Annotated in this window: 56 protein-coding genes and 2 pseudogenes (1 of these 58 running past the window's edge); 22 read left to right on the top strand and 36 right to left on the bottom strand. The window is 48.1% G+C overall.

Translation table 11 applies throughout. The annotated features are described in order from the left end of the window. The 6 genes from L4D19_RS16125 to L4D19_RS16100 form a co-directional block, all read left to right on the top strand. Positions 1 to 173, top strand: the 3' portion of a protein-coding gene (locus L4D19_RS16125) for a hypothetical protein (RefSeq protein ID WP_428453289.1). 31 nt of this gene lie to the left of the window's left edge; only the last 173 of its 204 coding nucleotides appear in the window; the start codon falls outside the window, past its left edge; its stop codon occupies positions 171 to 173. Between the two features lie 291 nt (positions 174 to 464). Beyond that, the gene (locus L4D19_RS16120) at positions 465 to 827 is read left to right on the top strand and encodes a hypothetical protein (RefSeq protein ID WP_428453288.1); all 363 of its coding nucleotides are present in this window, start codon (positions 465 to 467) and stop codon (positions 825 to 827) included. Positions 828 to 928: 101 nt separating this feature from the next. Continuing rightward, positions 929 to 1282, top strand: coding sequence for a DUF6404 family protein (locus L4D19_RS16115; RefSeq protein WP_428453287.1), 354 nt, complete (start codon positions 929 to 931; stop codon positions 1280 to 1282). A 484-nt stretch (positions 1283 to 1766) separates the two neighbouring features. Beyond that, on the top strand, positions 1767 to 2258 hold the full coding sequence (locus L4D19_RS16110; RefSeq protein ID WP_428453286.1) for a hypothetical protein: 492 nt from the start codon (positions 1767 to 1769) through the stop codon (positions 2256 to 2258). A gap of 1354 nt (positions 2259 to 3612) precedes the next feature. Then, the gene (locus L4D19_RS16105; RefSeq protein WP_428453285.1) at positions 3613 to 4098 is read left to right on the top strand and encodes a type II secretion system protein; all 486 of its coding nucleotides are present in this window, start codon (positions 3613 to 3615) and stop codon (positions 4096 to 4098) included. 241 nt (positions 4099 to 4339) lie between these two features. Further along, positions 4340 to 4696 (top strand): DUF6404 family protein, encoded by a 357-nt coding sequence (locus L4D19_RS16100; protein ID WP_428453284.1) that lies wholly within the window; start codon positions 4340 to 4342, stop codon positions 4694 to 4696. A 5-nt stretch (positions 4697 to 4701) separates the two neighbouring features. On the opposite strand, the gene L4D19_RS16095 is transcribed toward L4D19_RS16100, so the two are convergent. The 5 genes and pseudogenes from L4D19_RS16095 to L4D19_RS16075 form a co-directional block, all read right to left on the bottom strand. Then, complete coding sequence (locus tag L4D19_RS16095) at positions 4702 to 5583, bottom strand: patatin-like phospholipase family protein (protein ID WP_428453283.1); 882 nt, start codon at positions 5581 to 5583, stop codon at positions 4702 to 4704. 105 nt (positions 5584 to 5688) lie between these two features. Continuing rightward, positions 5689 to 6567, bottom strand: a complete 879-nt coding sequence (locus L4D19_RS16090) for a DMT family transporter (RefSeq protein ID WP_428453282.1) — start codon at positions 6565 to 6567, stop codon at positions 5689 to 5691. Positions 6568 to 6802: 235 nt separating this feature from the next. After that, positions 6803 to 6922, bottom strand: a pseudogene (locus tag L4D19_RS16085) (MurR/RpiR family transcriptional regulator); the annotation flags it as partial. A 5-nt stretch (positions 6923 to 6927) separates the two neighbouring features. Continuing rightward, positions 6928 to 7194 (bottom strand): annotated as a pseudogene (locus L4D19_RS16080) (hypothetical protein); the annotation flags it as partial. A 5-nt stretch (positions 7195 to 7199) separates the two neighbouring features. Then, a complete protein-coding gene (locus L4D19_RS16075) occupies positions 7200 to 8117 on the bottom strand; it encodes a TIM barrel protein (protein ID WP_428453281.1) in 918 nt (305 codons plus the stop codon). 200 nt (positions 8118 to 8317) lie between these two features. On the opposite strand from L4D19_RS16075, the gene L4D19_RS16070 reads away from it, so the two are divergent. Further along, on the top strand, positions 8318 to 8800 hold the full coding sequence (locus L4D19_RS16070; protein ID WP_428453280.1) for a thiolase family protein: 483 nt from the start codon (positions 8318 to 8320) through the stop codon (positions 8798 to 8800). Positions 8801 to 8856: 56 nt separating this feature from the next. Here L4D19_RS16070 and phaC read toward each other — a convergent pair whose 3' ends face one another. The 17 genes from phaC to urtA form a co-directional block, all read right to left on the bottom strand. After that, positions 8857 to 10656: a class I poly(R)-hydroxyalkanoic acid synthase gene (phaC, locus tag L4D19_RS16065; RefSeq protein ID WP_428453279.1), complete on the bottom strand. Its 1800-nt coding sequence runs from the start codon at positions 10654 to 10656 to the stop codon at positions 8857 to 8859. Between the two features lie 66 nt (positions 10657 to 10722). Further along, the gene (locus tag L4D19_RS16060) at positions 10723 to 11070 is read right to left on the bottom strand and encodes a phasin family protein (protein WP_075767107.1); all 348 of its coding nucleotides are present in this window, start codon (positions 11068 to 11070) and stop codon (positions 10723 to 10725) included. Positions 11071 to 11152: 82 nt separating this feature from the next. Further along, positions 11153 to 12361: an acetyl-CoA C-acetyltransferase gene (locus tag L4D19_RS16055; protein WP_160653958.1), complete on the bottom strand. Its 1209-nt coding sequence runs from the start codon at positions 12359 to 12361 to the stop codon at positions 11153 to 11155. Between the two features lie 39 nt (positions 12362 to 12400). Next, positions 12401 to 13141, bottom strand: a complete 741-nt coding sequence (locus L4D19_RS16050; RefSeq protein ID WP_428453278.1) for an SDR family oxidoreductase — start codon at positions 13139 to 13141, stop codon at positions 12401 to 12403. A 603-nt stretch (positions 13142 to 13744) separates the two neighbouring features. After that, on the bottom strand, positions 13745 to 14368 hold the full coding sequence (ureG, locus tag L4D19_RS16045; RefSeq protein WP_428453277.1) for an urease accessory protein UreG: 624 nt from the start codon (positions 14366 to 14368) through the stop codon (positions 13745 to 13747). A 10-nt stretch (positions 14369 to 14378) separates the two neighbouring features. Next, positions 14379 to 15062 (bottom strand): urease accessory protein UreF, encoded by a 684-nt coding sequence (locus tag L4D19_RS16040; RefSeq protein ID WP_428453276.1) that lies wholly within the window; start codon positions 15060 to 15062, stop codon positions 14379 to 14381. Positions 15063 to 15080: 18 nt separating this feature from the next. Continuing rightward, entirely contained in the window at positions 15081 to 15686 is a 606-nt protein-coding gene (locus L4D19_RS16035) for a HupE/UreJ family protein (protein ID WP_428453275.1), read from the bottom strand. 75 nt (positions 15687 to 15761) lie between these two features. Further along, on the bottom strand, positions 15762 to 16271 hold the full coding sequence (gene ureE, locus L4D19_RS16030; RefSeq protein WP_428453274.1) for an urease accessory protein UreE: 510 nt from the start codon (positions 16269 to 16271) through the stop codon (positions 15762 to 15764). Between the two features lie 9 nt (positions 16272 to 16280). Continuing rightward, positions 16281 to 17984: an urease subunit alpha gene (gene ureC, locus L4D19_RS16025; RefSeq protein ID WP_428453273.1), complete on the bottom strand. Its 1704-nt coding sequence runs from the start codon at positions 17982 to 17984 to the stop codon at positions 16281 to 16283. Continuing rightward, a complete protein-coding gene (locus L4D19_RS16020) occupies positions 17985 to 18371 on the bottom strand; it encodes an urease subunit beta (protein ID WP_428453272.1) in 387 nt (128 codons plus the stop codon). Positions 18372 to 18379: 8 nt separating this feature from the next. Next, the gene (ureA, locus tag L4D19_RS16015) at positions 18380 to 18682 is read right to left on the bottom strand and encodes an urease subunit gamma (protein WP_428453271.1); all 303 of its coding nucleotides are present in this window, start codon (positions 18680 to 18682) and stop codon (positions 18380 to 18382) included. 84 nt (positions 18683 to 18766) lie between these two features. Beyond that, entirely contained in the window at positions 18767 to 19708 is a 942-nt protein-coding gene (locus L4D19_RS16010; protein ID WP_428453270.1) for an urease accessory protein UreD, read from the bottom strand. Beyond that, on the bottom strand, positions 19705 to 20400 hold the full coding sequence (urtE, locus tag L4D19_RS16005) for an urea ABC transporter ATP-binding subunit UrtE (protein WP_428453269.1): 696 nt from the start codon (positions 20398 to 20400) through the stop codon (positions 19705 to 19707). The genes L4D19_RS16010 and urtE overlap by 4 nt, the downstream gene beginning before the upstream one ends. Continuing rightward, positions 20400 to 21293: an urea ABC transporter ATP-binding protein UrtD gene (gene urtD, locus L4D19_RS16000; protein WP_428453268.1), complete on the bottom strand. Its 894-nt coding sequence runs from the start codon at positions 21291 to 21293 to the stop codon at positions 20400 to 20402. Before urtD ends, urtE begins: the two co-directional genes overlap by 1 nt. Then, positions 21290 to 22411 carry an urea ABC transporter permease subunit UrtC gene (gene urtC, locus L4D19_RS15995; RefSeq protein WP_428453267.1) on the bottom strand — a complete coding sequence of 374 codons (1122 nt, stop codon included), beginning with the start codon at positions 22409 to 22411 and terminating at the stop codon, positions 21290 to 21292. Before urtC ends, urtD begins: the two co-directional genes overlap by 4 nt. 3 nt (positions 22412 to 22414) lie before the next feature. After that, positions 22415 to 24106 (bottom strand): urea ABC transporter permease subunit UrtB, encoded by a 1692-nt coding sequence (gene urtB / locus L4D19_RS15990; protein ID WP_428453437.1) that lies wholly within the window; start codon positions 24104 to 24106, stop codon positions 22415 to 22417. Between the two features lie 91 nt (positions 24107 to 24197). Continuing rightward, positions 24198 to 25475, bottom strand: coding sequence for an urea ABC transporter substrate-binding protein (gene urtA, locus L4D19_RS15985; RefSeq protein ID WP_428453436.1), 1278 nt, complete (start codon positions 25473 to 25475; stop codon positions 24198 to 24200). A gap of 446 nt (positions 25476 to 25921) precedes the next feature. Here urtA and L4D19_RS15980 point away from each other — a divergent pair, with 446 nt between their 5' ends. The 7 genes from L4D19_RS15980 to sstT all read left to right on the top strand — a co-directional run bounded on the left by L4D19_RS15980 (position 25922) and on the right by sstT (position 34398). Then, complete coding sequence (locus L4D19_RS15980) at positions 25922 to 26878, top strand: AAA family ATPase (RefSeq protein ID WP_428453266.1); 957 nt, start codon at positions 25922 to 25924, stop codon at positions 26876 to 26878. After that, positions 26875 to 27816: a DUF58 domain-containing protein gene (locus L4D19_RS15975; protein ID WP_428453265.1), complete on the top strand. Its 942-nt coding sequence runs from the start codon at positions 26875 to 26877 to the stop codon at positions 27814 to 27816. The genes L4D19_RS15980 and L4D19_RS15975 overlap by 4 nt, the downstream gene beginning before the upstream one ends. After that, positions 27809 to 28336 (top strand): DUF4381 domain-containing protein, encoded by a 528-nt coding sequence (locus tag L4D19_RS15970; protein ID WP_428453264.1) that lies wholly within the window; start codon positions 27809 to 27811, stop codon positions 28334 to 28336. Before L4D19_RS15975 ends, L4D19_RS15970 begins: the two co-directional genes overlap by 8 nt. Beyond that, positions 28329 to 29294, top strand: coding sequence for a vWA domain-containing protein (locus L4D19_RS15965; RefSeq protein WP_428453263.1), 966 nt, complete (start codon positions 28329 to 28331; stop codon positions 29292 to 29294). Before L4D19_RS15970 ends, L4D19_RS15965 begins: the two co-directional genes overlap by 8 nt. Further along, positions 29287 to 31155, top strand: a complete 1869-nt coding sequence (locus tag L4D19_RS15960) for a vWA domain-containing protein (protein WP_428453262.1) — start codon at positions 29287 to 29289, stop codon at positions 31153 to 31155. The genes L4D19_RS15965 and L4D19_RS15960 overlap by 8 nt, the downstream gene beginning before the upstream one ends. Before the next feature lie 13 nt (positions 31156 to 31168). Beyond that, the gene (locus L4D19_RS15955) at positions 31169 to 32869 is read left to right on the top strand and encodes a BatD family protein (protein ID WP_428453261.1); all 1701 of its coding nucleotides are present in this window, start codon (positions 31169 to 31171) and stop codon (positions 32867 to 32869) included. Between the two features lie 287 nt (positions 32870 to 33156). Next, positions 33157 to 34398 carry a serine/threonine transporter SstT gene (sstT, locus tag L4D19_RS15950; RefSeq protein ID WP_428453260.1) on the top strand — a complete coding sequence of 414 codons (1242 nt, stop codon included), beginning with the start codon at positions 33157 to 33159 and terminating at the stop codon, positions 34396 to 34398. A 92-nt stretch (positions 34399 to 34490) separates the two neighbouring features. Here sstT and L4D19_RS15945 read toward each other — a convergent pair whose 3' ends face one another. Together L4D19_RS15945 and L4D19_RS15940 are read right to left on the bottom strand one after the other, a co-directional pair. Beyond that, a complete protein-coding gene (locus tag L4D19_RS15945) occupies positions 34491 to 34682 on the bottom strand; it encodes a hypothetical protein (protein ID WP_075767088.1) in 192 nt (63 codons plus the stop codon). Positions 34683 to 34717: 35 nt separating this feature from the next. Beyond that, positions 34718 to 35179, bottom strand: a complete 462-nt coding sequence (locus L4D19_RS15940; protein WP_428453259.1) for a TetR/AcrR family transcriptional regulator — start codon at positions 35177 to 35179, stop codon at positions 34718 to 34720. A 602-nt stretch (positions 35180 to 35781) separates the two neighbouring features. On the opposite strand from L4D19_RS15940, the gene L4D19_RS15935 reads away from it, so the two are divergent. Continuing rightward, complete coding sequence (locus tag L4D19_RS15935; RefSeq protein WP_428453435.1) at positions 35782 to 37410, top strand: AMP-binding protein; 1629 nt, start codon at positions 35782 to 35784, stop codon at positions 37408 to 37410. 77 nt (positions 37411 to 37487) lie between these two features. Here the strand turns inward: L4D19_RS15935 and L4D19_RS15930 are convergent, their stop codons facing one another. Further along, complete coding sequence (locus L4D19_RS15930) at positions 37488 to 37883, bottom strand: VOC family protein (RefSeq protein WP_428453258.1); 396 nt, start codon at positions 37881 to 37883, stop codon at positions 37488 to 37490. A gap of 204 nt (positions 37884 to 38087) precedes the next feature. Between L4D19_RS15930 and L4D19_RS15925 the strand changes: the two genes are divergently transcribed. From L4D19_RS15925 to L4D19_RS15910, 4 genes are all read left to right on the top strand, one after another. Continuing rightward, entirely contained in the window at positions 38088 to 39083 is a 996-nt protein-coding gene (locus tag L4D19_RS15925; protein ID WP_428453257.1) for a YdcF family protein, read from the top strand. A gap of 137 nt (positions 39084 to 39220) precedes the next feature. Then, a complete protein-coding gene (locus tag L4D19_RS15920) occupies positions 39221 to 41476 on the top strand; it encodes a ribonucleoside-diphosphate reductase subunit alpha (protein ID WP_428453256.1) in 2256 nt (751 codons plus the stop codon). A gap of 97 nt (positions 41477 to 41573) precedes the next feature. Beyond that, positions 41574 to 42506, top strand: a complete 933-nt coding sequence (locus L4D19_RS15915) for a ribonucleotide-diphosphate reductase subunit beta (RefSeq protein WP_428453255.1) — start codon at positions 41574 to 41576, stop codon at positions 42504 to 42506. Positions 42507 to 42508: 2 nt separating this feature from the next. Further along, on the top strand, positions 42509 to 42760 hold the full coding sequence (locus tag L4D19_RS15910; RefSeq protein WP_428453254.1) for a glutaredoxin domain-containing protein: 252 nt from the start codon (positions 42509 to 42511) through the stop codon (positions 42758 to 42760). A 96-nt stretch (positions 42761 to 42856) separates the two neighbouring features. Here the strand turns inward: L4D19_RS15910 and sufE are convergent, their stop codons facing one another. From sufE to L4D19_RS15875, 7 genes are all read right to left on the bottom strand, one after another. Beyond that, a complete protein-coding gene (gene sufE / locus L4D19_RS15905; protein WP_428453253.1) occupies positions 42857 to 43315 on the bottom strand; it encodes a cysteine desulfuration protein SufE in 459 nt (152 codons plus the stop codon). Between the two features lie 10 nt (positions 43316 to 43325). After that, a complete protein-coding gene (locus L4D19_RS15900; RefSeq protein ID WP_428453252.1) occupies positions 43326 to 44570 on the bottom strand; it encodes a SufS family cysteine desulfurase in 1245 nt (414 codons plus the stop codon). After that, entirely contained in the window at positions 44567 to 45955 is a 1389-nt protein-coding gene (gene sufD, locus L4D19_RS15895; protein ID WP_428453251.1) for a Fe-S cluster assembly protein SufD, read from the bottom strand. Before sufD ends, L4D19_RS15900 begins: the two co-directional genes overlap by 4 nt. Beyond that, positions 45930 to 46676 (bottom strand): Fe-S cluster assembly ATPase SufC, encoded by a 747-nt coding sequence (gene sufC, locus L4D19_RS15890; RefSeq protein ID WP_428453250.1) that lies wholly within the window; start codon positions 46674 to 46676, stop codon positions 45930 to 45932. Before sufC ends, sufD begins: the two co-directional genes overlap by 26 nt. A 12-nt stretch (positions 46677 to 46688) precedes the next feature. Beyond that, complete coding sequence (gene sufB, locus L4D19_RS15885; protein ID WP_428453249.1) at positions 46689 to 48173, bottom strand: Fe-S cluster assembly protein SufB; 1485 nt, start codon at positions 48171 to 48173, stop codon at positions 46689 to 46691. A gap of 11 nt (positions 48174 to 48184) precedes the next feature. Further along, the gene (locus L4D19_RS15880; protein ID WP_428453248.1) at positions 48185 to 48559 is read right to left on the bottom strand and encodes an iron-sulfur cluster assembly accessory protein; all 375 of its coding nucleotides are present in this window, start codon (positions 48557 to 48559) and stop codon (positions 48185 to 48187) included. Between the two features lie 265 nt (positions 48560 to 48824). After that, a complete protein-coding gene (locus L4D19_RS15875) occupies positions 48825 to 49253 on the bottom strand; it encodes a universal stress protein (RefSeq protein WP_428453247.1) in 429 nt (142 codons plus the stop codon). 333 nt (positions 49254 to 49586) lie between these two features. On the opposite strand from L4D19_RS15875, the gene L4D19_RS15870 reads away from it, so the two are divergent. The 3 genes from L4D19_RS15870 to L4D19_RS15860 all read left to right on the top strand — a co-directional run bounded on the left by L4D19_RS15870 (position 49587) and on the right by L4D19_RS15860 (position 52116). Then, positions 49587 to 50822 carry a maltoporin gene (locus L4D19_RS15870; protein WP_428453246.1) on the top strand — a complete coding sequence of 412 codons (1236 nt, stop codon included), beginning with the start codon at positions 49587 to 49589 and terminating at the stop codon, positions 50820 to 50822. Positions 50823 to 50841: 19 nt separating this feature from the next. Then, entirely contained in the window at positions 50842 to 51675 is an 834-nt protein-coding gene (locus L4D19_RS15865) for a MalM family protein (protein ID WP_428453245.1), read from the top strand. 78 nt (positions 51676 to 51753) lie between these two features. Then, a complete protein-coding gene (locus tag L4D19_RS15860) occupies positions 51754 to 52116 on the top strand; it encodes a hypothetical protein (protein WP_428453244.1) in 363 nt (120 codons plus the stop codon). A 78-nt stretch (positions 52117 to 52194) separates the two neighbouring features. On the opposite strand, the gene malG is transcribed toward L4D19_RS15860, so the two are convergent. The 4 genes from malG to malQ form a co-directional block, all read right to left on the bottom strand. Continuing rightward, complete coding sequence (gene malG / locus L4D19_RS15855; protein WP_428453243.1) at positions 52195 to 53085, bottom strand: maltose ABC transporter permease MalG; 891 nt, start codon at positions 53083 to 53085, stop codon at positions 52195 to 52197. Positions 53086 to 53096: 11 nt separating this feature from the next. Next, entirely contained in the window at positions 53097 to 54650 is a 1554-nt protein-coding gene (gene malF, locus L4D19_RS15850) for a maltose ABC transporter permease MalF (protein WP_428453242.1), read from the bottom strand. An 89-nt stretch (positions 54651 to 54739) separates the two neighbouring features. Then, entirely contained in the window at positions 54740 to 55921 is a 1182-nt protein-coding gene (malE, locus tag L4D19_RS15845) for a maltose/maltodextrin ABC transporter substrate-binding protein MalE (protein WP_428453241.1), read from the bottom strand. Positions 55922 to 56264: 343 nt separating this feature from the next. After that, on the bottom strand, positions 56265 to 57671 hold a 1407-nt coding region (gene malQ, locus L4D19_RS15840; RefSeq protein WP_428453240.1), incomplete at its 5' end, for a 4-alpha-glucanotransferase.

The following is a 57671-nucleotide window of genomic DNA, read 5'->3' as shown; positions in this document are numbered from 1 at the left end:
TGCTATTAGTCTTTACCATCAAAAGCGGGTTAGGCCTAGACCACGGCATCTTATCGTCAGGTTTTAATTTCATCAGCGCAGTCTCTAATCTCGCTATCTTCGTTATCACCTACTCATTGGTAAGCTGGGTGGTCGAAAAAGTGATCCCGTTAGGCAAGCTAAACAACGACTAGTCCCCCTCTTTCTTCAAGTGGTGAGGTTTCATACCAAAACCATGCCAAGTCAAGTCAACCATTAGCCAATAATACCAATAGTGATTTGTGTGGAATGTCTGATGACTACTGCGAAAATCTGCTGCATGTAGCCTGTTGTTGTTCACAAACTCATTAGCATTCATAAACCGTTACACATATTCATCTTGATGCAATTCATTTGCCATGTGAATATGTATAACGAAGTGTTTGATATTGATAGGTTTGTTCACACGGTATGTAACAACTTCATATTTCCAGTAAGGACGAACGATGTACAAAGAACAAGACATTTATTTAAAAGACAACACACTGACAATCAAAAAAGACGTGTACCCTCTTTCAAAAATACTGACCATAGAAGCCAAAGAACTGCGCCTTAAAGATCAGATCATCCGGATATTGTGTATCTCCCTTGCCGTGTCTGTGGCTGGCTGGGCATTCCTTCCTATTATTGGCCCAGTACTCATGCTTATCGGTGCCTTGTTTGCCATTTTAACAAGCAAGAAATACGAACTTCGGGCCGAATTCAGCGGCACCGATGAAAGCGGTGATCATTGGGCTCCATTGGCCCGAGGCAGAAGACCCGAGGAGTTTGCCCTGTTCAAAAACATCGCAGAAAGTATTGATCGGTAGTATCACGATTATTGAAAACTAAACTCAACAATATGCAACTTGATGAAACCAAGATCGGGAGTAGAATATCTCTCTTTAAAAGCTAATGTTAAAGGGATTTTATGTGCTTTGAAAATAAACTGAGACTCGCTCACAGAGAGCTCGGACTAACAGGCATGCGAGAATCCTGCTACAACCCGCCTTACCTGAGAGGTATTCGCCGTCTGGGCTTCAGTATCCGGCCTTTCCCCTACAATTCCTTCTTCATGAATATCGCCGTCGCCTGGCTCGGCTTCGTCATCCCTTGGTGTATTGTCATCACGCTCATCAACTGGATCCAGATTGATACATCTATCGATCGCATACTGTTGTCCTGCCTGATGATGACCGTCACCTACTGCCTGTATATCGCCTTTCATGCCGAATGGTGCAAGAAGCGGTACACACTTTCGAGGTGGGAGGAGCTTGAAGGTTAACCAAACTACATTCACCTTCCTTTTCCTATGTGATCTAAAGCATACGTTTTAACTATAAATGCCCAAGTAAATGCATCAAAATGTGTATAATTCTGGGCATTGTATGATGAATGTTGGTTTGGTGGATTTTTATAGCTAAATCAGTCGTTTAACGTGATTGGTATAATATTCTTCTTTTTTAAAGGAGAGAATGGCAGTTGAACAGAACTTAAATTTTATAGATTGCTAATGTTATAAAACAACTATTTCCAAGTTACTTTACAAGGCTTTTATTTTTAATATAAAAAACAAGTTTGTAGGAACAACTAAGTAAAAAAACAAAGTTCAGTCTTAATAATTTTCTTGAATCTCATTATTAAGAAGCCACATCTAAACACAATCCCCTACACTTTCTATGGTTTTATATGCAGGCATGAATGTAAGCTTTATCACATTATGTCTATGTTTTAATCACTTAACATTCAGTCGTACCTGGAGGCATCAAATGAAGATAGTAGGATCGATTCTTTCTTTGTTCATTATGTCCTCATTACCAATAGGTTCAGTCCTAGCAAAGACAGACTTCAATGAACGATTTCTTGTCGAAGAAACAATTTATAACCCTTGCACTATGGAGGATATCGAGGCCATATTTATTATCCACTTCCGAGGTGGTGTCCATGAAGATGGTTCTGGTGGTGAGCATGTTTCTTATCAAGAACATAGTACAACATTTCACGGTATAGGCAGTGATAGTGGAGACAGGTACCAGCTTCACTTTTTTGAAATTGGGTCATATACCGATCCTTTACACCGTAATGGGAATAACTTTGGAGGGGTTGCCCGAATAAATGAAAAAGTACTTGTTATTCATACTGGTCCAAGTAGTGTAGAAAATGACGACTGGGTTGCACGATATACAGAACATCAGACGCGCAACGCCGATGGGGTGCCTACCTCATTTCGGGTCAGCTTTGATCATGAATTTTGCCATTAAATGAGACCTTTAGGCATAACACTAATATCTTCTGGTATCAAGTATGTTTGAATGCGCTGGTATTCCAGCGCACTTATAATTATTAGCTTTTGGAACAAGGTAGATTGTTCAATAGCCGTGCAATTTTAAAGATGATTGCTTTGATCTGTCGGTCATTATCTGTATTTATTTGGAGAAATGAATTATCTGAATTGATATAGAAACTTTTATACATCTCCCTTACACCACCAACAACCCCATCTTGCTTCCCCTTCTATTGGCCTCATCAACCAAGCAACTCCATCACTCAAGGAGAAGAACCTTCTTTGGTGTTGATGATTTTTCGAATACAACTAAGGCTCATATTACTTTCAGGCACCAAGTGTCTAACACTGTCAATAATGGTCAAAGCTATCGTGAACAGCCCTCCCCCTTCATCGACAAAGCCAATTGGCAGCAACTGTTCATATAAGGGGGAGCTGGAGGGGGTTGGTAACGTGAAATTCACACCGCTAGCAACCCCATCTAACTTCCCCTTCTATTGGCTTTATCAACCAAGTTACTCCATCACTCAAGGGGAAGAACCTTCTTTGGTGTTGGTGGTTCATCGAATACCGCCACGGCTCATATTACCTTCAAGCACAAAGAATTTACTACTGACGATAATACTCAAAACACCAGCGAACAACCCTCCCCCTTTATCGGCAAACCCAATTGGCAGCAACTGTTCAAAAAAGGGGGAGCTGGAGGGAGTTGGTAACGTGAAATTCACACCACTACCAACCCCATCTAACTTCCCCTTCTATTGGCTTCATCAACCAAGCAACTGCATCACTCAAGGGGAAGAACCTTCTTTGGTGTTGATGATTTTCTGAATACAGCTAGGGTTCTTATTACTTTCAAGTACCAAGATTTTACTACCGACGATAATATTCAAAGCTTCAGCGAACAACCCTCCCCCTTAATCGACAAAACCAATTGGCAGTAATTATCCATAAAAGGGGGAGCTGGAGGGGGTTGGTTACGCGATGTTCACACCACCAACCCCATCTAACTTCCCCTTCTATTATTCTCATCAACCAAAAAACTCCATCACTCAATGGGAAGAATCTTCTTTGGTGTTGATGAATTTTCGAATACAACTACGGTTCATATTACTTTCATACTCCAAGAATTTACTGCCATTTCTAAGAAAGAAATTTTCTAAACTTACCCTCTCGATTAATGATATTTATAAAATTAGAGCTAGAGCTCTACCTAGCTGTGTTTTTTGCCAAAATATTCCAGTAAATACTGCAACTTAGCTGTCATAAACTAGACACTATAACTAAGCGTATTGCATAATTCTTGCCCAGAAAGATAAGAGGGCAAATTGGTGCAGTTGCAAAAAGGTTTTACGTTAATTGAGTTAGTTGTCGTTATTGTTCTTCTGGCAATAATTTCGGTGACAGCTGCGCCAAGGTTTTTAAATGTACAAGATGATGCCAGAGAATCAACGTACCTAAGCCTAAAAGGATCATTCCATTCTGCTGTTGATCTTTTTCATAGTAAATGGCTAGTAGATGGCGAGCCCGATCCTAATGTGACTGAAGGTCGAGAAGGTGATTGGGGCTACACGATATATAACCTGCATTTTAATGAAACAGGCTACCCTCGCGTAATTGATACAGTGCAAAGCTGTGATGATATTCTTGAGAATCTATTACCAGCTTCCAGCCTGACTGAAGATGACTACGAGAAACCAACGGCTTCAGGTGATGGTTTAGGCGGCAACAAGTGTACGTATAAGTTTATTGATGCGCCTTACACCTTAACCTATTCAGAAACCAACGGAGAAGTGACTTTAGCTAAGCGCAGTTAGTATCTACTGTTAAGTATTTTATCCCCCCAACCACGTTCAATCCTATACATTGTGATGTATCTGGCAGAATGCACTTATTCCGAATAAGAATTGTGAGCGCATGATCAATAACTGCAGAGATAATGATCATATATCGTCTTGCCATTGTATTCACAAATAAACTCAGTAAGTACACTTATATTATTAACAATAATAGTATTAGCGCCGCCTTACTGTGCTCTCTGTTTTAAGGCACACGACAATGGAAAAGGATGAATTTGTCCAAGTATATCTAATCTCACTTGGAGCAACAAAAGATGAAGTTAAACCCTTCCCCGCCCTATTTTATAAGTTAACAGGAAAGAAAGCTAAGCCACGTTTATTTGAAAGCCCCATGAAGTTATTTTGGCTTGAAACAGTCCTGGGGACGTTATCTTGGGGCTTTTTCATGTGGCTGTTTGTCTGGCAATTTATCGGATTAGATATCACCCAGTTATATGCCGCTTTGTTTTTTGGTGTTACTACCGGTGCCATTCTAGCCATCAAAGTTAAAGTCAAAGCAAAGCATTTGAAACTGTATCAATGGGAACAATGGTTAAAAGATAAAGGCTTCACCTAGGACAGCTAAACACAAAAATGGCAGTTCTCATCGGTCAGGCCATGTAAGCCTTGGCGGTTCATCATGTGTTCCTTTCCGGCCTGCAAACCCAGTTCGTAGCCTTGGCTCAATATGGCTTTGTTCATTGTCAAGCGTTTAACCGAGAACTCATCGGGCGGCGCTATCACTCTGATCACCGCATCCTTGGGGGGGTTACGGATAAACGCCAGTGACTGGTTATAAGTTTCTGTTCGAGCCACCATGGCATTCGCCAATGCCGGATTGCTGGCAAACAGCTTTTTCAGCAGCCACGGATACTTTGCCGGGTTTTTCTGATAGCTCAGCGGGTGTGAAAGGATCACAGTGATATCCCGTGCGCCCCGGCGATAGACTTCTTTCACTGGAATTGAGTCTGCCACTCCGCCATCAGTAAAACAGCCACCCGAAAAGCAAGGTGTGGACTTGAAGGCAATAGGAAGAGCTGCGGTTGCAACCATAGCGCTGTCGGCATTGCTTTCATCAATACGATAGTAGTCCGCTTTGCCGGTTTCAATATTAGTGACTGCCGCCCAAAACGGGATTGACGAAAAAAGCTTACTCTTATCGACCGGATAACCTGCGTTAGACTGCTGCCATAACCATTCAACGTCAACCAGATCGCCGCCCTTCAAAAAACGAGAAGGATTATAGAAATCCCGGCTGGTCGCAAGCTCGGTGATCACCTGATAACTACGGCCAGGTGCTTCTGCAAGGTACCCCAACAAGTTAGATGCACCGGCAGAAACACCGATGGCGAAATCATAGGGACGGTAGCCTTCTTCCATGAAAGCATCCAAAACACCACTGGAAAAGATCCCACGCATAGCGCCGCCTTCAACAATTAGTGCCCGGCTATTTTCAAAAGACATACTCACCTCTTAATTTTCTTTACGAGGAAAAGATACGCCTTCAAGCTCTTGGAGGATAATCGTTATTAATTATTGTATCAGTAGGTACTGGCTATCTAAAAAGTTCTAAGCCGCCTTCAGCTTTGCCATGATTTTTGCGCCACCGCGGTAAATCAGCAATGACATCAAAATCAAGGTACAACCAAGTACCTTGTTTATCGGCATCTGCTCACCATACCAAAGAATACTCAGAAACACAGTCCATACCGGCTCCAAGACCATGATAATCGCGGCGTTGGCCGCAGTACTGTGCTTCTGCCCGGTCGTTTGCATGACGTAGCGCAAGCTGGTTGCAATCACCACGCTCATGGCGAACCAGCCCCAGATATCCAGGCCAACATGCTGTGGCCAGGTTTCAAAGCTCAGCGAGGCCACCAGCCCCATGCTCCCGGTAACAAACAGCTGGATGCATGTCAGCAGCAAGGCGGGTATCCGCTGGGCGCAGCGACTGTTGAAATTGAAATGCAGGGCCAGCATCAATGCAGCCAGTCCAAACCATATCTGGCTAGCCGACTGTTGCCAGCCTCCGCCCAGCGATAGCAGCATCAGGCCACCGAAAGCCAGCGGCAGAGAGAACCAGAACATCCGCGGTGGACGTTGCCTGAACAATGGCCAGGCAACCAAGGGCACAAAGAGCATAGAGAGGCTCATAATAAACGCGCCTTCGCCCAGGGTGTCACTAACAGAAACAGCATAGATCCATAGCAACAGCGCACTGCCTAGCAAACAGCCAACGCCCATTGCCCTGAATAAATCACCGCGGCTGACTTTCTTTAACGCCGAAAAACAAAATGGCAGCAGAAACATCGACGCCAATACAAAGCGTGTACCGACAAAACCAAACGGCGGCAGACCCTGAATGGCCTCTTTCGAAAAAATCCATCCGGCAGCCGCCAGCATAGTTGTAGCGATCAGTATAAGATCAGCGCGACGATCCAAAGTCATAATGTACCTGACATGTGTGAAATAGAGGCGATATTGCAAAGACTGGCTATTCTATCGTCAAAGCAATTAATACCAAACCGAATAATCACTCTTGGCATAATAAAGGGCTAATTTGGTATTTTCTTATGTAAGCAGTAAGAAAAAAGCTGACTTTCGCCAGCTTCTTTCTGTGTTCTTGGTTAGATACCGATTATTTGATTTCCCGGCACATCAGGCTCACTGCCAGTGTCTGTGCCAGATACATTGAACTACTCAGGGAACGGAAGCCCATTGCATTTGAAAATCGGCTCAGTGTCGACAGCGGTACATCCGCCTGTTCGGCAATGGTTGCCATTGTCTCGACCGCAACGAGCATCGCATAGGGATAAACTTGAACAGGTTGATGATGGCAAAGAGTACTGCCATCGTGGCAATGAGGGTGCTCTTGTCGAGCCGCAACGGCAGCAGATAAATACTGGCAGGGCCGCCTCCGGCATGAATAGCAGCGGCCTGAGTTGGAGAAGCGACCAGCGCCATCAGGGGAACAGCAATAATCCCCAAAGCGCCGCCCAAGCCACCCTTTCCGATCCCGTATATCAATACAGCAGGTACGGCAGTAAGATAAAACCAAGGATCGGTCACTATCATTGTTATCAGTTCTCGTACTTACCTGAATAGCTAGCAACAAAACCTTTGTCTACCAGGAATTTTCGGCTCTTCTTGAGATCAGGCAGGGTTGTTGCGGCTTGGCGAGGATCCTTTTCCTGCTCTACGGCAATCCAGCCCTTATAACCAATTTCCTGCAAGGCATGGCTAACTTCATCGAAGTTAACCGCCCCTTCTCCAAGTGGGCACATCACCCCGTCTGCACAGGCCTGCCAGAACCCAACTCTTTTCTCGACGGCCTGATAATACTTCGCTGCATCGACATCTTTCAAATGCACATAATCTAGACGATCGGCATATCTCACCAGGCTGGTTGCGGGGTCCATACCGGCATAATAGAGATGTCCGGTATCAAGGCACAATCCGACTTCGTCATGAGAAAGGTCTACCAGCATACGCTCGATCTCATCCTGATATTCGATATAACCACCGGCGTGAGGATGCACGACTGCCCGGATCTGATGCTGACTCGCGATGTTGCTGATCTTACGGATCGTCTCCATCATCTGCGTCCAGCGGGCATCGTCCAAACGCGGAGCTTCGTCGCTAACTCCAGCATAGTGGCTGCGAATATCATTCACGCAGTCGATGACCACCAGCCTTTCAGTACCGATTTGTTGCAGCAGCGTACATAGCTGCTCAGTTTTTTCTAAAATGTCGGCCTGCTTTTTTGCATCTGACAGCGGCTCAAAAATAGTACCGGCACACACTTCCAGCCCTTTTAGATGCAGAGCGGTATTGAGCGTGTCGGCCTCCAACGGCAAGTAGCCATATGGCCCGAGCTCGGTACCAACAAACCGTGCCTGCTTGGCTTCAGACAACACATCCATCCAGGAGGGGTTATAGGAGTTGTCAGCAGACTCTACCCCCCAGCAGCATGGCGCACATGCAATCAAGTTACTCATAGGTATACCCTTCTTATCATTCATAAAATTGAGAAATTATTCATAGCCTAGAATGAAGTGCCCAGAAAATACGTGATGCATAGCCCACCTTGGTATTGCATATATGCAAAACGGTTTTGAATCTTTGGCTATAACGCTCGCACTTCACTCACTCGTAGACTGAATCCATACTGAAAAGCACTTTGACAGGATATAAGTCTATGGAACCTCTCTATATCGTTGCTGCCAAGCGTACCCCCATCGGCAGCTTTAATGGTTTGCTATCACCGCAATCAGCACCAGAGCTCGGTGCAACCGCCATGCGCGTGGCTATAAACCAGTGTCAGCTTGATCCTAGCCTTATCGGAATCGGCGAGATGCCAGACGAACATAATATTGACCCGAATCTGGTCAATGCAGGCGGTCAGCCAATTACGGCAACCACAGGAGCCTGCTACTTCAACAGCGCCGATTCCTTTACCATTATTCGTGACGGCCACATCGGTGTCACCGTGCTGGGTGTCCTTCAGGTCGATTTGATTATCACCGAGCTTGGGGTCATTAAGCTCACAGACAGAGGCATGGAGCTTGTCGATATAGCACCGGAGACCACCATCGATGAGATTCAGGCGGCCACTGAGGCCCCGCTATTTATCTCGCCATCCCACATTTTTCCGGTAAAAACGAATAAAGCCAGCAGATAATCTGCTGGCTTTTCAATTGTGACAAAGTAAAAGGATTAAGCTTCCTGGCTTGCCTTCTACTGATGCTGTTCGACAGCATTCGATACCTCAATCGGTAGCGTCTGCAACACATAATTACCCGGTGCAGTAGCAAGTGCCGGATAGTTTGCATTGCCAGCCTGGCGGGCATCAATTGGCTCTGCCGACTCGAAATCAGCTAACCATGTATTCCAGTGCCCCCACCAGGAGCCATCCTGGCGTTTGGCTGACTCAAGCCATGCCTCTGCATCCGCAACCTTCTTGCTGTTGGTCCAGAAACCATACTTATTCTTGGCCGGATGGTTAACGATTCCGGCAATGTGCCCGGATTCACCAAGAACGAACGTCGACTTGCCGTTAAGCATCTGCGACCCACGGAAAGTTCCCTGCCACAGGGCGATATGATCTTCCTGTGTAGAGATAAAGTAGGTCGGCACCTTGATCTTTGCCAGATCAATGTACACGCCGCCGACTTTATAGCCTTTCGGATCGGTCAGCTTGTTCTCAAGGTAGAACTGACGCAGCAAGGTACTGTGACAAGCTACCGCAACATTGGTACTGTCACCGTTCCAGTAAAGCAAATCGAAGTCGATCGGACTATTACCCTTGAGGTAATTATTGATGTAGTAGTTCCAGTACAGACTGTTTTCACGCAGCAGACTGAAAGTAACACTCAACGAGCGCCCATCCATGTACCCTTTCGCTTCATTCTGAGCTTCTATCGCAGAGATGATCGGATCATTAATGTACGCCCCGATTTCACCCGGCTGAGAGAAGTCCAGCAATGTCGTGAAGAAGGAAGCAGACTTGATACGGTTACGCATCCGCTTGGCCGAATAATACGCCAAGGCAACGGCCAGCAAAGTACCGCCGATACAATAGCCGGCAACGTTAATCTGCTTCTCACCGCTGATGTCTTCTACCACATCCACGGCTTTCACTACGCCATCGAGCACGTAGTTTTCGAAATCGACATCGACCATGCTGGCATCAGGATTACGCCAGGACATCATGAATACAGTATGCCCCTGCTCAACCAGCCAACGTACCATGGAGTTCTTCTCGCGAAGATCCAGAATATAGTACTTGTTGATAAACGGCGGAACGATCAGAAGCGGCGTCGCATTCACTTTTTCCGTCAACGGCTTGTATTGAATCAGTTCAAACAAATCATTCTTGAACACAACATCACCAGCTGTATTGGCAACATTCTCGCCCAGCTGGAAAGCATTATCGTTCGTCATGCGGATTTTCAACACGTCGGCACTAGCCTGCATGTCTTCCTGAAGCAACTCCATACCCTTAACGAGGTTTTCCCCGTTCGTTTCAACCGTTAGCTTGGCAAGCTCTGGGTTGGTGGTAATAAAGTTGGTTGGCGACAAGGCATTGATGGCCTGACGCGAGAAAAAGCCAAGGCGTTCTTTGGCTTTTTCATCCAGTCCTTCTATCGAGTCGATGGTGTCTTTCATCGTATTGCTAAAGAGCAAATAGGACTGCTTAATATAATTATAAAACGCTTCATTTTCCCAGGCAGGATCACTGAAACGCTTGTCATCTTTTTCGGGCTTAACAAGATCGGACTCATCACCGGTTTTCATGGTGACGTTCTGCCAAATCTTCATTTGATTTTCCCACCAGTCTAGCTGCACTTTGGCAAGCACGGCTGGTTGCGCTGCGGCTTTTTCGATTAACTCGGCGGTATCGTCCAAGTTTAATTCATTGAGCGCTTTATTAAGGGGGGTATTTATGGCTGCTTTGCCGGAATCCAGCTCTTTCCACCACATCTGGTTCATATCCTGGAGCTTGGCAAAGTAGTCCGTAAAGAAGTTATAGTTCATTACAATGACCTCTGTATTTGGACTAAAAAGCCGCCCACGAGAGGGGCGGCTGAGTGGTCATTTCACTTATACTGGCGTAGCCTGCTTAACATTTTCAGCCACTAGCTCTTCAACTTCAGTCTTGAACGTTTGAGCAACAGCATTGAACTTGTTGCTATCGTCGATTAGCTGCTGAGAAAGCTTAGTCAGCGTTTCAAGCTGCTGGCTGTTGAATGCAGCAAAAGACTGTACGTCTTTAACTTCGCTAACAGCTTTCAGCTGAGAAAGACCCAGTTCGCTATAGGCACGAACAGCTGCTAGCTGAAGCTCAGTTAGCTCTTCAACATTCTTGGTGAACAGCTTGTTGAACTTTACATATGGTGCAAAAGATTTTTCAGTCTGCTCGGAGAAAGATTTAAACATTTCCGTATACATAGCTATTTCCTTCAATTAAACAAAGTAATGAGTGACGTACCCGGGCCATGCTGTATCCGGGTACAATCCGAAACACTTTCAGTTAAACGCTCTTCAGTACGATTGCCGTCCCCATACCACCACCGACACACAACGTGGCAAGGCCATGCTCTGTACCACGACGGCGCATTTCATGCAGAAGGCTTACAATGATACGGTTACCTGACGCACCCAGCGGGTGACCCAGTGCAATCGCACCACCATTTACGTTTGAACGCTCAGCTAAATCTTCAACCTGAGTATCCAACTCGTCCGCCAGCTCGTGCAGCACACCCAGAGCCTGACCGGCGAACGCTTCATTGAATTCAAATAAACCGACATCACCGATTTTCAGCTCTGCCTTGTCCAGAGCTTTCACAACTGCCGGTACCGGACCGAGGCCCATAATTTCCGGAGCAACACCAGCCTGAGCATAGCTTTCGATTTCAGCCAGTGGAGTCAGGCCATATTTCTCAACAGCCGCTTCAGAGGCAACAATAATAGCGCTGGCACCATCATTAATCCCCGAGGCGTTACCGGCAGTCACCGAGCCACCTTCTTTCTTGAATGCGGCGCGCAGTTTAGCCAGCCCTTCGATAGTGGCATCAGCTTTCGGGTATTCGTCGGTATCGACAACGTTTGTCTTACGACGGACAGTGACTTCTACAGGTATAATCTCTTCGGCAAACTTGCCTTGCTCAATGGCTGCTACCGCCTTCTGCTGGCTGGCAAGTGCAAAGTTGTCTTGTTGCTCACGGTTCAGGCCAACTTTTGCAACAACGTTCTCGGCCGTTACACCCATGTGATAGTTATTGAAGACATCTGTCAGGCCATCAGAAATCAGCAGGTCAGACATTTCAAGGCCACCCATTTTCTGACCATCACGAATTTTCGCTGGTAGACAGAATGGAATTTGTGACATGTTTTCCGCACCTGCCGCGACAACAAGGTCGGCATCGCCGGCTTTGATGTGAGAAGCTGCATCCATTACCGCTTTCATACCACTACCACAAACCATATTCAGGCTGTAAGCCGGAACTTCCTGTGGAATATCGGCGTATATCGCAGCCTGACGGCCGGGGCCCATGCCCTGGCCCGCACCTACCACATTGCCAAGAATCACTTCATCCAGATGGGCAGGATCAATCTTGGCATCCTTGATAGCCGCTTTGATTGCGACAGCGGCTAGCTGAGCAGCCGGCACTGATTTTAGTGCGCCGTTAAAGCTACCAAGAGGAGTACGTTTTGCAGCTACAATAAAAACTTTAGTCATTTTTTAAGCGTCCTTAATTAAAAAAATCTAAACCAACCGTTAATGCATGTACAAACCGCCGTTCACAGACAATGTCTCGCCTGTAATATATGCTGCAGCATCACTTGCGAGGAAGGTTACCGCTGCAGCCACTTCGCCAGGTGCAGCAAGACGCTTCATTGGAATTTCAGCTTTAATAGCATCGAGTACTTCCGGCTTAATTGCTTCCACCATTGGTGTGCCGGTATAACCCGGGGCAATGGCATTTACAGTTACACCAGAACGTGCACCTTCAGCAGCCAGCGCTTTAGTAAAACCAATCATTCCCGCTTTCGCTGCTGAATAATTTGTCTGACCAAACTGACCTTTCAACCCATTAACTGAAGAGATATTAATAATACGGGCATTGCCGTGCTCACACATTGAAGCAAATAATGGGTGAGTTACATTAAACAAGCTATTTAAGTTTGTTGAAATAACTTCATTCCATTGTTCTGCTGTCATTCGCTTAAATGTCGTATCACGCGTTATACCAGCATTATTAACCAACACATCAATGTTACCCTCTTCTTTCAGCAATGTTGCCAAAGCCTCTTCGCAGTATGCCGTATCCGTAACATCTAGAGGGTATAGCCTAACCTGATCTTCTGAATAATTATTCTCTTTAAACCATTCTTTCGCCTTGGTTCCTCCGTTCGGGAAGTATGTTGCAATTACTCGATACCCCGCTTCAACCAAAGCAGTTGTAATTGAAGAACCAATACCACCTTTCGCACCAGTTACTAATGCTTTTTTACTCATTACAGAAGACTCCATTCCATCATTGATGCTGCTATATCACCTTGAATTAAATGATATTATTATCAAAATTTAAACAAGGGCACTAACCAACCAAACTGATTCTCAGTTTTTCTTTCCAAATCTGTTGTTGCATCGTAGCGGTCGAAAACGACAGTTCCGTGACCTTTATGTTGCATGAATATTATAAGAACACACGCACATAGCAATATCAACACACTGCATCAATGGTCGTACCAATATTCCTGCATAGAATCACACTTGACCGATGTAACCATTTCAGCGATAAATATTGTTGATATGTTACATATATGATGCATTAACAATGCCAAGTAGATAGAAAGGTTCTAATTAGCCTTAAATAATAGAATTGAGTAACAAATGAAATGAAATAATTGAAAAGTTGCACTGCTTATATGCATAACTGCACAATAACGGACAGCATAAAATAGCGATTATTGATGGGTATTTAAATAATATCGATTACCAATTAAGTTGTTAATTACATTTCTGGTAACTATCATTTCAAAAAAATTTTAGATCTCTATAAAAAAATAAAAAGCCGGGCGAAATTACCCCAGCTTTTTATTCTGTCATTACTCTGTTTTACAAACAATTATCAAGCATGCCTTGTGTCACTATAAAGTCGATTATTTCCGGCAATCCTTTCCCTTCTTTTAAATTAGTGAATACATAGGGCTTATTTGGCCGCATTCGCTTCGTATCTTGATCCATAATTTCCAGCGACGCACCAACATACGGGGCCAAATCGATCTTGTTTATTACGAGCAAGTCCGACCGGGTAATACCCGGGCCTCCTTTTCTCGGAATCTTCTCCCCTTCGGCGACATCAATGACATAAATCGTCAAATCGGCCAGCTCGGGGCTGAAAGTCGCACTCAGGTTATCGCCGCCGCTCTCGATAAAGACCACATCAAGGCTCTTGTGCCTTGCTGCCAGCTCTTCGACCGCCGCCAGGTTCATCGAGGCGTCTTCCCGAATCGCCGTATGAGGACAGCCGCCAGTCTCGACACCTATGATTCGGTCAGCATCCAGGACCTCTGCTCGGGTCAGGATCTTGGCATCTTCCTGGGTGTAAATATCATTGGTCACCACGGCGATGTTGTACTTATCCCTAATGGTTTTACACAGTATCTCCAACAATGCTGTCTTTCCCGACCCTACCGGGCCGCCGACGCCAATCCGTAATGGTGATTTGTATTCTGTCATAGTTACTTCCCTAAGATCGGTAAAGTCTGGTGTATTGAGTCTCGTGCTGGCTGCTGGCTATCGCCTGCGCCGCTGTAAAGCTGCCGATTTCATGGTCCTGAACCCGTTGCGAGGCTGTCAGGGCATCAGGTAACAGCTGTGACATCAACAGCAATATCTGCTGTCCGGCACTCTGGCCCAAGGGGATAAGCTTCACCCCCGCCATCGTTGCATTTTCGAGCCAGCTCCAGAGATAACCGGCATTTAACGCTGCCGAATTAATTCCCCAGTGATTCGCCGCCAACGCAAACCCGGCCAGTTGATTAGCTTCCGCATAGCTCAAGTCTTGTGGCGAAAACGACTCATTCAGTTGCGCGAGTAATCTTGCTGTCGCCTTCCCTCTCTGCTGCTCTTCCAGACGTAACTCCTTGGTTTCACGATTAACATATAACCAATGGTTCCAGTGAGTTACTGTAGGTAAATCGTTCTGTTCATAGGCCGTGTATAAACGAGATAATATTGGTAGCTCCAGTGTTACCAGGCTATGGTGAAGCACATCTGTCAGCCAGTGCTGCAGGCTTGCCTGATCGGTTACCCAGCCTTTTTCTATTGCCCATTCAAGCCCCTGCGAATAGGTAAATGCACCAATCGGTAATGAGGGGCTCATTAGCTGATAAAGGCGAAAGTCCGGTAATAGATGTCTGGTATTGGGCATAATCACCTGCCATGCAAATTAGCTAGCAAGTGCCAGTAAAGTACCGCTCATCGCCAGCAGGGCACTCTGCCACTTAGGGTTAAGGTACTGGCCTAGCTTGTAACCACTCATGGCTAACAGGCCGGCGCCTACTAGCATGCCGGGAGCAAAAGCAGCCAAGCCGGAAGCTGAGGCCTCTAGTCCATGTGCCCAGCCATGGAACATAACAGCAACAACTGCCAGTACAGACAGTACGACTGACCAGCCATTACTCCCTGCTCGCTGACGGCTATACACGGCAACAGATGCAACAAACACGGAAGCCAGAATCATCGCTTCAATACCTGTTGCAAAGCCCGACAGTGCACCAAACCCGAGACCAAGCAGCATACTGAACAAAGCAGCCAGCATAATGCGCGCTTGTTGATTTCTTTGCTTATACTGGGCGGCAATCAACCCCACACCCACTAACATAACCAGATGATCTAATCCGGTGATCGGATGGGTAACACCAGAGAAAAAAGAAGAGAACAACCCGCTTTCTAGTGGGCCATGACCGCTGTGAGCCATCGCCGAACCAGAGGCCAGCAATAATGCTGCAGATCCAGATGATACTAGTGAGCGGGTATGAATTAATTTAACCATATCTTTTCCTTTCGCTATTGTTATCAAGCTTCATGCTTTATCTGTTATTGATATCTTGCCTTAGCCACTGCCGGTTTAATGGCTATGGTGGCTGTGTTCATCGGAGTGTTGGTGTCCATGGCTATGTCCAATATGTGAGTGCCCACTACTTGCACCACCGTAGGCACCGGCCTCGGGCTCGAACGGAGCCGTTTCCGCCGTCACTTCGGCCCCCAATCCTACGACCATCTCGTCCAGCACATGGTCATGCTGATATCGCACCCAGTCAGGCTCTATCTGCAACGGGACGTGACGGTTACCCAAGTGGTAGCAAACCCGTGCCATAAGATGCGGGTCGGAACAGTAGACAGTAGACACTGCCTCTTCGGCTGCCAGCACCCTGACCAACACCCCCTGCTCGCTTCGCAACAAATCGCCGTTTCGCAGGATCTTGCCGCGTGGTAAAAACAGCCCGGCTTCTCTGCCATCGTCCAGCTTGAGCTTCAGACGGCTTTTAATCCTTGAGTCAATTGGCAGGCTAAGCGTTGCGCTACCGGTTAATGATGCTGACTCCTGTGCTGTCAAAATCTGAGTTAGAACAATCATCAGTGATCCTCAAAATAAGAAATAACGCTGTGCCATCGGCAATACCTCTGCCGGCTCGCACACCAGCAGCTCTCCGTTGGCACGTACCTGGTATGTCTGTGAATCAACCTCAATATTGGGTTGCCAGTCATTCAGCACCATGTCGCTCTTGGTTATGGTGCGGCACCCTTTGGCGATGCCAATCAAACTTTGCAAACCAAGCTGTTCGTCAATGCCAGCTGACTTCGCCGATGCCGAAACAAACAGCATCGATGTGTTCTGGCTGGCTTTGCCGTAGCTGCCAAACATCGATCGATAATGTACAGGCTGTGGTGTTGGGATCGACGCATTCGGATCGCCCATCGGAGCGGCGGCAATCATGCCTCCCTTGATGATGGTGCTGGGCTTGATCCCGAAAAAGGCCGGCTTCCAAAGCACTAAATCGGCAAGTTTTCCTATCTCGATAGACCCGACTTCATGACTGATCCCGTGAGTAATTGCCGGATTAATGGTGTACTTAGCGATATAGCGTTTGAGGCGATAATTGTCGCTATAGCTTGTATCCTGCGGCAGGCTGCCACGCTGCACTTTCATCTTATGGGCAGTCTGCCAGGTACGCGTGATCACCTCACCGACTCGCCCCATCGCCTGAGAGTCGGACGCAATCATTGAGAACGCCCCCAGATCATGAAGAATATCTTCGGCAGCAATGGTCTCCCGCCGGATCCGGGATTCGGCAAAGGCAACATCTTCTGCAATCGAAGGCGAAAGATGATGGCAGACCATCAGCATATCCAGGTGCTCATCAACAGTATTGACCGTATAGGGTCGGGTCGGATTGGTCGATGAAGGCAGTACGTTGGATTCACCGCAGGCGCGGATAATATCCGGCGCATGGCCACCTCCTGCACCTTCGGTGTGGTAGGTATGGATCACCCGCTCGCCGATCGCAGCCAAGGTTGACTCAACGAAGCCGGATTCATTCAGCGTATCGGTATGAATAGCGACCTGAACATCGGTGTCTTCGGCGACTGTCATACAGTTATCAATCGAGGCCGGTGTGGTTCCCCAGTCTTCATGAAGCTTCAGGCCGATAGCTCCGGCCTCAACCTGTTCATGCAACGCTTCAGGCAAGCTGGCATTCCCTTTGCCGAGAAGGCCAAAGTTCATCGGAAAAGAATCCAGCGCTTCGAGCATTCGGTGAATATTCCACGGACCCGGTGTACAGGTCGTCGCATTAGTGCCTGTCGCAGGTCCTGTACCTCCGCCAAGCATGGTAGTGATCCCCGAGCACAGAGCCTCTTCAATCTGCTGTGGACAAATAAAATGAATATGGGAGTCGATTCCTCCGGCAGTCAGAATAGCGCCCTCACCCGCCAGGATTTCTGTGCCCGGGCCAATCACGATATCGACACCAGACTGCACATCAGGGTTCCCCGCCTTACCAATGGCACTGATCCGGCCGTCTTTGACTGCCACATCGGCTTTGACAATCCCCCAGTAATCGAGAATTACGGCATTGGTGATCACTAAATCGGGTGTGAACGACGACGGCAACTGACTCTGCCCCATTCCGTCACGGATGACTTTACCACCACCAAATTTCACTTCGTCACCGTAGCGGGTATAGTCTTTCTCAACCTCCAGCCACAGCTCGGTATCAGCCAGACGCAACCGGTCACCAACAGTCGGGCCAAACATTTCACCATAGGCTTGCCTTGAAATTGTCGCCATTTATTCCTCCGCCTCCCTGCTGTCAAGTTCTATCGCCAATGCGGACTGCCCGACAGAGCCCATGACCTTGCCCTGAAATCCATAAATAGTCTGCGTACCGCCGAAACTTACCAGCTCTACCGTTCGTGACTGCCCGGGTTCGAAACGAGTAGCCGTACCCGCAGCAATATTGAGCCGGTAGCCCAGCGTAGCCTCGCGTTCGAATTCCAACGCTTCGTTGGCTTCAAAGAAATGGTAATGGGAGCCAATCTGTATCGGTCGATCCCCCAAGTTGGCCACCGACACCGTCAGCACAGGTTTGCCCACATTCAGTTCAACCTCACCCTCGGCACATTGAAGCTCGCCGGGGATCATCGCGCGGGACACGTCTTGTTGATCGTCTGACATCACTCACCTCATACAATCGGATCATGGACGGTGACCAGCTTGGTACCGTCAGGAAACGTCGCTTCTACCTGAACGTCGCTAATCATTGCAGCAACGCCTTCCATCACCTCGTCTGCAGACAAGATTGTCCGGCCAAAATCCATCAACTCCGCGACGGTTCGTCCTTCTCTGGCCCCTTCCATGATCGCCGCACTAATCAAAGCCACCGACTCCGGATAGTTGAGTTTCAGGCCTTTGTCACGGCGTCGCTCAGCCAGAAGAGCTGCAGTAAAAATAAGCAACTTATCCTTTTCTCTGGGTGTTAATTCCATCTATTCCTCCAGCAAACCCTATCGCCACCAGGACTATGTTCCCGGCACTCATCAGGGTGTCATCAAGGCAAAGCTTATAAGCGATCAGGTCGCCCAAATTCTGGGAGTGTTTGGTTTATGGCCAAACCAGGTACGCCTAACTGACAACCAAACCTGAGTAAACAGCGCCATCATTGGCTCGGTACCGTCTCCCATCGCCCTGACGATCATCACCCTGTGCTCACCGCTGCTGTCCGTTACTTCAGTCACACCAGCTACTACCTTGTTTTCCAATAAGTAATCCTGATAGTCACAAAGCAAGGTCTGTACCATATTGAGCAAGGGCTCGTCAGATTCAGTCACTATCATGGTGCCCAACATCGGATTGCCCCGCAGGCCTGCACTTTGCTGGTGCTGATCACCGCCCTGTACATTCAGTTGCTCTGCAATAATCAGCTCATTTCCAATCCTGAGCTGGGTGCAACCGACGACACTCCCACTGGTAAAGCCCTCTTTTAGTGCAGGTCGCCCAAAACAGTGCATTTCCCAACCCATAAATCGGCCTCCGGGCTCGATATCGATCTCGGTATCCAGCCTGACCCGCGCTTCCGGAAAATAGATATTCTCCTGCGGCAGCCACTCAAGCATGGCGCCTTTTTCTACCGAGAGATGCTGACGCTGATAGGCGTATTTTCCCGAAGAGCGATAAAACTTTGTCGCACCGGGTGTGGTAATTAATGCCTTGGCATCAGTCTCCGAACGGGCAGAAATTGACAGCTTGTCTCCGCCGACAACACCGCCGGGGGGATGAAGCAAATACGTGTGACAAACATCGCCTTCAGGATAGAGCGGGCGCTGAACCGCAAGCGGGCCAAGTTGCTTGCGGTGCTTCAATACCGTTTTGGTGGCATTGGCCGAAAATCCCAGTTCCAACCGCGCCCGCCACCCCTGCTGCGATTCAAGATCGTCAGGCAAAGGTTTGGGTGTGATAGAAGCAATATTAGTTAGCGGAGACTTTATCTCGATGCTGTTATGGATTGCCGTCATACAGTCAGATACTCCTTGATCAGTTTGTCGTTAAGGCTGGCCATTTCTCCCTTGGCAACAGCCCGCCCACGATCAAGCAAACAAAAGTTGTCACCGACTTTTCGTGCAAAAGGGAGCTTTTGTTCAACCAGCAAAACTGTGAGTCCCAACTCGTGGTTCAACCGGCGAATGATGTCGCCAATTTCCTGGACGATATTGGGCTGGATTCCCTCAGTCGGTTCGTCCAGTATCAGCAAGCTCGGGTTGACGACCAGTGCCCGGGCGATAGCCAGTTGTTGCTGCTGGCCCCCGCTCAAGTCTCCGCCACGACGATGGAGCATCTCTTTCAGCACCGGGAAAAGCTCGTAGATAAACTCGGGAATTTTGCGATCGCCCTTAGCTCGGATAGGCAGGCCGATCTGCAGGTTCTCTTCAACACTCAGCAACGGAAAAATCTGTCGCCCCTGAGGTACATACCCAACACCATGGCGGGGACGACTCTCTGCCGACAATTTGCTGATATCTTTCCCCTGCAGCACGATTTCACCACTTTTGACCGGCAATAACCCCATCACACATTGCAGCAAGGTTGTTTTCCCGACCCCGTTGCGTCCCATCAGTACCGTGCACTTCCCTTCGGGAATGCTGATATCCAAATCCCACAGGGTGTGGCTCTCGCCATAAAATTGATTCAGTCCTTTGATTTCCAGCATCACGACTCTCCCAAATAGACTTCTTTGACACGTGGATCAGACTGCACCTCGCTCATCGAGCCTTCGGCCAGCATATGGCCCTGATGCAGAACAGACACCTTGCTGGCAATCGAGCGCACAAAATCCATATCATGCTCAACCACCACCACCGAATGAGCCCCGGCCAGTGATGTCAGCAACTCTGCCGTTCGATCCATTTCCTGATGGGTCATCCCCGCGACAGGTTCATCCACCAGCAACAGCTTAGGTTTCTGCATCAGCAGCATGCCGATCTCCAGCCATTGCTTCTGACCGTGGGACAAGTTACCTGCCAACAGGTCAGCATGATTTTCAAGGCCAATGAGAGTCAGTACCCGGTTTAGCTCGTCGCGCTGCTCCCCGTTAAGACTGGCTCTGAATACACGCCAGACACTGCGCTCCCCGGCCATTGCCAGTTCCAGGTTGTGCCACACCGACAGGCACTCAAACACTGTCGGTTTTTGGAACTTCCGGCCGACACCGGCATTGGCTATCTCGGCTTCGTCCATTTGCAGAAGATTGATATTGGAGCCCAGCCAGACCTGCCCTTCATCAGGCTGGGTCTTACCGGTAATGATGTCCATCATGGTGGTCTTCCCGGCACCATTCGGGCCGATAATGCAGCGCAGCTCTCCTTCCTTGATATACAGGTTCAAATCGTTGATCGCCTTGAATCCGTCAAATGACTTGGTTACCCCTTCGAGATACAACAAAATGTTGTGGCGGGTATCGAGCAAGGGGTGCTGTTGCGGTTTGAGAAAATCAAAAACCTGATCCCGGCGAACAAAGTTCTTTACCGAGTTACGAAACTGCACCGGCAACCAATGAGACTGATCCAGCTTCTCGGGCGAGAGCTGCTGAGGAATCGTGGTCATAATGCGGCCTCCTTACGAGACGAAGAGCGAGAAGACTTGCGAGCGAAGAAGTCAGAGAGAAATCCGGTGACGCCCTTAGGCAGGAACAATGTCGCCAATACAAACAAGCTACCTAACGCAAATAGCCAGACTTCGGGGAATTCGATGGTGAACCAGCTCTTGGCATAGTTGATAAGCAAGGCACCGACGATAGCACCGAACAAGGTCGCCCGACCGCCCAGCGCAACCCACACCACGATCTCGATTGAATTAAGTGGCGCAAATTCCCCTGGATTGATAATGCCAACCTGCGGCACATACAAGGCACCGGCGATACCGGCCAGTACTGCTGACAGCACAAAAATCCATAACTTGAATTGATCGACGTTGTACCCAATAAAGCGTACCCGAGATTCAGCATCCCGGGTTGCAACGGCAACTTTGCCCAATCGGCTGGATATCACCGCACGACAGGTTATATAGCCAGCAATTAGCGCGACTACCGAGGCGATAAACAAAGCAATCCGAGTGCTGTCCGCCTGAAGGCTAAAGCCAAGAAGATCCTTGAAATCTGTCAGGCCGTTGTTACCACCGAATCCCATTTCATTGCGGAAGAAAGCCAGCATCAAAGCGAACGTCAGTGCCTGAGTCATGATCGACAGGTACACGCCCGAGACCCGGGAACGAAAAGCCAGATAACCAAACACCCACGCCAGCACACCCGGAACCAGAACCACCATCAGGCAGGCAAACCAGAACATATCAAAGCCATACCAGAACCAGGGCAGCTCTTTCCAGTTCAGGAAAACCATGAAATCGGGCAACACAGGATCGCCATAGACACCGCGGTCGCCAATCTGGCGCATCAAGTACATGCCCATGGCATAACCGCCAAGTGCAAAGAAGGCCCCATGACCAAGGCTCAAAATACCGAGGTAGCCCCAAACCAAATCCACAGCCAGTGCCAGCAAGGCGTAAGTCAGGTATTTGCCAAGCAGCGTGATGGTGTATGTCTCGACATGAAGAAAATGCCCCTGCGGCACCAGCAGATTTAGTGCCGGAATAACGAATCCAGCCACCAGCAGTAAGCTCAGCAGCAACTGACCACCGCGATCGTCCTTTAAGATTGTTTTAAGCATGCCTTATCCCTCCACCGCACGGCCACGCGGAGGGAACAAGCCCCGCGGTCGTTTCTGGATAAACAGAATGATAAAGACCAGTACGAGTATTTTTGCCAGCACCGCCCCGGCCCATGGCTCCAGAACCTTGTTGAAAATGCCAAGGCTTACTCCTGCAACCAGGGTTCCCCATAAATTGCCGACACCACCGAATACCACTACCATGAAGGAATCGATAATGTAGCTCTGCCCCATGTTGGGTCCAACATTGGTCAGCTGGGACAGCGCAACACCAGCCACACCGGCAACACCCGAGCCCAGGCCGAACGTCATGGCATCGACCCATTCGGAACGCACTCCCATCGCCCGTGCCATTGCCCGGTTCTGGGAGACAGCACGCACCTGAAGCCCGAGCGGCGTCTTCTTGAGAACAAACACCAGGGCTGTGAACACCAATAGACAAAAAATGATGATGTACAAGCGGTTATAGGTAAGAGAGAGCATCGGATTGATTTCAAGCATCCCGCTCATCCAATCCGGGGTAGCAACTGATCGGTTTAAGGGGGAGAAGATACTGCGAACGGCCTGCTGCAGAATAAGGCTGATACCGAATGTAGCCAGCAAGGTTTCCAGCGGCCTGCCGTACAAAAAGCGGATAACGCCACGCTCAATAGCAATACCCACCAAGCCGGAAACGACAAATGCCGCGGGGATCGATAAAATCAGCGACAAACCAATATTGTTTGGCATCAGTTGCTGCATCACGTAGGTGGTATAAGCCCCCAGCATGATCAGCTCACCGTGGGCCATATTGATCACCCCCATCACACCAAAGGTGATTGCCAACCCAATCCCTGCCAGCACCAATACAGATCCCAAGCTCAAGCCAAAGTAGAGTGTCTCTGCCGTGTTATAAATCCGCTGGCTCTGCTGATAGTCATCTAATGCACGCTCAATTCCGGCGATAAATTCAGCATTACTCTCGTCCTTGGCCAACTCAACATCAAGCGCATGACTCAAAGCCTGAAAAGCCACCGGCTCCAAAGAATTGCTCAGAAGAGCCAGCGCAACCTCGCGAACTACGGGATCTGACGCGGTGATATCGGCAACAGCCAGCACCAAAGCAAGCTCTTCTTTCACCCTTGGTGATAATTCACTCTGGTAGGCGCTTTTAACAAGGAGTTGAACACTCTCAACTGTATTACCCTGCAAGCTTTTTGCAGCCTGTAGTCTTAATTCCTCACTGTCAGCACTTAAGTCCAACTGGGCTATACCCAAACGGATCGCCTTACGCAGCCGGTTATTCAGCGCAACTTTCTTGTAGTCACGCTTATTGCTGATCACCTGAGCGTCAGCCCCTACGCCTTCTAGCCCATCAGCAATAGATACTGCTTGCTTACCTACGGCCAGCTCGGGGATCAAAAACAACTGCCTGCTCTTTTTCTGATAGAAAACCTGGCCGTCGAGCAAGCCGGTTAACATCATCTTGGCCGCAGGATGACGAGTTTCAGCCAGCCATTCGATGGCTTGTTGTTTCTTGGCAAAGTTACGTTGTGACAACTGAGCCTCGACATCAGAAAATGACGCTACATGGCTACTGCCTGCAGCAATTGAAATAGCGGAGAAAATCATTAATACGAAGCCCAGCAACGTCGCGGGCACAAATCGGTATAAAGGCGTTGCCTGTATCGGCAGCCGCCATCTATTTATTGTCATCATGGTACTCATCCAGAAACCCGTTAAACACGCCTCTGCACTCGCCTAGCCACAAGTGCAGAGCCCGGATTGAACTAATATGTCAATCCGGTTATTGCTTAGCGCCGGCACACTTGCCGGTAACGACGTTGAAGCTGCCGCACTCAAGGGGTTTGAGCCAGCTGGCATAGAGGTCTTTGGAGCCAGGGAGGAAGTTTGACCAGGCATCACCAGCCACCAAGCCCGTGGTTTCCCATACCACTTCGAACTGGCCGTCGTCCTGGATCTCGCCCAGCAGCACGGGTTTCGTAATATGGTGGTTTGGCATCATTGTCGCGTAGCCGCCGGACAAGTTCGGCACAGTAACGCCGATAATGGCATCCTGGATAGCTTCTGAGTCCGTCGTCCCTGCTTTTTCAGCCGCCTCAACCCACATATTGAAACCGATATAACTGGCTTCCATCGGATCGTTCGATACACGCTTATCATCCTTAATAAATTTCTGCCACTGTTCCACAAACTCGGCATTTTCATCGGTATCAACGCTCATGAAATAGTTCCATGCCGCCAGGTGCCCCACCAAAGGTGAGGTATCCATTCCCGACAACTCTTCCTCACCGACAGAAAAGGCAACCACAGGAATATCTTCGGCTGACACACCTTGTGAGCCTAGCTCTTTGTAAAACGGCACATTGGCATCACCGTTAATTGTTGACACCACTGCTGTTTTCTTGCCTTGCGAGCCGAATTTCTTGATATCAGAGACAATGGACTGCCAATCAGAGTGGCCAAAAGGGGTGTAGTTGATCATGATGTCGCTTTTGGCAACACCTTTCGATTCAAGATAGGCTTCAAGGATTTTATTGGTGGTTCGCGGGTAGACATAATCGGTCCCGGCCAGTACCCAGCGCTCAACCTCCAACTCATTCATTAGATAATCAACAGCCGGTATGGCCTGCTGGTTAGGCGCTGCACCGGTATAGAAAACATTTTTCGAGGACTCTTCACCTTCATACTGCACAGGGTAAAACAGCAGGCTGTTGAGCTCTTCGAATACTGGCAGCATTGATTTGCGCGATACTGATGTCCAGCCACCGAAAACCACATCTACTTTTTCTTTTTCAATTAACTCACGGGCTTTTTCTGCAAACAAAGGCCAGTTAGATGCCGGATCGACGACCACCGCCTCCAGCTTTTTACCCAGCACGCCCCCTTTCTTGTTCTGCTCTTCAACCAGCATCAAAATCGTATCTTTCAGCGTGGTTTCACTGATTGCCATCGTGCCCGACAGGGAGTGCAGTACTCCAACCTTAATCGTTTCTTGTGCCGCAATGGCATTGAATGACAGGGCCAGTGAAACTGCAACACCTGCGAATGTACTCTTAAACATCTTGGTTGACATAGTAAATAGCTCCTTGTGAATAACCATTCAACAAAGAGCAAGCATCAGGCCAACACACCCGGCATTTTCAAATAGGTAAAATAATTTTTATAAATCAATAATTTAATTTTTCAGATTTATTGCTGGTACAATTTGGTGCACTAAACAAATGTTAATATGGTGCAGTGACTCACTTCTCATGCACCATGTTGGTACTTTCATACACAGGCCGTTTTGCCGTTCCGATAGCGTCTTTGACGCGATTAATTGGGGCGCATTGGTAACTTTCTGAATACGCTATAATTCACATCAGTGCGCTAGAAAGGCTCCCGGCAGGACTGGCTGTACAATGAATAAGCGGTCAAAACCGCGATATGAACTAAAACAATTTTTATAAGTCAGACAATTCATTACTTATTGTTTGACTGTTTGTTTCACAAGGACATTGCCAATCTATGCTAACGTCGACTTTCCAACGCCTTAATACTTACCTGGACAGCCAGGTTATTGGTCAGCCTGATCTCGTTAAACAGCTATTAATTGCCCTGCTTGCAGATGGGCATATTTTGGTAGAAGGACCACCGGGGCTTGCCAAGACTCGTGCAGTTAAAGTGTTGTCCGACTGTATCGAAGGCAGTTTTCACCGTATACAGTTTACGCCCGATCTGCTCCCGGCTGATCTGACCGGCACCGATATCTTCCGTCCGGAAACCGGCGAGTTTACCTTCCAGCCCGGGCCTATTTTCAACGCCTTGGTACTGGCTGATGAAATCAACCGAGCACCAGCAAAAGTACAGGCCGCCATGCTTGAAGCAATGGCAGAAAAGCAAATTACCGCAGGCCGGGAAACCTATTCCCTGCCAGAGCTTTTCCTGGTGATGGCAACCCAGAACCCTATCGAGCAGGAAGGAACCTATCCGCTTCCCGAGGCACAGCTTGACCGCTTCCTGCTGCAGTTGAACGTAGACTACCCGGATGAAGCCAGTGAACTGGAGATTCTGCGCCTTAACCGCGGCGAAGCCATGGGCATCGACAAGCCGGAAGCTGTACAAATCAGCCAGCGCGAGATTTTCTCGGCCCGGCAGGAAGTGCTGAAGATCCATATGGCAGAAGAAGTGGAGCACTATATTATTCGCCTGACAATGGCCACCCGCCAGCCGGAGCGCTACAGCGATCAGCTTGCGGGCTGGCTGCAGCTAGGCGTATCTCCTCGTGCAACCCTGGCTCTGGATCGCTGTGCCCGTGCCCATGCCTGGCTTTGTGGCCGTGACTTCGTTACCCCGGAAGATGTCCAGCAAATGGCCTACCCTGTTCTGCGCCACCGCCTGCTACTAAGTTACGAGGCACAGGCCGAGGGCATTGCCGCTGATACCATTGTCAGCCAGTTGATTGCCCAGGTAGCCTGCGCATGACAGATACACCCGTAACAGCATCCCTGCCGCCGCACAGTGACGGGGTTAACCTGTGCCTGGCAGAACTGCTGCAATACAAAAATCAATCCGTGCGCTGGCTACCACCGGCGCAAAGTGTGTGGTCGCAACTAAACGGCCAGCATATGAGCCGGAAAAAAGGCCGGGGGATGAACTTTTCGGAGGTTCGCCCCTATCAGGCCGGGGATGATATTCGTGCCATTGACTGGCGAGTGACGGCCAGAACGGGAAAAACCCATACCAAGCTGTTTACCGAAGAGCGTGAACAACCTGTGATGTTACTGGTTGATCTTGGTGCCAGTATGAAGTTCGGCTCCCAGCTAATGCTGAAATCCGTTCAGGCTGCGCATTTTGCCAGCCTGCTAAGCTGGCTGGCCATCAGCGAGCAAGACAGGATCGGTGCCATTATCTATACCGGCACTCAGTTAATAGAGTGTAAGCCGACAGCCCGACAGCAAGGGCCGCTTCGGCTCATCAATGCCCTGATTGATGCCCACCAGAGCCACAGTGACGAAAGCGATAATCTACCTTTCTCTGCAGCGTTGAAGCACCTTCACCACTTGTGTCCCAAAGGGAGCGAAATTGTTGTGCTGAGTGATTTCTACCAGCTCGCCGAAACAAACAAACGGCGCTTGAGCCAGCTACGCCAGCATAACCGCATCCAGTTTGTTCAAGTTCATGACCCGCTTGAGCAAGGACAAACCAGCTTTAAAGGGACGGAACATGTCGCAGACAGCAGGCAATCTGTCTGGCTCGACTTCTCTGCCAAGAAAACCCGTGAAAAGCTGAACGAGCAGTACCTCGGCCACCAGCATTTCATTCACGACATGGCTTTGAGTCTGGCAATTCCACTTCATCAGATTTCGGCTGCCGAACCGCTGATGCAGCAACTCGGAGGTATAAAGAAACACCATGGCTGATCCAATGACGCCTAACGATATCGCAGCATCACTGCCACTGGCCGATGTCCACCTGTCACCTGCGCCCGGTATTTGGCCTCTCGCATGGGGATGGTGGTTATGCATTGCTGCGGCCGTTGTTGTTCTGATACTGCTTGCCCTGAAACTCAGGCAACACCTAAAACAGCAAAAAGCACGTAAAGAGGCCTTGAGACTGTTAAAAAGCCTCAATAGCCCCGAACAGTTCAGCGACATCAACCTGCTACTGCGCCAAACGGCAATGACCTACTTCTCTCGCCGTTATGTAGCCAGCCTGACCGGCGAGCAATGGCTGTTATTCCTCGATCAGCAGCTGGCTGAGAAACACCGTGGCTTTGTCGACCTGTCAGCCGAATGGCAACATGGCTTGTTCTCAGGAAAAGGCATCGAACAATTTGCCTTCAACCAGTGCTACCAGCAAGCAAAGCTCTGGCTAAGCAAGGCCCGCCTACCCGCGGATAGTCAGCACCTTCCAGCCAAGGCGGAGGTCGCAGATGTTTGAGTTCTCTTGGCTATGGGCATGGCTGCTGCTACCGCTGCCTTTTCTGGTCTATCGCTTTTCTAAGCCTGCTGTACAGCCTGTCGCGATCCGCCTGCCCAAGCTACCCGATGGTATCGGACAGCAACAACCCGATACTCGCTGGCGTAAAACAATCATGGCTATTGCATGGTGCTGCCTGCTAGGAGCCCTGGCACGACCAGTTTGGTATGGCGATCCTATCGAAATCAACCCGGACCACCGTGATATGTTGCTGGCTGTCGATCTGTCCGGATCCATGTCGATCGAGGACATGGTGACATCCGGCGGCGACAATATCGACCGACTGACTGCCGTCAAACAGGTATTGAATGACTTTATCGGTAAGCGTAAAGGCGATCGCCTCGGTTTGGTGCTGTTTGCCAATCATGCCTATCTGCAAACACCGCTAACCTTCGATCGCAATACCGTTCAGGAGCAGCTCGGCCGCACAGTACTTGGCCTAATCGGTCAAAGTACTGCAATCGGTGAAGGCCTGGGTATCGCTACCAAAACCTTCATAGACAGCGAAGCACCGCAGCGAGTGATCATTTTGCTCAGCGACGGGGCCAATACTGCCGGAGTGATCGATCCGGTAGAGGCTGCCGAACTGGCTGCTCGCAGCAATGTCACTATCTATACCGTTGGTATCGGTGCCGAAGAGATGCAGCAGCGCTCTTTTTTCTCAACCCGTACCATTAATCCCTCTCAGGATCTGGATGAAGGCATGTTGGCTAATATCGCCAATATGACTGGCGGCCAGTACTTTCGAGCCAGAAATCCTCAGGAACTTGAGAATATCTACCAGTTAATTGATCAAATGGAACCTATCAACACTGCGCAGCAGACCTGGCGCCCACGACAGGAACTGTTCCGATACCCATTGGCTATTGCCCTGCTCTTCTCGCTGATCATTGCAATAATGAGGAGGCGTCATGGCTGATTTTACTTTTCTTCATCCGGTCTGGTTAATCGCCCTGCTGCCCCTGGGCCTGTTACTCCCCTGGCTAAAGGGCAAGCAGCACAGCAACGGGCTGATAGCGGCGCACCTTACCGAAAAACTCGGTCTCGACCAGAAGCAAACCGCAACGGCTTTTGTTCCACTGCTGGGTTTATGCTGGTTACTCAGCGTTCTGGCACTGGCAGGCCCTAGCTGGGAAAAAGCTACCCTGCCCGCCTACAGTATTTCGGGAGCCCGTGTGCTGGTGATGGATATGTCCCGCTCTATGTACGCAACCGACATAACACCAAACCGCCTAACTCAGGCCCGGTACAAGGCGCTGGATATGTTACCTGGCTGGAAAGAAGGCAGTACCGGACTGGTAACCTATGCGGCTGACGGTTATGTTGTCAGTCCCCTGACTCAAGACAGCAGCACGCTATCGAGCCTGATCCCCCACCTGTCGCCGGAAATCATGCCGCTTCAGGGCAGTAATGCAGCGGCAGGCGTCGAGGAAGCAATTACCCTACTCAAACAGGCCGGTCACCAGCAGGGAGACATTATCCTGATCACTGACGGTTTGTCTGAACAAGAGTCTTCAGCTACCCAAGACTTATTGGCGAATACTCGCTTTCGACTTTCTATACTGGCAGTCGGCAGCCGTCAGGGCGCACCGGTACGCATGCCTGATGGCAGATTGCTGACCAATAGCCAGGGCGACACTGTGGTCGCCAAAGTCGAACTCGATACGCTGCTTCCCCTGGTTAAACAAACTGGAGGGCAGTTGCAGCTCTCTCAGCCAACCAACCGGGACGTTGACAGTCTAGTCGCGGCAACGGCCAAGCCAATGGATAACGCAGACAAGGAAAAAGAGAAAGAGCTGGTGGAACGGGTGAACAACGGTTTCTGGTTGCTCATTCCACTGGTGATTTTATCCTTGTTCGGGTTTCGTCGCGGTATTGTTCTTGCCGCTGTACTTGTCTTTATGCCCGTCGACCAGGCTATGGCCTCGCCTTGGAAAAACCGAGATCAGCTTGGTTACGATGCTTACCAGCAGGAAAGCTATGCGTCAGCTGCCGAGCAGTTTTCATCCCCCCAATGGAAAGGGGTCGCGCAGTATAAGGCCGGTAACTACGAGCAGGCTATCGATACGCTAAAGCCTCTGGGCGATATCACATCCCGCTATAACCTCGGCAATGCCTACGCCAGAACCGGTGAGTTTGAGAAAGCGCTCGAGAGCTATCAATCCGTTCTCGATCAAGACAGCCAGCATGCCGATGCCCGGAAAAACCTCGAGATAGTCAAGCAGGCGCTAGAGCAACAGCAACAGCAACAGCAACAGCAGCCTGATGAGAACAAGGACTCGGATCAGGAACCATCAAACGAGCAACAAAAAGATCAGCAGAATCAGCAGAATCAGCAGAATCAGCAGAATCAGCAGAATCAGCAGAATCAGCAGAATCAGCAGAACGATGATGACAGCGAGAACAGCGACTCTCAACAATCTGATGACAGCCAACAAGCAAGCGAGCAGCAATCGGAAACGGAAATGAGCGCCCAAAATCAGCCCGATCAGCAACCTGACTCCCAACCACAAGGAGAGAATCAGGAGAGTGATGAACTGAATGATGTCCAGCAGGCATCTTCAGGTCAGCCACAAGATGAAACAGAAGAACAACCTGAGGATCCTCAGCAGGCAGAACAATCACTCGACAAGCAGACACAAGATGCGTTATCGGCCAGCGATCCGGTACTAAAGAAACTAGAGCAAGTACCTGATGATACCAGTGCCTTGATCCGTGCCCAGCTGTTGCTTCAGGCTCGTCAGAAGCAGGCGCCTCAGGCGACTGAGAATTCATGGTAAGACTAAGATGAATATGATGAAGAACAAATACACTCCCCGTTCTGGCTATTACAAACGTATCCTACAGTTTATCTGGAGGCTGCTGGCCATAGCCGTACTCATGCAGGCATCATTTGTCAGTGCCGCCCAAGCCGTTGCTACCGTTTCCAAGAACATCGTTGCTGTCAATGAAGTCTTCCAGCTAACCATTTCGATTGATGACAACGTCAATACCAGCGCACTGGACTTATCGCCACTTGAAGAGCACTTCAGCTACGGACGCCCCAACGTCAGCAGTGGTACGACGATGATAAACGGTTCGGTCACACGCAGTACCGAATGGCGGGTTGCACTGGCAGCGAAAGAAATCGGGGATTTTACTATTCCTAGCTTTCGCATTGGAGCCACGACGACAGAACCGATCACCATTACCTCGCTAAAAAGCAGTAATACCAACAACCAAAGTACCGCTCAGCCGGATATTACGGTCGAACAGGATATCGATAAAAACCAGCTCTATGTCGGTGAAAGTATTCGTTACACCGTACGGATCCGTATCGGTGAGCAGATGAGCAAGGCAACGTTAATCGCGCCATCCGGCGACGGGCTGGACGTGAAACAGATCGGCGATGACCGTCAGGCCGAGCCGGTACTGAATGGTCGCCGCTATCTGGTGATCACCCGAGACTATCAAATTACCGCCACCAAGCCTGGCACTATTCTGCTTCGTGGCGCCGAATTCAGGGGCAATGTGGTCAAAAGTGGCCGGGGTTTTGGCTCAACCCTTAGGATCCCGGTAGAAAAGCAAACCGACAACCTTGAGCTTACCATCAAGGACAAGCCTGCTAGTTATCAGGGGCTATGGCTGCCGACTCAAGACCTGCAACTGGAACAACAGTGGCAACCCGATAACCAGGAAGTTCGAGTCGGCGATCCCCTCACCCGAACCATTACCTTGCGGATCAAAAACGCAGAGCAGAGCAGCATGCCTAACCTTGCCCTTCAATATCCCGACAAGGTTAAGGTCTATAACGAGAAGCCGGTGTACAGTACGGTCAACGGTTATACCGTCATGACCCTCAAGCAAGTGATACTCCCTCGGGAGCGAGGTGAGCTTGAGCTGCCGCCGCTATCAATCAACTGGTGGAACACAGAAACCAGCCAACAGGAGACAAGCCAGGTTGACGGGCTAGCAATTACGGTACTGCCGGGCGACAACATCAATAACAGCCTCAACCTACCCTTGCGCTCCGAGCCCTCTTCTGCTGCGCCAATTGCCAAGGAAACCGGGGCTGGCAACATACAAGTTGTCAATGACTCGGGTTACTGGCCGTTGTTAACAGCCTTGTTTGCCGGGTTATGGCTAATCACGACGATCTTATGGCTGAAAGCCCGAGCAGCTTCGCGGCAGACTGTAGCGGCTGTCGCGATGAAGCAGCCAGTCATGAACGTTGCACCGCTTGCGGGGATGAAACAGGCCGTCAAAGATAACAGCCCCATCAAGGTTCAGGCCTACTACCAGCAGTGGTCGCAGAGTAACCCGGATAACCCGCAACAGGAACAGCTGCGTCAGGCCGTTCACGCAATGATGACAGCGCATTTCAGCAAACAGCCCGAGAAATGGGACAGTACCAAACTGCTACAACTTATCCAGTCAATCGGCCACTCTAACGCAACAGCAGCAAAGAACAATACCTGCACTTCGGTTCTGGCCCCTCTGGTACCGGAAAAATAGACATCAGCACTTTACATAATCGATACATGAATGAGAGTAGCTCGCACTAGTGCGAGCTATTTTTTTAACATTTTCGACTGCCTGATTGGGTATTTGTTAATGAGACTGCTCGCATCAGCCCTGTTGCAAACCTGACATACCGCATTAGGCCAAAAGAATGTTAATAGTGAGTTAACCGAAAGTTTATCAAAAGAAAGGTGGAAAATTATCGTATTTCCTGTTAAAAAATGTTTCGGAAGCAATATATAATCCTTCCGGACATATAAAAAAATTATGCAGGACGTAATATGAATCAGACACAACCCTTTTTAGCCCGAGTCGCAAGTGGGAGCCTGGTGATCCAGATCCTCATCGGTATCGTTGCCGGTATCCTTCTTGCCTCCGTATCTCCTGAAGCTGCTGTCAAAGTTGGCTTTCTTGGAGGACTGTTCGTCAGTGCCCTGAAAGCAGTCGCCCCTATCCTTGTCTTTATTCTGGTCGCCTCTTCAATCGCCAACCAGAAAAAAGGCGCTCACACCAACATGAGACCAATCATTATGCTGTACCTGTTTGGTACGCTAATGGCTGCGCTTACTGCGGTTACTATGAGTTTTCTTTTCCCGACCACTTTAACTCTGGTAGCAAGTGCAACAGGTGCAACACCACCTGAAGGTATTACTGAAGTATTGAATACTCTGCTATTCAAGATTGTTGATAACCCGGTAAATGCACTGATGTCAGGTAACTTCATCGGTATTCTTGCCTGGGCTATCGCTCTTGGCTTCGCACTGCACCAGGCAAGTGATGCAACCAAACAGGTTTTCCATGACGTTTCCAACGGCATCACCCTGATTGTTCGCTTCGTGATCCGCCTGGCACCAATCGGTATCTTCGGCCTGGTTGCTAATACTTTTGCCGAGACAGGTTTCGCGGCCATTGCTGGTTACGGTCACCTTCTTGCCGTGCTACTAGGCTCAATGCTAATCATTGCGCTGGTAGTTAACCCGCTGATTGTTTTCTACAAGACCAAAGAGAACCCATACCCTCTTGTTCTGCGCTGTATCCGCGAGAGTGGTATTACTGCCTTCTTCACACGTAGTTCTGCGGCTAACATCCCTGTTAACATGCAGCTGTGTAAGAACCTGGATCTTCACGAAGATACGTATTCTGTATCGATCCCTCTGGGTGCAACTATCAACATGGCAGGTGCTGCGATCACAATTACAGTTCTGACGCTTGCAGCAGTACATACTATGGGAATTGAAGTTGATATCGCAACAGCAGTACTGCTAAGTGTGGTTGCAGCCGTTTCAGCTTGTGGTGCTTCGGGTGTGGCCGGTGGTTCTCTACTACTGATTCCGCTTGCATGTAGCCTGTTTGGTATCCCTAACGATATCGCGATGCAAGTTGTTGCTGTTGGCTTCATTATCGGTGTTATTCAGGATTCAGCAGAAACAGCCCTGAACAGTTCAACTGACGTAATCTTTACTGCTGCAGCTTGCAAGGCAGAAGAAGCAAAGGTTGCAAATGCTGAAGCAGTGAAATCATAAGCGATTCTTACTGCAACCGTAATGAAAAGAGGCAGCCTTGGGGCTGCCTCTTTTGTATTCGATGTTCTTCTTTGACCAAGCATTAGTTGCTTCTAGTTACTTAGCTCTTCCAGCTGCTCTGAGAGCTCACTCGCCTTATCTGAAACCTGATCCGACGCTGACTCAAGCATATCCTGTACTTCTTCCATCGGACGTGAGTTCACAGCATCTTCAATCTGGTCTTTATAGGTCACACCGATATAGATACCGATGCCGACCAAAGCTAACATGATATATTTCAACATATATTTATCTCACTCGTTCGATATAAACTCGGTAATTACTTAACCAGGCTAATCAGCGATTTTCCTAGCAGCCACTCAAGCTCTTTCGCGCTTTCATCGCCAAAGCGCTCTTTGCACAGCGCATACAGACGCTCGATCCCATGCTTGGCAAACTCATTGGTTAACTCGGAAGAGGCAATATGGTGGAAAAGCAGGCGCAAGGTTGCCTGAAATTTTTCATCATCAAGCGCAGCTAGCCAGCTCTTTACGAACCCATCCAGGCCGTTATCTAAATCAAGCTTTTCGACAAACAGGCGGAATATTCTGCCATCTAACGCGTTGGCAAAATCTTGCTTTTTCGGAAAATGGTGGCTAATCCCGGTACGGGAGATGCCCGTTTGCTTGCTCAGGGTAGTGTACGACATCTTGTCATAGCCCAGGGTCAAAATTTGATCAACCACGGCATCCATGATCGTCTGGATTGTAATCTCTGTATCTTCTTTACTACGCTTTGGCATAATGAGTTGACTCTATATTTTTCACATCAACAAAAATCCCACCGGACACCTTCCGATGGCATGTTGCAACGGCTTTGGTTGTTAATATGTTAGCAGTATTACAAAATGCTATCCCGTTAACTAGTATTCTTCCTAATTTTATATATTTTTCAAGCTCTAATAAAAAACTCAGAACTAAATACCAAACCAGGTCACATATCACGTCTAGTTGCACATGTCATAACGGTCTAATTCACTTAAATGCATAAGTAATAACATTTTGTAATCTGTGCCAAAAACAACACGATAACGGTCAATAATATTAAAAAACAACGAGTTACGCCACCACTCATTCTATTGCAGGCTTTCGACCGCAAAAAAATCATACACATGTTTAAATTTTGTGCTTAAATTTTTTCTGAACTATCGCTTTTATTTGACAAGTTAGTGTCTTTTTTCATACTTAATTACAGGAGTTTAATGAGAAATAGACACTTGACGGACCAGTAGGAAACCATTTATTTTAACATTACGATAACATCTACAAGGACGAGACTATGACTTTACCTCTGCCCACGGATCGCTTAAGGGATACACTCATGACGCAGCCTCTACCTAATGAAATGATTTTGAAGTGGGCAGAAGAGCGCCCGGACGAAGTTTTCCTGCGCCAAATTATTGATCGCAAGTTTGTCGACTACACCTTTGCTGAGGTTGCTGACAAGGCATTATCCCTAGTCAGTGCACTAAGAAGTATGGGGATTCAGCCGGGCGATCGTGTTGCGCTAATGTCCAAGAACTGCGCCGAGTGGTTCATCACCGACCTTGCCCTAATGCTGGGTAGCTACATCAGTGTCCCTATTTTCCCGACAGCAGGGGCAGAAACGGTTGATCACTGTATTACTCACAGTGAATCCAAAGCGCTACTTATCGGTAAGCTGGATGACGATAAGGCAATCAGCTCTGTATTGGCCGACCATCCGGATTTACCAACTATTTCCTTCTCTTACCCGAGTGCGCCGAAGTGTAAGTTTGAGTTTGACACCCTGGTCGCTGACAGCAAGCCTTCTGAAGAGCGTCCTGAGCACAAGCCAGAAGACCTAATGTCGATTGTGTATACCTCGGGTACGTCAGGGCTACCAAAAGGTGCCATGTTGACCTATGGTGCATTTGCCTGGTCATCACAGCGAATCCTCGACCATATCGGTATGAAAGACGGCGAAAGACTATTTTCTTACCTGCCGCTGGCGCACATAACAGAACGCGTATATATCTTTGGCTCTTCAGTAATGGCCGGTATTCAGGTTGCCTTCCCAGAGTCGCTGGATACCTTTATCGAAGACGTGAAGATGCACCGCCCGACGCTGTTTATTTCCGTCCCGCGCTTGTGGACCCTGTTCCAGCAACGAATTCTTGAGAAGCTGCCGCAAGCCAAACTCAACATCTTACTCAAGATCCCGTTCATATCCGGGGTCATTAAACGCAAACTTGCCGATGGCCTGGGTCTGGACAAAGCCCGTGTACTAGGCTGTGGCTCTGCACCGGTTTCGCCTGCCCTGCTTCGCTGGTACGAAAACATCGGCCTGAACATCACTGAAGCCTGGGGGATGACAGAATCCTTCGCCTATAGCACCATCAACCATCCATTCCGCAGCGATAAGATAGGCACTGTCGGTAATGCCGGTCCCGGTATTGAGATTAAGATCGCCGCTGATGAAGAGATTCTGGTTCGTGGACAGGGCATGTTCTCCGGCTACTATAAAAACGAAGAAGCCAGTAAAGCCTCCTTCGACAAAGACGGCTGGCTACATACTGGCGATATCGGCTTTATTGATGACGAAGGCTACCTGTCTATTCAGGGCCGTAAGAACGATACCTTTAAAACCGCCAAAGGGAAGTTCGTTGCACCGGTGCCAATTGAAAAGCGCCTGTTTGAGCTGAGCAACATCGAGATGATGTGTGTCGTCGGCTCGGGAATGCCCGGTCCGATCTTGCTGGCAGTTCCACATGAATTCCCTGATTTCGACCATGCGCGTTACGAACGTAAAGCCCACCAGGTTATCGAGACTATCAACAAAGAACTGGAGTCTCATGCCAAAATTAAAGGTGTGCTGATGATTAAAGACCCGTGGAGCATCGAGAACGGCATTCTGACACCTACGCTTAAAATCAAGCGTCACCTGCTTGAGAAAAAATACCACGATGTAGGTGCAAACTGGCCGAAAGACAAGCTGGTTCAGTGGGAAGAATAGTCACGCAAGAAATATGCTAATTGGCTAGACACTACCGCAAGTAATACAGAAACCGCCTGATTGCTCAGGCGGTTTTTCTATTCACATTCGCTGTCTTCATAAGTAATAATCGAGACAACGGCGCCGCCTACATCGGCAATTGCGCACATTCGGCCGACGCCGGGTACATCCATTGGCGGATAAACAGCCTTACCCCCTGCAGATACCGCTTTTGCCAATGTGGCATCGACATCATCAACGGTAATATAGGTTCCCCAGCAATTTGGCATTTCGCTGTATTCTGCCGGTTTGGCCATAATGCCAGCGACAGGCTCTCCATCCACTTTCAACACATGGTAGACCCCTTCAGGCATCGGCATTGCTTCTACTTCCCAACCAATCACATCCTTGTAATACGCAATGGCTTTCTCCGGATCATCCGTCACAAGCTCTGACCAGCTAAATGCCCCATGCTGCTTGAATCTCGTGTCCATTCTTCGCTCCTTCTGTTTGATAACACTGCTCAGAAACAATGACGCTTCTGTACAGTTAACAGTAGTCGAATTCGTCAGGCTTCCTGTTTCTTTGTCCCATTTTCATTTAATTTAAACAGCAGCACGTTTGCTTGAATTTATAAACCACCTGTAGCATCCTGATTAATAAATATAAAACTGGGCTTGGTATTAGGCAGAAGGGAAATGGCGATAACCAATCTACAGCAGGCTTTAGATGCCTATAACAGTTCAAAACGCACGCAGTACCCCTTGAATGGCAACCTCGTCACCAACCTTGAAGCCGTAGAATACTATCTTGCCCAGGCCATGCCGAAGTTACCTGCTCATTTGGGCTTACCTGTCACTATTGCCAATATGCTGACTTTCCGCGGAAAGATTACCTACGCCCTAAACCGTTACCAGCATTGCTTAATGAATGCCAATTCGGACTCTGAACGATGCCAAATACTAACCTACTTGGCAGTTTGGTCTCACCATGAGGGAGATGAGCAACACGTCGAATTTTACCTTCATCAACTACACCTTATCGATAAGGCCTCCGAGACTAATGTCAGAGGGCTTCTGACAATACTCGACAAGATACTGTCAACGCCAACAATCGACACACTCTCCAACTTTACACACTCTCGTGTCCCCATCGATGACCATGCGATCAATAAGCATGCAATCATTACCCTCGGCTATGTGCTCAATGATGATGGTTCAATGGCTCGTCAACTTATCCAGCGGCTTGAGCTGACGCTTCGTCTTGCCAACCAGCTACCTGAAAGCCTGATTATTGTGACCGGGGGCCTCGCCAAGCGAGGAAAAACAGAGTCACAGCAAATGAGGCACTGGCTCATCCAGCACGGCATCAGCCCTGACAGGATCATTGAGGAGAATAAAGCGACAAATACCATTGATAATGCCAGATTGAGCCTGAAGTTACTCAAACAACGCCACTTACAATCCGCAACACTTATCAGCGCATCAGTCCATGTTCACCGCTCTCAGCTTCTGTTTGAAACCCTGCAATGTGCATGCAATCTCTCTCCTATTTTAATCAACCACCTCGCAGTCAAAGACGGTATGTCCGACACTAAAACACCAACAGGCAGAGTTCGGCGCAACTGCTATATCGATGCGTTGCGGGGGTTCGGGCTACCCGCTTTTAACTGTGAACCATTAGTACAAATCTAACGGTCATCAAAGCCTCTTATCCTTTGTGTTTCCCACATAACTGAAAAAATAAACTTGAATTGATAATGATTTTCATTTAGATCTATACCTATATATACGGCACAAAATAAAGTCAGACACAATATATAGGGGTTTTAATGTTTGTTATAAAACGAGACGGACGAAAAGAGCCAGCCAGTCTAGACAAGGTAACGAAGCGAATCGAGAGCCTCTCAAAAGAGCTAAAGATAGACGCTATCTCTGTCGCGCAAAAAGTTGTCGGCGGGCTATATGATGGAATAAATACCAAAGAAATCGATAACTATCTTGGTGAAACGGCGGCCTCGATGGCAGCAGAGCACCCACACTATTCCGATCTTGCCGCTCGAGTACTGATAAGCTCGCTTCAAAAACAGACAGAAGGTTTTGCTTCTGCCACCCAACAGCTCCAACGCATCGGGTTATTGTCGGAGAACTACAGCACACAAGTTGAGCAGCTTCTCCCCTACATCGAAAGCATGATTGATTACCAGCGAGATTTCTCGTTCGATTATTTCGGTTTCAGAACACTGGAGCGCTCTTATTTACTGAAGGTTGATGGTGAGATAGTCGAACGGCCGCAAGACATGTACATGCGGGTTGCGATTGCCGTAGCCGGTAACGAGCCTCTGGAAATCAAAGAGCTGTATGACCTACTTAGCCTTGGTTTCTATACCCATGCGACCCCGACCTTGTTTAATGCCGGCTGCAAGATGCAGCAGCTCTCAAGCTGTTTCTTGCTGGCAATGGAAGATGATTCCATTAATGGGATTTATAACACCCTAAAAGAGTGCGCAATGATTTCCAAGTCAGCAGGCGGAATCGGGCTACACATTCACAATATTCGCGCAGCAGGCTCACCGATCATAGGTACCAATGGCGTGTCCAACGGCATTATTCCCATGCTCAAGGTATTCAATGAGACAGCTCGCTATGTCGATCAGGGCGGCGGCAAACGTAAAGGCAGTTTTGCCGTCTACCTGGAACCTTGGCATGCGGATATTCAGGCATTTCTCGATCTCAAAAAGAACCATGGAAAAGAGGAATTCCGCGCCCGCGATCTGTTTCTCGCACTCTGGCTCCCCGATTTATTTATGGAGCGCGTCGAGCAAGACGGCAACTGGACCCTGTTCAGCGAACATAATGCCAAAGGCCTTTCCGATCACTACGGCGAGGAATTTAAAACACTCTATGAAAACTACGAACAACAAGGGCTAGGTGTCTCAACGATCAAGGCTCGCCATTTAATGACACTGATTATTGAGTCTCAGGCTGAAACCGGCGTTCCCTACATGCTCTATAAAGACAGCTGCAACCTTAAATCCAACCAAAAAAACTTGGGGACAATCAAATCCAGTAACCTCTGCGCTGAAATCATGGAGGTCTCGACACCGACAGAGACAGCAGCCTGTAACCTTGCCTCTATCGCTCTGCCGAAGTGTGTCACCAACGGTCACTTTGACCACCATCAGCTTCACCGGATAACCAAAATTGCGATCAAAAACCTCGATAGGGTTATTGATAACAATTATTACCCAACAGAAAAAATCCAGCATTCAAACCACCAGCACCGTCCTGTTGGACTCGGGATCCAGGGGCTGGCTGATGTATTCTTCATGCTGGGTCTTCCCTTTGACAGTGAAGGAGCCCTTTCCCTCAACAGAGACATCGCCGAAACCATGTATCATGCTGCGCTCGAAGCCTCCTGCGAACGGGCACAAGAGTTTGGCTGCTACGCCAGTTTCGATGGTTCACCCATGAGCAGTGGCCAGTTTCAATTTGATCTCTGGCAAGAGCAACCGACGCAACGCTGGAATTGGCCACAGCTAAAAAACCGGATAAAACAATACGGACTTCGAAATTCGCTGTTAATAGCCCTGATGCCTACCGCTTCAACCTCACAAATCCTCGGCAATAACGAGGCCTTCGAGGCTCAGACCAGCAATATCTACAAGCGGCAAACCCTCTCTGGCGAGTTCATCCTGATCAACCGCCATCTCATCGAAAAACTGGAAACGCTCGACTTATGGACACCGCAAATTCGTGACGCCATTATCCGCAACAACGGTTCGGTGCAGACGATCAGCGTGATCCCCGAGGATATCCGCGCCGTCTACAAAACAGTGTGGGAGATCTCTCAGCGCACAATCATAGATATGGCAGCCGCCCGTGGACCATTCGTCTGCCAATCGCAGAGTATGAACCTATGGCTGGCCGACCCTACCTTTGCCCAAATCAATGCCATGCATTTCTACGCATGGAAAAAGGGGCTAAAAACCGGCATGTACTACCTGCGCTCAAAACCTTCCGCCAACCCCGTCAAGGTAACGGTCTCGAAACAGGAAGATGAAGACTGCCTCAACTGTGGAGCTTAACGGCTGGCCTTATCAATAAACCCAGTTCAGCCCTATTTAACCCTTATAAAAACATTCAATAACTGGCCGGTATTAGCTACCGGCCTGAGGAGCCATAATGATAGTTAAGAATAAATTCAGCCTGTTCCCCATTCAGTACCAGGAAATCTGGGATGCCTACAAAACACACGAGGCTGCATTCTGGACCACAGAAGAGCTCGACTTTGCCCAGGATCTGCCGGATTTAGCTAAACTCACAGACGGTGAACTGCATTTCATTCACCATGTGCTGGCCTTCTTCGCCCAAAGTGAAGGGATGATCAACGAAAACCTGCTTACCCGTTTCTACCATGATATTGAAATTGCCGAAGCCCGCTGCTTCTTAGCCCTGCAAGCCTTTAATGAAGTGATCCACGCCGAAACTTACGCCTTGCAGTTGGAAACCTATATTCCCGATATCGAAAAGCGCGAACAGCTGTTTAATGCCATTGATAATGTCCCCACTGTAAAGCGCAAGGCCCAGTGGGTAATGAGCTGGATAGATAGCCAGCAAGATCTCGATATACGATTGATTGCCTTCGGTTTAGTCGAGGGCTTATTCTTTGCCGGCAGTTTCTGTGCTATCTACTATTTCCGTAAACGAGGACTGCTTGCAGGGCTTGCTGCCAGTAACGATCTGATCGCTCGCGATGAGGGACTCCACTTTAGCTTCTCTGCTCTTTTGTTCAAAACCCTCTCTTCCGGCAATGTTAGTCAGGAGAAGTTCGAGGAAATTGTCCGTGAAGCTGTTGTGATAGAGAAGTCCTTTGTCACCGAGGCCCTGCCAGTTGATCTCATCGGAATGAACGCCAACCTGATGTGCCAGTACATTGAACATACGGCTGATGTTATCGCGGACTTATTCGGCTTCGCCCCTGTCTTTAACACCGACAACCCGTTTGATTATATGCGGTTGCTTGATATGGAAGGAAAAACGAACTTCTTCGAAAAACGGGTTACCGAATACAAACGTCCCCAAAACCGGGCCCTCTCATTTGATGCGGATTTTTAACGATGACGATTCAAATATACAGCAAAGTCAACTGCCCTCAATGTACTATGGCCAAGCAATGGTTGGACAAACACTACCCCCAGCGCAAGACAGATGAATTGCTACTTGAAAAGGACTTTGATCGGGAAACGCTGTTTGCCAATTTTCCGCAAGCAAGAAGTTATCCGCAATTTGCCATAAACGACCTGCCGATTGGCAACTTTTCCGATTTACAGGCCCACCTGGCTTTCGAGCTGGAGACTAGTGACTTTTAAGCGCTTATAAGAGGCTACATAACTTAATAAAAAGCCCCACAGACTATCGCTTACGGGGCTTTCTTGTGTTGCTGGATATCAAGTTATTTTGCTAGCTCAACACTCCACAACTAGCGTATTGAGTGCTTTGGCTCTTACCGCTTCCACCATAGCCACCAATCCCTGGCTGCGGGTCGGCGTCAAATAATGATGAAGTTGCAGCTCGTCGAAGAAGCCATGGATATCAAATTCCAAAATCGCTTCAGCCGTTTTACCTTCATACACCATAAATACCATGGCCATTAATCCTTTCACCAGGCTGGCATCGCTATCACCAATAAAGCTGAATTCACCTGAAGAGTTAATATCTACCTTCACCCACACTTGGCTCTGGCAGCCATGTATAACCGTATCCGATGTCTTATCTGCCTCAGCCATTATCGGCTGCTGGTTGCCCAGCTGAATAATGTACAGGTAGCGCTCTTCCCAATCATCGCAACTCAATAGATTACGCTTTAGTTTTTCACTCTTCATATCAAAAGCAATCAAATTAATTTTAGCCAGAGTACTCGACATGACTTTCCCCCTACTGGTTTTGCAGTAATTTCTGAATATGGCGTAACGCACGAACTAGCTTCGCAACATCATCAGACGTGTTGTACATCGCCAGTGATATCCGGCACATCGCTTTCACACCATAACGCTGCATCAAAGGCATGGCGCAATGATGGCCGGTTCGAATGGCGATTCCGTAGCGGTCAAGAAAAGCCCCCACATCAAATGCATGATGTTTCCCCAGATTAAAAGAGGCCACACCGACCCGGTTCTCGGCGCGGCCGTACAAACAGAGTTCGGGGATATTTTCTAGCTCCTCAATCAGCATTCGGGTCAGCTTATTTTCCAATGCCGAAATCTGCTCAAATCCCACCCGCCGGATATAGCGCAACGCGGCACCTAACCCGATGATCCCCGTAATATTTGGCGTTCCGGCTTCAAACCGCCAAGGCGAGGCATTGAACTCCATCCCTTTGTACAAGTCCACTAACTGGATCATCGAGCCGCCACCCTGCCACGGCTGCATGACCTGCAGTAGCTCGTTTTTGGTATACAACACGCCAATACCGGTAGGTCCATAAACCTTGTGTCCCGAAAATACGTAAAAGTCGCACCCCAGTTGCTGTACATCGGTTTTCTGGTGCATCACCGCTTGGGCACCATCCACCAGCAAACGGGCTTTTGGCTGGCAAGTAGAAATAATGTCAGCGATTTTGCGAATAGGATTTACGGTTCCCAGTACATTCGACACATGACACACCGCCACCAATACCGTTCGCTCAGACAATAATCCAGATAACACATCAAAACACAGCTCACCACTATCACTGACTGGCCACACTTTAATTTTCAGTTGCATCGCCTCTGCCAGCATTTGCCATGGCACAATATTGGCGTGATGCTCCATCTCACTAATAATGATTTCATCACCCGACTTAAAGTGGACTCGTCCATAACTATTCGCAATCAAATTGATGGCCTCAGTGGTTCCCGAGGTAAACACAATTTCTTCTCGCTGATTTGCACCTATGAATTGGCACACCTGCTCACGAACAGTTTCCATATTCGACGTCGCTTCTGCACTAAGGTGATGAACCCCGCGATGTACCGACGCATACTCGTTTTGGTAAAAATCATTAACTCGTTCAATCACAACCGATGGCTTTTGGGCGCTGGCCGCACTATCTAGATAGACCAAGGGCTGTTCATTTACAAGTCTGTTTAATAAAGGAAAATCTCCCTTCACCTGAGAAATTGAAATGCCGTGGCGACTCATAATACCAACCTCTCTGCAATACGATCCTTAATCCAGATGGCCAGGGTGTCATGATCGTCCTCATCCGATATAACCTGATGACGGTCAACAACATCAAAAGCAAATGCCTGGGTTAACATGTGCTTAGCAGCCTGTCGGTTTATCCCTCTTGCCTGCATGTAGTTCAGCTGTTGCGGATCAATCGATCCAGTTGTTGCACCATGGCTACACTTCACGTCATCAGCATAAATCTCAAGCTTGGGTTTACTGAAAATTTGAGACTGCTCGCCAAGTAATAAATTACGGTTATCCATTTGCCCGTCTGTTTTGACAGCCCCTTCAGGGACCAGAATCATTCCGTCAAAGACCCCTTTACCTTGATCGCTGGCTATCACCTTGTGCAGTTGTTCACTTTTACAGTGCGGCAGACGATGATCGGTATAGGTACGTGAATCAAACACATTTTGCTGTCTAGGCAACACTAGGCTATTCATGGTCAGATAAGCATTTTCCCCTTTAAATTGGGCACTTGTCTGATGTCGACAACATTGCCCCTGGAGGAAATACACATGGCTAAAGGCACTAGCATCACGCCCGAGAGATACATCGTTGTGGGCAAAATGAGCATGATGCTCGTTTTCTTCGATGATCTTTATATGTTGCAGGCTGGCATTAGAGGCCACATTCATCGTCAGCCGAGTTCCCGTTGATGAACCGCAATCACGACTAGGACAATAGCCAGCATCGTCAGTTACACAAGAGACGTAGTGTTCAATGAGTTCAGCCTTGGCATGCATAGCAAGGTGGAAGTGATGACGATAGTGCACCGCAGCATGAGGCTCGCAGGTGTGCAAATGAAGCAAATAGATTGGCTGTGCCAATTGTGCCCCTTTGCGAACGCGAATATAGACCCCGTCCTGGGCCAGCGCTTCGTTCAACTGGCTAACGAACTCCGCGGCGACGGCCTGTTGAATGTCTTGCATTTGATCAGCATTCAAGCTGTCGATAGCAGAGACAGTTAACTCCCCCGGACTCACTATCTTCGAGTGTTCTAAGCAATAGGCGCCATCGACAAACACCAGCAGGTTGGCATTCACCGGAATAGAGAGCTGCAAGATTTTGTCATCCAACATACGGCTGACATCCGCAGTTCGATTAACCCAGTTCCGTCCAGGTTGGGAGAATAAATCAAGCGGTGTATATTTCCAGTCTTCATGTCTGTTCGTCGGCACCCCTTTCTCAGTCAGCAATTGCCATTGTGATTGCTGCAATGACGATCTTTCTCCCAGCTTCAAATAAAGCGCTTCAAGCCCGGAATCTGCTATAGGACGGTACTTTGGTAGTTTGCCTTTATAGCTTTTCTTATTGTGATTACTTTGCTTATTTTGAACCAGTGAGCCATCCATAGCCTTTCTCCTCTATCTCGCGAGCTAATGACTGGTCACCTGACTTGATGATCTTGCCCTGATATAAAACATGAACATAGTCGGGCTCGATATAATCCAAAATGCGCTGGTAATGGGTGACGATAATAAAAGCACGCTTGCCGTCTCTTAAGCTATTCACCCCATTTGTTACTGTTTTAAGTGCATCGACATCCAAACCTGAATCAGTTTCATCCAAGATACAAAGATCCGGCTCTAATACCGCCATTTGCAAAATATCATTACGTTTCTTTTCTCCACCAGAGAAACCGACATTCACTGAGCGGTTGAGCAAGTCTTGCGGCATCTCAAGCAACGCAATCTTACCCTTTACGTAATGATTGAAATCGAACTGATCCAATGGCGCTAATTCATTGTATTCACGCACGGCATTTAGTGCAGTCTGCAAGAAAAACTTATTGCTCACGCCAGGAATTTCTACCGGATATTGAAACGCCAGAAACAGCCCCTCACCAGCGCGCTCTTCAGGTTCAAAGTCACCAATATCTTTACCTTTAAACAGGATATCTCCCGCCGTTACTTCGTATTCTTCTCGCCCGGCCAGAGTGCTGGACAAGGTGCTTTTACCGGATCCGTTAGGCCCCATAATGGCATGGACTTCGCCGGGATTAACGGTAAGGTGAACCCCTTTCAGAATATCGGAGCCCTCGGCGGATACATGTAGGTTATTAATTTTTAACATAGAATTTCTCCGTCAGCCGACACTGTGTTCGAGGCTGATCGATAACAACTTTTGCGCTTCAACCGCAAACTCCAGCGGTAATTCAACAAAGACGTTCTTACAAAAACCATTGACTATCATTGAGATCGCATCATCTTCACTTATCCCCCGTTGCAAGCAGTAAAATAACTGGTCATCTCCAATCTTTGAGGTCGTTGCCTCATGCTCGATATGCGCACTGTTATTTTTGGCCTCGACATAAGGGAAGGTATGCGCCCCGCAGCGCTCACCAATCAACATGGAGTCGCACTGGGTGAAATTTCGGGCATTTTTTGCTCCAGGTGCGACATGCACCAACCCTCGATAGGTGTTTTGGCTCAGCCCTGCCGAAATCCCCTTGGAGATAATGGTCGAGCGGGTATTGTTGCCAAGATGGATCATCTTGGTACCGGTATCTGCCTGCTGGGTACCGTTGGTCAATGCGACCGAGAAGAATTCCCCAATGGTGTTATCCCCCTTGAGGATCACGCTGGGATATTTCCAGGTAATCGCCGAGCCGGTTTCGCACTGGGTCCACGACATCTTGGCATTACGCCCTTCGCACACTGCCCGTTTCGTTACGAAGTTAAGTATCCCTCCCTCACTGTCTTCATCGCCCGAGAACCAGTTCTGAAGTGTGGAATATTTCACCTCGGCATCATCGTGCAACACTACCTCTACCACTGCGGCATGAAGCTGGTAACTGTCCCTGACTGGTGCAGAGCATCCTTCGATATAGCTGACGTAGGCGCCTTTGTCAGCAATAAGTATCGTGCGCTCAAACTGACCAGTTTTGGCTTCGTTAATCCGAAAATAGGTCGACAGCTCTCTGGGGCAGCGCACACCGGGCGGGATATAAACGAAGGTACCATCCGAGGCAACGGCTGCATTCAGCGCCGCAAAGAAGTTATCTTCAGGAGGCACAACTGACCCCAAATACTGCTGAACAAGATCGGGATATTGATGGATAGCCTCGCTGAAAGAGCAAAAGATAATACCGAGTTCCTGCAACTCATCCCGATAGGTAGTCGCAACAGAAACCGAATCAAAAATGGCATCAACCGCGATGCCCTTGTCGTTCTCTCGTGTTGGCACACCCAACAGATCAAATGCCGCTTCTACATCCTCAGTAAGAAATGAAGCACCATTATCGTCAACGGTACCTGCTTCGCCGCTTGCATTGCTGGTATTGCATGAACCGCACTGCGGGGCCGAGTAATAACTATATTGCTGATAATCGAGCGGTTCGTAATTCGCTTTCAACCAATGTGGCTCGGACATCTGCTGCCAGGTTTCGAATGCCTTTAATCGAAACGCCAGCATCCACTCAGGTTCGTTTCGCTTGGCTGAGATAAGCCGAACAACTTGCTCATTGAGCCCTTTGGCAATCTTGTCGACATTAAGCTGAGTATAAAAACCTTCCTTGTAGCTGGCCTTTTCTACCCACTCTTTAACGTCGGCTTGTATTTCTACGCTCATGGTTTCGACCTTTAGACAGAGAAGCTTTCGCCACAACCACAGGCCACTTTGACTCTGGGATTATTGTATTTAAATGAGTGATTGATACCTTCACGCACATAGTCAATCTCAGTGCCATCGACGAAAGGCATTGCCTCTTTGTCGACATACAGGCAACCGTCTCCATGACGATAAATCAGATCAGTATCATTAACGGATGCCACCAGCTCGAGCTGATAGGCAAAACCCACACATCCCGATGGCCGAACCGACAACCGTAATCCGCATACTTGGTTAGCCCGCATTAACTCGCTCACCTGTTTGGCTGCCGCCTGAGTTAACCGGACGCCTTGCCATGTTTCACCGTCGACATCAAATGCCTGCACAGCTTGTTTTTCCTGGTCCATAACCTGCCTCACAACACTGTTTGTAGGACAAAATTAGCCGATAATGATAACCGTTATCATTCAATGTTCAAGTGATATTTCTCAGGGGATCCGTAAAACACAGTAGTCATACAAAAGGTAAGGATATTAAGATAATCAAACACTTAATGAAGAATAAAAAACAACACAGCAGTAAACATGATGAGGAGTTATATAGAATTCAAGCTGTTAGCATAGACTGAATTGCAAAATACCCACTCCTGCTCCATGGCAGGAGTAGACTCTTCTATTTCAAAGGCACAACTAGAAGATCGACTGAAGAGGATTTGAGTAACTGTTTAGCTGACGAGGAGACTTGATGCCAGAAACTATGGTGATGGCCACAGACCACAAGATCTATATCTAATTCTTTAATGGCACGCTCTATTTCTTCAATAAGATTACCGCTACCAACAAAGGTACTCTGAATAGGAAATTGCGCACCGTCCAGTAACTCCTTCAGATGCTTCTCAGGTGTATTATCCTCATACACTTTATTGGGCATAGCATACCTAGGGTCAAAAGCCGTATAGGTGTATTCTTCATGACAAAGTTCTCCATCATAAAAAAGAGACAGTTTCGCATTTAAATCACGAGCAAGGTTAACCGCTTTTTCGAGTAAAAACCTGCTTTCAACAGAGAGATCTACCGTCACTAAAATGTGCTTATAACTCATAATTACTCCCCTGCCCAGTGTTCTTATATAAGTTTAGCCAGTCGCTATTAATATGACTTTCATTTTTAGATTAAGGGCCCATAGACCTATGCCCCACCTGAAAATCAGCCCTAAATCTGTATTAACTATTTAGCGGGTATATAAGTATTTCTACTTTTCTTCGACTATTTCATAAATCTCAAAAGCAATACTTTGTCTCATTTGCAAGTTAACAAGAACAAAGAGCCAATTATTCAAGGGATGAGATGGTTGGTGAGTCAAGCTTAGCTATGCTTATAAACATAAAAAAGAACAATAAAAAAACACAACAATCTATTGGTGGAGCGCTTAAAAATGAACAAGCATACGTTGAATTTGACTATCGTAATAACAAGCGTACTAGTCTCTTCATCCGTCACGGCAGACGTTGATTTTCACGGTTATATGCGTGCAGGTATTGGGGTTAGCGGTGAAAATGGCCAGCAGGTGCGTTTCCAATCAAATAAAGTCGGCCGCCTCGGCAACGAAGATGATCTCTATGCCGAAATCCTTTTGGGCAAAGAGCTTTACAACCAAAATGGAAAATCCTTTTATGTCGACTCAATGGTCGCCCTACTCTCTAATGGAAGCAACGACTTTGAAGGCACTAATACATCCTGTGAGTTGATCAATAGTTCAACTGAAGTTTCCTGTAATAATGATGCACAGTTTGCCATTCGCCAGTTCAATATTCAGTCTAAAGGGCTCATTGCGCGCGATCGGGAAGCGGTGGCCTGGGCTGGCAAGCGTTACTATCAACGCCATGATATTCATATTTCAGATTTTTACTACTGGGATACATCAGGATCCGGCGCAGGGGTGGAGAACTTATCTGTCGGTACAGGCAAACTATCGTTAGCAGTACTCCGCCAAGACAGTGGTGACGTTAATGTAAATAATTTCGATATCCGATACGCTGAAATTAAGCTTTGGCAAGATGCTAATCTAGAACTTGGCTTTAACTATGGCCTCATCAATGAAACAGATGCGCAGAAAGCAGGCATTGGCGACGATCCGCTGATGCTGACCGCTGAGATAACCATGGCTGATGTTATCGGGGGCTTGAACAAAACGATATTCCAATATGCGACTGAAAGTTACGGGGAACAAATGGCCGGACTGGGGGCTGGTAACAACCCCGATGCAACCTCTAACGATGGTGTCGAGGGCTATCGAATCATTAATTGGGGGGTCATGGCTCCAGCAGCGAATTGGGAAATCGGATATCAGCTCGTATATGCCAACTCAAGTTTTGATAGTAAGGACGATCACTCTATTTTTAATATAGTTGCCCGTCCAATGTATAAGTGGGACGAGAACATGCGAACCATATTTGAGGCTGGCTGGTTTACAGAAGAAAATGATAACGTCGATAGCTCTGGTAGTAAGCTAACCTTAGCCCAAGCTTGGGCTGCCGGCAGCAGCTTCTGGGCCCGTCCTGAGCTTCGAATATATGCCAGTTACCTGAGTGATTATGAAAATGATGATGCTTTTGGAACCGGAAACGACACGGAATACAACCTGGGTGTCCAGGTAGAAGCATGGTGGTAAACCAAATAGAGATCAGGGAATGATAAAGCCAAAAATCAGAACAGTATGCCTATCGGTCGTTTTTGCTGCAGGCTGTGTATCAACAGCTGAAGTCAGCACTCAGGCAAAGAATCCTGCCAGTAGTAACGTCGCTGCTCCGGCAGAATTAAGCTGGCAGGAACTGAGCCTCCCGATAGATATCAATTTTGAATTTGACGAAAAAAGTCAGGTACTGCTGGACGCTAACAGTACAGGTCCGGTAGCCAGTTTCACTATTCCAGTCGACAATACTCCTATCGACATGGTTCTAACAAGCCATGTCGATAACGAATTAACTCTTTATGTACCGAATATATTGATCACCAATTCCAAGGGAGAAGAGCTTTACCACATCAAATCAAATGAATTCAGATATATACCGGCAAGGCTATTAGATGGCGATCAAGTCCAAACGCAATTTACCATTGCTCCGCAGGTCGGAACACGACAAGTTAATGTCTTGATCTACACCACTATCGAAGATCTAAAAGGTAGCACAACCATTATTCATCCAGCCAAAGCACTCGCGATCGGAAAAGGCAATCAGCCACCGAGTATCCCTGATCTTACAGCAACGCATAGCAAGTATGGTCAACTCAGTTTAACTGTATCGTCAGCGAATCAACTCCCAATTCGCCCTACTCTAGGTTATGTGCCAGCAAGCGATACCAAACATACCGACTATCTGAATTCCATACAATATAGCGTAGAGCAAGGTGATATGGATCATGCTATTACGTTACTGAATGAAGCAGAAAAGCTTGGTATCCCGAATGCGAGAGCGACGTTTATCAATGCTGTTCAAATTCAAAATGAGCGTAAAAGTGCAGAGTAATAGCTTGCCAGAAAATAGTTGAAAGATCTTCGTTAGAGGCGGGTCTTCTTAGTAGTATACCTCCCCCAAAGGATACCGATGACGATGAAGATTAAACTTATATTACTCCCGTTGCTAGGTAGCAGCTTGCTTATTAGTCTTCCAGCCTTTGCTGATTTAAGAGACATTGGTCGATACGATTCAAAGGGACTTTATGAACCAGGCTACGTAAATTACCAGCATGCTAGAGAACGCAGCTCAACACCAAATGAAGACTCCAACCACTTGGATAAGATTGGATTTATTAATTCATCTGGTCATTATGAGCCGAATTACGTCAATTACCCTTCACCAAAAAGCCAAAATGGGCACAATAAGACCGAGTTAGAACTGCTTACTGAAAAGGGGCACTACAACCAAAACGGTATTTACGAGCCAGGCTATGTAAATTACCGCCACTGAATGCATTTATTGAACAGCTCAGCTAATGCTCAATATTCCATTAGCTGGGTTAGATCGTGCCTTTCGATTATGGGGGGCTTAACCTTTCACACCACCAGCAGTCAAACCACCGACTAAGAATTTCTGTGCCAACAGGAATACCGTAGTGATTGGAATTGCTGACAATACTGCTGCTGCGGCAAAGTCACCCCATAGGTAATTCTGAGGATACAGATACTGCTGCATACCCACAGCCAGCGTATAGTTGTTTACGTCAGTCAGCAGTAATGAGGCTACAGGTACCTCTGTCACCACACCAATGAACGACAGGATGAATACTACTGCCAGAATTGGTACTGATAATGGTAGCAGTACAAAACGGAATGCCTGCCATGGTGTTGCCCCGTCAAGTGCAGCCGCCTCTTCCAAAGACCTATCAATAGTCTCGAAGTATCCCTTGATAGTCCACACGTGTAGTGCAATGCCACCTAGATAAGAGAATATAAGGCCCCCATGGGTATTCAAACCCAGGAACGGAATGTACTGTCCCAAGCGATCAAATAATGCGTAAAGAGCGACCAGAGCAAGTACTGCCGGGAACATCTGAAAAATCATCATCCCTTTTAAAATAGTACTCTTCCCCTTAAAGCGCATACGAGCAAAAGCGTAAGCACTGGTCGTTGAAAGCGCAACGATAATGATTGAAGTAATACCGGCTACTTTAACCGTGTTCCACAGCCATAGCATTACTGGGAATGGCGGAGGTGTCACGCTACCATCCCGGTTTTCGACAGAAAAGCCCAATGCGAGACGCCAATGATCTAACGTTGGATCACTTGGGATCAACTCACCGCCTGCAAAGTTACCTTCACGAAATGAAATTGCTACGATCATCAACAACGGGAAAACCGTCACCACCAGAAACAGGCACAAACCAATGTGTGTCGCCCATACCCGGTATTTTAATGATTTCGGTTGTACCATTGGCATGACATTTCTCCTCAATCCTGCTCTAAGGCCGTCTTGGTAAACTTCAAGTTGAGTAGTGCCATACCACCAACCATCAGGAATATAATGGTTGCAATTGCACCGGCCAAACCAAAGTCCTGACCGCCACCGCCTTCAAAGGCGATACGGTAGGTATAACTGACTAGCAAATCTGTGTAGCCCGCAGGCTCGGACGTACCTACCATATTTGGTCCGCCAGCCGTCAGCAGCTGAATCATGACGAAATTGTTGAAATTGAATGCAAAGCTTGCAATCAGTAATGGCGTTAGCGGTTTGATCAGCATCGGTAATGTGATCTTGAAGAAATTTTGAATCGGACCTGCGCCATCAATCGCTGAGGCTTCGTACAAATCTTCAGGAATTGACTTCAACAACCCCATACACAGGATCATCATGTAAGGGAAGCCAAGCCAAGTATTGACCAGTACCACCATTATCCGGGCCATCATAGGCTCTGAGAACCAAGGTAGTTTGACGCTGAACAGCGCATCAAGCAGCATGTTTATTTCACCAAAACTTTGGTTAAACAGGCCTTTAAAAATCAGAATAGAGATAAACGATGGTACTGCGTATGGCAGGATTAGCAGCACTCGGTAAATACTGCTGCCCTTTAGTGGTTCCCACTGAACTATACAGGCCAGGATCATCCCCAAGGCTAACGTCAGGGCAACAGACAGAAAGGCAAACGCAACAGTCCAAACGAAGATCCCGAAAAAAGGTTCTTTGATGCCATCATCGGTCATAACACGCTCGAAGTTCGCCCCACCAACACCAACAACGAACCCTGGGGAAATTGGCTCACCAACAAAATTGCCTTCACCATCTACTGATTGGTAAAAACCAGTTTCCATATTTGGTTTATATAGCTGCTGAGTCTGATTATTCAGCATACTCAGGCCATCATCCTGAACAGTATATAGAGGCATTTTGGCTGCGAACTTGCGCAGGCCACTCATTCTAATCTCAAGACCGTTCGGCATCACTAATTCGACTGTTGCCAAATTGGAGCGATTCTGGACAATCGTTTTTATCTTCTCTTTTTCGCCCGGGATACTTTCAACTTTGCTCAGTGACAACTTATCGGATGGAGGGCTTGAAATATCAAACACATCAGAAGCCAATAAATCGTCTTCAACCTGAATCACCAGCCGATGGCCACTTTCAACTTTGTAGAGCTCAAAGCGATAACTTTCACCTGACTGGAAGCTTCTCTGCTCCAGAACGGCCTGGGTCCTGTCCAGCGATAGCTGATTCGACGCACTATAGTTAGTAAAAGCAAGCCCAACGGTATAAACCAAGGGGAAAATAATAAAGACAAGCATCCCGGCAACGCCCGGGAAGATATAACGGTGAGCGTATGTTTTGTTGCTTCCGAAAATATACAGAGCAAGGGCAGTCAGAACAACGGTCAGAAGTGCAAAAGGAATTTCGCCCTTTGCATACATCAGTACAGTAGCATAACCGTTAACTACACCGATCATGCTTAGCAGCGACCATTTCATCCACTTGCGATAGTTGAAGTTAGAACTTTTCTGTTGTGATATCAAAGCCCGTCACCTTGAACTGACTACATCTCAGCACCCTGCTAGCAAAAAAGAACAAAAATGGGGGGGAACTTCCTCTCCCCACTAGGCATTTACTTCAGCATGTGACCAGCAGCTTCGTTCAACGCATCATCAACACCCTGGCGGCCGTCTACAACGTTCTTGATTGCGTTACCCTGGGCATACCAGAATGCAGCCATCTGTGGAACGTTCGGCATGATTTCGCCGTTCATTGCATTATCCATAGTGGCTGCAATTCGTGCATCCTTATCTAGCGTCTTCTGGAATGATTTCAGAGCTACCGCGCCAAGTGGCTTGTCATCATTAACCTTGCCAAGGCCTTCGTCTGTCAGCAGATAGTTTTCAATAAACTCTACCGCCAGATCCTGGTTTGGTGACGCAGAGCTGATGCCCGCAGTCAAAATGCCGACAAACGGCTTCGATGGACTGCCGTTTAGCTTAGGAAGAACGGCAACACCATAGTTAATGCCAGACTTCTCAGCGTTGTCCCAAGACCATGGACCATTGATAGTCATCGCGACGTTACCTTTATTGAACTCAGCCTCAGAGATGCTGTAGTCCATATCTGGCGAGATGACTTTCTTGTCTACCAGCGACTTGATGAAATTCATACCCCGTTTGGCACCGGCATTGTTAACACCAACATCCTTCACATCATATCCGTTTGCCGTGAACTTGAACGCGTAGCCGCCGTCAGCAGATAGTATTGGCCATGTGAAGTACGGTTCTTTCAGATTCCACATGATAGCTTTCTTGCCGTCTTTCTGAAGCTTCTTGTCTAGTGCTTCGATGTCTTCCCAGTTTTTAGGTGGGTTAGGAACAAGGTCCTTATTATAAATCAGAGAAAGTGCTTCAACGGCAACCGGGTAACCAATGTACTTACCGTCGTACTGTACCGCGTCCCAAGTAAAGTCAATGATCTTGTCTTTTACTTCTTTAGATGGCTTAATTTCGACCAACAGGCCTGATTTTGCATAACCACCAAAGCGGTCGTGTGCCCAGAAAACAATATCCGGACCATCACCCGCTGCAGCCACCTGCGGGAACTTCTCTGCCAGGCCATCAGGAAAAGCCACGGTTACTTTAACACCGGTATCTTCTTCAAACTTCTTACCGACTTCAGCCAGGCCGTTATAGCCTTTGTCGCCATTGATCCAAATAGTAAGCTGGCCTTCTTCTATCGCGGCATGTGCGTATATTGAGCCAAGGGCGGCAAGGGTACAAATAACTACAATGCTAAGGACTTTATTCATTTTTTACATCCTTCATGATTGTTATATCTCGTACTGCAGAACAATCTCTCCAGCACAATTTGCAGTCTGTATCGTCCATCAGAATTGAGCAGTCGGCTTCATCCTGAACCCTTCAACAAAAATATGGTTACTTTTTAGTGTCTAGTAATTATAACAACACACACAACAGGGGAGATGAGCAAGACTGCGAACTATTATTATATGCGAAGTGCGGTTTATTGGGGCTGATATATGATATTGGGGAGGGGGGGCTAAAAAAGAAAATGCAGCTCTTTCGAGCTGCATATATTCCTTATCACTGCGGGTCACTGTCAGTGTGTCCAACGCATTACGCCTGATTAGATTATTGTGAGGCTTTCTCTCGTGTTTCGGTTAAACGTCGAGTTAAGTCAATAATATTCTGGCGAGTAAAGATATCATCCAACGTTGTTGAAAGCTTACGGCGCCAGTTTGGATACTCATCGACGGTTCCCGGAATATTGACTGGCTGGTCCATTTCTAACCAGTCTTCCAGCTGAAGGCTCAACAGTGCACTCGAGCTTGCTGCCAGGTGCAATTGCATACCTTCGCTTAGGTATCGGTCCATTGGGACATATGCAGCATCTTGCCCAACGCCTTCAGGAAGATAACCATGCCAGACTAAACTATCAAGAATTTTTTGCTTGCTCTCCGCGCGGCTGTCGAACAGGCCGGCCAGTTGTTCCTTGTCAGGATACAAACCCAGCTCTTCACCCATCTTAAGATCATCACAATGCCAGAAGCCACGTAACGTCGGCATGTCATGGGTACACAGCGCTGCCATAGATTGATGCGGATAATGAGATGGCGAATAGAAGCCGCCGTCTTCTGCTGTTTCGAAGAAGAACACCTTGTAAGAATGAATGCCCGCCGTCGATAGCTTCTCGACGATCTCGTCAGGCACGGTACCCAGGTCTTCACCGATCACCGTACACTGGTGACGGTGACTTTCCAGTGCAAGGATCGCCATCATGTCTTCTACCGGGTAGTACATGTAAGCACCGTCTTTGGCGCCCTCACCTTTCGGGATCCACCACAGACGCAGCAGGCCCAGAACATGGTCAATGCGAAGTGCACCACAGCTGCGCATATTGGCGCGGATCAACTGAACATAAGGGTCATAAGCTCTTTCTTTCAGCACTTCCGGGTTTAGCGGCGGCAGTCCCCAGTTCTGACCCAGAGGACCAAGAATATCTGGCGGCGCACCCACGCTGACGTCCTGACACAGTGCACCGTGATCGGCCCAGGTTTCAGAGCCTGAATCACAGACACCCACAGCCAGATCGCGGTAAAGCCCCATGGCCATGCCCTTTTCTTCGGCCAGCACGTTGACTTCGGCCAGCTGGGTATCAGCAATCCACTGCAAGTACATAAATAGCTGCACTTTTGCGTAGTTCTTCTTGATAAACGCCTGCACGGCAGGGTTGTCAAAGTGACGGTACTCTTCAGGGAAGACCGGCCAACCCCACACGGAGTCATCTTCTTTCTTCAGCTCGGCATGAAGCGCATCGAAGGCCGCCTGGTGAAGCAGGCTTTCACCGCCCTGCTCAACAAACGCCTGGAATTTCTCTGCACGTGCCGTCTTTTTATCCAGATGACGCTCACGGAACGTATCGAACAGCAAAGGAAGCACGGCCATTTTCAGGCAGGATACTTCACTGTAGTTCACCCAGTTGGCATTGCGGGCCTCGACCAGGCGCTGCTGGAACTCAGGGCTGCCTACCAGCTGCTG

Origin of the sequence: Photobacterium kasasachensis (genome assembly GCF_050336885.1) — a bacterium.
In the GTDB taxonomy this organism is placed as follows: Bacteria; Pseudomonadota; Gammaproteobacteria; order Enterobacterales; family Vibrionaceae; genus Photobacterium; species Photobacterium kasasachensis.
The sequence above is the reverse complement of the archived record's forward strand: the minus strand, read 5'-3'. Positions and strand labels throughout refer to the sequence as shown.

What these genes read in the sequence shown, in the direction of transcription:
- L4D19_RS16120 (WP_428453288.1), top strand. Translation starts at nt 465, where the DNA reads ATGTACAAAGAACAAGACATTTATTTAAAAGACAACACACTGACAATC.
- L4D19_RS16115 (WP_428453287.1), top strand. Translation starts at nt 929, where the DNA reads ATGTGCTTTGAAAATAAACTGAGACTCGCTCACAGAGAGCTCGGACTA.
- L4D19_RS16110 (WP_428453286.1), top strand. Translation starts at nt 1,767, where the DNA reads ATGAAGATAGTAGGATCGATTCTTTCTTTGTTCATTATGTCCTCATTA.
- L4D19_RS16100 (WP_428453284.1), top strand. Translation starts at nt 4,340, where the DNA reads ATGGAAAAGGATGAATTTGTCCAAGTATATCTAATCTCACTTGGAGCA.
- L4D19_RS16095 (WP_428453283.1), bottom strand. Translation starts at nt 5,583, where the DNA reads ATGTCTTTTGAAAATAGCCGGGCACTAATTGTTGAAGGCGGCGCTATG.
- L4D19_RS16090 (WP_428453282.1), bottom strand. Translation starts at nt 6,567, where the DNA reads ATGACTTTGGATCGTCGCGCTGATCTTATACTGATCGCTACAACTATG.
- L4D19_RS16075 (WP_428453281.1), bottom strand. Translation starts at nt 8,117, where the DNA reads ATGAGTAACTTGATTGCATGTGCGCCATGCTGCTGGGGGGTAGAGTCT.
- L4D19_RS16070 (WP_428453280.1), top strand. Translation starts at nt 8,318, where the DNA reads ATGGAACCTCTCTATATCGTTGCTGCCAAGCGTACCCCCATCGGCAGC.
- phaC (WP_428453279.1), bottom strand. Translation starts at nt 10,656, where the DNA reads ATGAACTATAACTTCTTTACGGACTACTTTGCCAAGCTCCAGGATATG.
- L4D19_RS16060 (WP_075767107.1), bottom strand. Translation starts at nt 11,070, where the DNA reads ATGTATACGGAAATGTTTAAATCTTTCTCCGAGCAGACTGAAAAATCT.
- L4D19_RS16055 (WP_160653958.1), bottom strand. Translation starts at nt 12,361, where the DNA reads ATGACTAAAGTTTTTATTGTAGCTGCAAAACGTACTCCTCTTGGTAGC.
- L4D19_RS16050 (WP_428453278.1), bottom strand. Translation starts at nt 13,141, where the DNA reads ATGAGTAAAAAAGCATTAGTAACTGGTGCGAAAGGTGGTATTGGTTCT.
- ureG (WP_428453277.1), bottom strand. Translation starts at nt 14,368, where the DNA reads ATGACAGAATACAAATCACCATTACGGATTGGCGTCGGCGGCCCGGTA.
- L4D19_RS16040 (WP_428453276.1), bottom strand. Translation starts at nt 15,062, where the DNA reads ATGCCCAATACCAGACATCTATTACCGGACTTTCGCCTTTATCAGCTA.
- L4D19_RS16035 (WP_428453275.1), bottom strand. Translation starts at nt 15,686, where the DNA reads ATGGTTAAATTAATTCATACCCGCTCACTAGTATCATCTGGATCTGCA.
- ureE (WP_428453274.1), bottom strand. Translation starts at nt 16,271, where the DNA reads ATGATTGTTCTAACTCAGATTTTGACAGCACAGGAGTCAGCATCATTA.
- ureC (WP_428453273.1), bottom strand. Translation starts at nt 17,984, where the DNA reads ATGGCGACAATTTCAAGGCAAGCCTATGGTGAAATGTTTGGCCCGACT.
- L4D19_RS16020 (WP_428453272.1), bottom strand. Translation starts at nt 18,371, where the DNA reads ATGTCAGACGATCAACAAGACGTGTCCCGCGCGATGATCCCCGGCGAG.
- ureA (WP_428453271.1), bottom strand. Translation starts at nt 18,682, where the DNA reads ATGGAATTAACACCCAGAGAAAAGGATAAGTTGCTTATTTTTACTGCA.
- L4D19_RS16010 (WP_428453270.1), bottom strand. Translation starts at nt 19,708, where the DNA reads ATGACGGCAATCCATAACAGCATCGAGATAAAGTCTCCGCTAACTAAT.
- urtE (WP_428453269.1), bottom strand. Translation starts at nt 20,400, where the DNA reads ATGCTGGAAATCAAAGGACTGAATCAATTTTATGGCGAGAGCCACACC.
- urtD (WP_428453268.1), bottom strand. Translation starts at nt 21,293, where the DNA reads ATGACCACGATTCCTCAGCAGCTCTCGCCCGAGAAGCTGGATCAGTCT.
- urtC (WP_428453267.1), bottom strand. Translation starts at nt 22,411, where the DNA reads ATGCTTAAAACAATCTTAAAGGACGATCGCGGTGGTCAGTTGCTGCTG.
- urtB (WP_428453437.1), bottom strand. Translation starts at nt 24,106, where the DNA reads ATGACAATAAATAGATGGCGGCTGCCGATACAGGCAACGCCTTTATAC.
- urtA (WP_428453436.1), bottom strand. Translation starts at nt 25,475, where the DNA reads ATGTTTAAGAGTACATTCGCAGGTGTTGCAGTTTCACTGGCCCTGTCA.
- L4D19_RS15980 (WP_428453266.1), top strand. Translation starts at nt 25,922, where the DNA reads ATGCTAACGTCGACTTTCCAACGCCTTAATACTTACCTGGACAGCCAG.
- L4D19_RS15975 (WP_428453265.1), top strand. Translation starts at nt 26,875, where the DNA reads ATGACAGATACACCCGTAACAGCATCCCTGCCGCCGCACAGTGACGGG.
- L4D19_RS15970 (WP_428453264.1), top strand. Translation starts at nt 27,809, where the DNA reads ATGGCTGATCCAATGACGCCTAACGATATCGCAGCATCACTGCCACTG.
- L4D19_RS15965 (WP_428453263.1), top strand. Translation starts at nt 28,329, where the DNA reads ATGTTTGAGTTCTCTTGGCTATGGGCATGGCTGCTGCTACCGCTGCCT.
- L4D19_RS15960 (WP_428453262.1), top strand. Translation starts at nt 29,287, where the DNA reads ATGGCTGATTTTACTTTTCTTCATCCGGTCTGGTTAATCGCCCTGCTG.
- L4D19_RS15955 (WP_428453261.1), top strand. Translation starts at nt 31,169, where the DNA reads ATGATGAAGAACAAATACACTCCCCGTTCTGGCTATTACAAACGTATC.
- sstT (WP_428453260.1), top strand. Translation starts at nt 33,157, where the DNA reads ATGAATCAGACACAACCCTTTTTAGCCCGAGTCGCAAGTGGGAGCCTG.
- L4D19_RS15945 (WP_075767088.1), bottom strand. Translation starts at nt 34,682, where the DNA reads ATGTTGAAATATATCATGTTAGCTTTGGTCGGCATCGGTATCTATATC.
- L4D19_RS15940 (WP_428453259.1), bottom strand. Translation starts at nt 35,179, where the DNA reads ATGCCAAAGCGTAGTAAAGAAGATACAGAGATTACAATCCAGACGATC.
- L4D19_RS15935 (WP_428453435.1), top strand. Translation starts at nt 35,782, where the DNA reads ATGATTTTGAAGTGGGCAGAAGAGCGCCCGGACGAAGTTTTCCTGCGC.
- L4D19_RS15930 (WP_428453258.1), bottom strand. Translation starts at nt 37,883, where the DNA reads ATGGACACGAGATTCAAGCAGCATGGGGCATTTAGCTGGTCAGAGCTT.
- L4D19_RS15925 (WP_428453257.1), top strand. Translation starts at nt 38,088, where the DNA reads ATGGCGATAACCAATCTACAGCAGGCTTTAGATGCCTATAACAGTTCA.
- L4D19_RS15920 (WP_428453256.1), top strand. Translation starts at nt 39,221, where the DNA reads ATGTTTGTTATAAAACGAGACGGACGAAAAGAGCCAGCCAGTCTAGAC.
- L4D19_RS15915 (WP_428453255.1), top strand. Translation starts at nt 41,574, where the DNA reads ATGATAGTTAAGAATAAATTCAGCCTGTTCCCCATTCAGTACCAGGAA.
- L4D19_RS15910 (WP_428453254.1), top strand. Translation starts at nt 42,509, where the DNA reads ATGACGATTCAAATATACAGCAAAGTCAACTGCCCTCAATGTACTATG.
- sufE (WP_428453253.1), bottom strand. Translation starts at nt 43,315, where the DNA reads ATGTCGAGTACTCTGGCTAAAATTAATTTGATTGCTTTTGATATGAAG.
- L4D19_RS15900 (WP_428453252.1), bottom strand. Translation starts at nt 44,570, where the DNA reads ATGAGTCGCCACGGCATTTCAATTTCTCAGGTGAAGGGAGATTTTCCT.
- sufD (WP_428453251.1), bottom strand. Translation starts at nt 45,955, where the DNA reads ATGGATGGCTCACTGGTTCAAAATAAGCAAAGTAATCACAATAAGAAA.
- sufC (WP_428453250.1), bottom strand. Translation starts at nt 46,676, where the DNA reads ATGTTAAAAATTAATAACCTACATGTATCCGCCGAGGGCTCCGATATT.
- sufB (WP_428453249.1), bottom strand. Translation starts at nt 48,173, where the DNA reads ATGAGCGTAGAAATACAAGCCGACGTTAAAGAGTGGGTAGAAAAGGCC.
- L4D19_RS15880 (WP_428453248.1), bottom strand. Translation starts at nt 48,559, where the DNA reads ATGGACCAGGAAAAACAAGCTGTGCAGGCATTTGATGTCGACGGTGAA.
- L4D19_RS15875 (WP_428453247.1), bottom strand. Translation starts at nt 49,253, where the DNA reads ATGAGTTATAAGCACATTTTAGTGACGGTAGATCTCTCTGTTGAAAGC.
- L4D19_RS15870 (WP_428453246.1), top strand. Translation starts at nt 49,587, where the DNA reads ATGAACAAGCATACGTTGAATTTGACTATCGTAATAACAAGCGTACTA.
- L4D19_RS15865 (WP_428453245.1), top strand. Translation starts at nt 50,842, where the DNA reads ATGATAAAGCCAAAAATCAGAACAGTATGCCTATCGGTCGTTTTTGCT.
- L4D19_RS15860 (WP_428453244.1), top strand. Translation starts at nt 51,754, where the DNA reads ATGACGATGAAGATTAAACTTATATTACTCCCGTTGCTAGGTAGCAGC.
- malG (WP_428453243.1), bottom strand. Translation starts at nt 53,085, where the DNA reads ATGCCAATGGTACAACCGAAATCATTAAAATACCGGGTATGGGCGACA.
- malE (WP_428453241.1), bottom strand. Translation starts at nt 55,921, where the DNA reads ATGAATAAAGTCCTTAGCATTGTAGTTATTTGTACCCTTGCCGCCCTT.